The sequence below is a fragment of the Tsuneonella flava genome, from assembly GCF_002870965.1.
Taxonomy (GTDB): Bacteria; Pseudomonadota; Alphaproteobacteria; order Sphingomonadales; family Sphingomonadaceae; genus Tsuneonella; species Tsuneonella flava.
In genome coordinates, this window is record NZ_PHSO01000004.1 from 1 (window position 1) to 56,011 (window position 56,011).

General features: G+C 59.8%; 56 protein-coding genes and 1 tRNA gene (1 of these 57 cut by a window edge). 28 read left to right on the top strand and 29 right to left on the bottom strand.

Annotation, left to right across the window (positions count from 1 at the left end; translation table 11 throughout):
- From CV013_RS03570 to CV013_RS03585, 4 genes are all read left to right on the top strand, one after another.
- Positions 1 to 108 (top strand): DUF2274 domain-containing protein (locus tag CV013_RS03570; RefSeq protein ID WP_157935729.1); only part of this gene is annotated, 108 nt, incomplete at its 5' end.
- Positions 105 to 416: a DUF736 domain-containing protein gene (locus CV013_RS03575; protein ID WP_102153917.1), complete on the top strand. Its 312-nt coding sequence runs from the start codon at positions 105 to 107 to the stop codon at positions 414 to 416. The genes CV013_RS03570 and CV013_RS03575, both read left to right, overlap by 4 nt.
- A 2-nt stretch (positions 417 to 418) precedes the next feature.
- Complete coding sequence (locus tag CV013_RS15995; RefSeq protein ID WP_067532936.1) at positions 419 to 736, top strand: helix-turn-helix domain-containing protein; 318 nt, start codon at positions 419 to 421, stop codon at positions 734 to 736.
- Positions 640 to 1,767 (top strand): tyrosine-type recombinase/integrase, encoded by a 1,128-nt coding sequence (locus tag CV013_RS03585; protein ID WP_119594706.1) that lies wholly within the window; start codon positions 640 to 642, stop codon positions 1,765 to 1,767. Before CV013_RS15995 ends, CV013_RS03585 begins: the two co-directional genes overlap by 97 nt.
- A 17-nt stretch (positions 1,768 to 1,784) precedes the next feature.
- On the opposite strand, the gene CV013_RS03590 is transcribed toward CV013_RS03585, so the two are convergent.
- The 6 genes from CV013_RS03590 to CV013_RS03615 all read right to left on the bottom strand — a co-directional run bounded on the left by CV013_RS03590 (position 1,785) and on the right by CV013_RS03615 (position 7,663).
- Positions 1,785 to 1,860: transfer RNA gene (locus CV013_RS03590), tRNA-Lys, on the bottom strand.
- 102 nt (positions 1,861 to 1,962) lie between these two features.
- Complete coding sequence (rodA, locus tag CV013_RS03595; RefSeq protein WP_102153919.1) at positions 1,963 to 3,081, bottom strand: rod shape-determining protein RodA; 1,119 nt, start codon at positions 3,079 to 3,081, stop codon at positions 1,963 to 1,965.
- Positions 3,078 to 5,135, bottom strand: a complete 2,058-nt coding sequence (gene mrdA / locus CV013_RS03600; RefSeq protein ID WP_102153920.1) for a penicillin-binding protein 2 — start codon at positions 5,133 to 5,135, stop codon at positions 3,078 to 3,080. The genes rodA and mrdA overlap by 4 nt, the downstream gene beginning before the upstream one ends.
- The gene (mreD, locus tag CV013_RS03605; protein WP_190276529.1) at positions 5,135 to 5,692 is read right to left on the bottom strand and encodes a rod shape-determining protein MreD; all 558 of its coding nucleotides are present in this window, start codon (positions 5,690 to 5,692) and stop codon (positions 5,135 to 5,137) included. Before mreD ends, mrdA begins: the two co-directional genes overlap by 1 nt.
- Complete coding sequence (mreC, locus tag CV013_RS03610) at positions 5,689 to 6,606, bottom strand: rod shape-determining protein MreC (protein WP_102153921.1); 918 nt, start codon at positions 6,604 to 6,606, stop codon at positions 5,689 to 5,691. The genes mreD and mreC overlap by 4 nt, the downstream gene beginning before the upstream one ends.
- A gap of 13 nt (positions 6,607 to 6,619) precedes the next feature.
- Positions 6,620 to 7,663, bottom strand: coding sequence for a rod shape-determining protein (locus CV013_RS03615; RefSeq protein ID WP_102153922.1), 1,044 nt, complete (start codon positions 7,661 to 7,663; stop codon positions 6,620 to 6,622).
- 193 nt (positions 7,664 to 7,856) lie between these two features.
- Here CV013_RS03615 and mutL point away from each other — a divergent pair, with 193 nt between their 5' ends.
- Both mutL and CV013_RS03625 read left to right on the top strand, forming a co-directional pair.
- The gene (gene mutL, locus CV013_RS03620) at positions 7,857 to 9,695 is read left to right on the top strand and encodes a DNA mismatch repair endonuclease MutL (RefSeq protein ID WP_102153923.1); all 1,839 of its coding nucleotides are present in this window, start codon (positions 7,857 to 7,859) and stop codon (positions 9,693 to 9,695) included.
- Entirely contained in the window at positions 9,695 to 10,195 is a 501-nt protein-coding gene (locus tag CV013_RS03625) for a hypothetical protein (RefSeq protein WP_102153924.1), read from the top strand. Before mutL ends, CV013_RS03625 begins: the two co-directional genes overlap by 1 nt.
- Positions 10,196 to 10,204: 9 nt before the next feature.
- Here the strand turns inward: CV013_RS03625 and CV013_RS03630 are convergent, their stop codons facing one another.
- The 6 genes from CV013_RS03630 to CV013_RS03655 all read right to left on the bottom strand — a co-directional run bounded on the left by CV013_RS03630 (position 10,205) and on the right by CV013_RS03655 (position 15,801).
- Positions 10,205 to 10,669, bottom strand: a complete 465-nt coding sequence (locus CV013_RS03630; RefSeq protein WP_102153925.1) for a MaoC family dehydratase — start codon at positions 10,667 to 10,669, stop codon at positions 10,205 to 10,207.
- A gap of 17 nt (positions 10,670 to 10,686) precedes the next feature.
- Positions 10,687 to 11,445 carry a MauE/DoxX family redox-associated membrane protein gene (locus CV013_RS03635; RefSeq protein ID WP_102153926.1) on the bottom strand — a complete coding sequence of 253 codons (759 nt, stop codon included), beginning with the start codon at positions 11,443 to 11,445 and terminating at the stop codon, positions 10,687 to 10,689.
- Positions 11,446 to 11,494: 49 nt separating this feature from the next.
- Positions 11,495 to 12,298 (bottom strand): DUF1206 domain-containing protein, encoded by an 804-nt coding sequence (locus CV013_RS03640; RefSeq protein ID WP_190276528.1) that lies wholly within the window; start codon positions 12,296 to 12,298, stop codon positions 11,495 to 11,497.
- Between the two features lie 63 nt (positions 12,299 to 12,361).
- The gene (locus tag CV013_RS03645) at positions 12,362 to 13,636 is read right to left on the bottom strand and encodes an alkaline phosphatase family protein (protein WP_102153928.1); all 1,275 of its coding nucleotides are present in this window, start codon (positions 13,634 to 13,636) and stop codon (positions 12,362 to 12,364) included.
- 62 nt (positions 13,637 to 13,698) lie between these two features.
- Positions 13,699 to 14,799: a redox-regulated ATPase YchF gene (ychF, locus tag CV013_RS03650; protein ID WP_102153929.1), complete on the bottom strand. Its 1,101-nt coding sequence runs from the start codon at positions 14,797 to 14,799 to the stop codon at positions 13,699 to 13,701.
- 108 nt (positions 14,800 to 14,907) lie between these two features.
- Positions 14,908 to 15,801 carry a LysR family transcriptional regulator gene (locus CV013_RS03655; protein ID WP_102153930.1) on the bottom strand — a complete coding sequence of 298 codons (894 nt, stop codon included), beginning with the start codon at positions 15,799 to 15,801 and terminating at the stop codon, positions 14,908 to 14,910.
- A gap of 112 nt (positions 15,802 to 15,913) precedes the next feature.
- Between CV013_RS03655 and CV013_RS03660 the strand changes: the two genes are divergently transcribed.
- Entirely contained in the window at positions 15,914 to 17,002 is a 1,089-nt protein-coding gene (locus CV013_RS03660) for a YeiH family protein (RefSeq protein WP_223805302.1), read from the top strand.
- 100 nt (positions 17,003 to 17,102) lie between these two features.
- Here CV013_RS03660 and CV013_RS03665 read toward each other — a convergent pair whose 3' ends face one another.
- From CV013_RS03665 to CV013_RS03700, 8 genes are all read right to left on the bottom strand, one after another.
- On the bottom strand, positions 17,103 to 17,321 hold the full coding sequence (locus CV013_RS03665; RefSeq protein ID WP_102153931.1) for a PEP-CTERM sorting domain-containing protein: 219 nt from the start codon (positions 17,319 to 17,321) through the stop codon (positions 17,103 to 17,105).
- Between the two features lie 120 nt (positions 17,322 to 17,441).
- A complete protein-coding gene (locus CV013_RS03670; RefSeq protein ID WP_102153932.1) occupies positions 17,442 to 17,864 on the bottom strand; it encodes a DUF1330 domain-containing protein in 423 nt (140 codons plus the stop codon).
- 3 nt (positions 17,865 to 17,867) lie between these two features.
- A complete protein-coding gene (gene pth, locus CV013_RS03675) occupies positions 17,868 to 18,437 on the bottom strand; it encodes an aminoacyl-tRNA hydrolase (protein ID WP_102153933.1) in 570 nt (189 codons plus the stop codon).
- 149 nt (positions 18,438 to 18,586) lie between these two features.
- Positions 18,587 to 19,249 (bottom strand): 50S ribosomal protein L25/general stress protein Ctc, encoded by a 663-nt coding sequence (locus tag CV013_RS03680; protein WP_102153934.1) that lies wholly within the window; start codon positions 19,247 to 19,249, stop codon positions 18,587 to 18,589.
- A 146-nt stretch (positions 19,250 to 19,395) separates the two neighbouring features.
- Entirely contained in the window at positions 19,396 to 20,283 is an 888-nt protein-coding gene (locus tag CV013_RS03685; protein ID WP_102153935.1) for a TraB/GumN family protein, read from the bottom strand.
- Positions 20,280 to 21,224, bottom strand: a complete 945-nt coding sequence (locus CV013_RS03690; protein ID WP_223805301.1) for a TraB/GumN family protein — start codon at positions 21,222 to 21,224, stop codon at positions 20,280 to 20,282. The genes CV013_RS03685 and CV013_RS03690 overlap by 4 nt, the downstream gene beginning before the upstream one ends.
- Positions 21,225 to 21,270: 46 nt before the next feature.
- The gene (locus tag CV013_RS03695; RefSeq protein ID WP_123639950.1) at positions 21,271 to 21,699 is read right to left on the bottom strand and encodes a hypothetical protein; all 429 of its coding nucleotides are present in this window, start codon (positions 21,697 to 21,699) and stop codon (positions 21,271 to 21,273) included.
- Entirely contained in the window at positions 21,683 to 21,880 is a 198-nt protein-coding gene (locus CV013_RS03700) for a helix-turn-helix transcriptional regulator (RefSeq protein WP_102153937.1), read from the bottom strand. Before CV013_RS03700 ends, CV013_RS03695 begins: the two co-directional genes overlap by 17 nt.
- A gap of 177 nt (positions 21,881 to 22,057) precedes the next feature.
- Between CV013_RS03700 and CV013_RS03705 the strand changes: the two genes are divergently transcribed.
- Genes CV013_RS03705 through ppdK form a run of 3 tightly spaced genes read left to right on the top strand, consistent with a single transcriptional unit; the run spans position 22,058 to position 27,873 of the window.
- Positions 22,058 to 22,969, top strand: a complete 912-nt coding sequence (locus CV013_RS03705; RefSeq protein ID WP_102153938.1) for a glycine--tRNA ligase subunit alpha — start codon at positions 22,058 to 22,060, stop codon at positions 22,967 to 22,969.
- Positions 22,966 to 25,140, top strand: coding sequence for a glycine--tRNA ligase subunit beta (gene glyS, locus CV013_RS03710; protein ID WP_102153939.1), 2,175 nt, complete (start codon positions 22,966 to 22,968; stop codon positions 25,138 to 25,140). Before CV013_RS03705 ends, glyS begins: the two co-directional genes overlap by 4 nt.
- A 60-nt stretch (positions 25,141 to 25,200) precedes the next feature.
- A complete protein-coding gene (gene ppdK / locus CV013_RS03715; protein ID WP_102154516.1) occupies positions 25,201 to 27,873 on the top strand; it encodes a pyruvate, phosphate dikinase in 2,673 nt (890 codons plus the stop codon).
- On the opposite strand, the gene CV013_RS03720 is transcribed toward ppdK, so the two are convergent.
- Positions 27,870 to 28,625, bottom strand: a complete 756-nt coding sequence (locus CV013_RS03720; RefSeq protein WP_102153940.1) for a methyltransferase domain-containing protein — start codon at positions 28,623 to 28,625, stop codon at positions 27,870 to 27,872. The genes ppdK and CV013_RS03720 overlap by 4 nt on opposite strands.
- Positions 28,626 to 28,673: 48 nt before the next feature.
- Here CV013_RS03720 and CV013_RS03725 point away from each other — a divergent pair, with 48 nt between their 5' ends.
- The 4 genes from CV013_RS03725 (at position 28,674) to CV013_RS03740 (ending at position 32,514) form a co-directional block, all read left to right on the top strand.
- Positions 28,674 to 29,423, top strand: a complete 750-nt coding sequence (locus CV013_RS03725; protein ID WP_321196980.1) for a ComF family protein — start codon at positions 28,674 to 28,676, stop codon at positions 29,421 to 29,423.
- A 381-nt stretch (positions 29,424 to 29,804) separates the two neighbouring features.
- Positions 29,805 to 30,182, top strand: coding sequence for a phosphoribosyl-AMP cyclohydrolase (hisI, locus tag CV013_RS03730; RefSeq protein WP_102153941.1), 378 nt, complete (start codon positions 29,805 to 29,807; stop codon positions 30,180 to 30,182).
- A 32-nt stretch (positions 30,183 to 30,214) separates the two neighbouring features.
- Complete coding sequence (locus CV013_RS03735) at positions 30,215 to 30,658, top strand: MerR family transcriptional regulator (protein ID WP_102153942.1); 444 nt, start codon at positions 30,215 to 30,217, stop codon at positions 30,656 to 30,658.
- Positions 30,659 to 30,708: 50 nt separating this feature from the next.
- A complete protein-coding gene (locus CV013_RS03740; protein ID WP_102153943.1) occupies positions 30,709 to 32,514 on the top strand; it encodes an acyl-CoA dehydrogenase C-terminal domain-containing protein in 1,806 nt (601 codons plus the stop codon).
- An 88-nt stretch (positions 32,515 to 32,602) separates the two neighbouring features.
- Here the strand turns inward: CV013_RS03740 and CV013_RS03745 are convergent, their stop codons facing one another.
- The 4 genes from CV013_RS03745 to CV013_RS03760 all read right to left on the bottom strand — a co-directional run bounded on the left by CV013_RS03745 (position 32,603) and on the right by CV013_RS03760 (position 36,868).
- Entirely contained in the window at positions 32,603 to 33,700 is a 1,098-nt protein-coding gene (locus CV013_RS03745) for a PA0069 family radical SAM protein (protein WP_102154518.1), read from the bottom strand.
- Positions 33,701 to 33,765: 65 nt separating this feature from the next.
- Entirely contained in the window at positions 33,766 to 34,293 is a 528-nt protein-coding gene (gene moaB, locus CV013_RS03750; protein ID WP_102153944.1) for a molybdenum cofactor biosynthesis protein B, read from the bottom strand.
- Between the two features lies 1 nt (position 34,294).
- A complete protein-coding gene (locus tag CV013_RS03755) occupies positions 34,295 to 36,100 on the bottom strand; it encodes a lytic transglycosylase domain-containing protein (RefSeq protein WP_102153945.1) in 1,806 nt (601 codons plus the stop codon).
- A 6-nt stretch (positions 36,101 to 36,106) separates the two neighbouring features.
- Positions 36,107 to 36,868 carry a hypothetical protein gene (locus CV013_RS03760; RefSeq protein ID WP_102153946.1) on the bottom strand — a complete coding sequence of 254 codons (762 nt, stop codon included), beginning with the start codon at positions 36,866 to 36,868 and terminating at the stop codon, positions 36,107 to 36,109.
- A gap of 93 nt (positions 36,869 to 36,961) precedes the next feature.
- On the opposite strand from CV013_RS03760, the gene CV013_RS03765 reads away from it, so the two are divergent.
- The 7 genes from CV013_RS03765 (at position 36,962) to CV013_RS03795 (ending at position 45,122) form a co-directional block, all read left to right on the top strand.
- Complete coding sequence (locus CV013_RS03765) at positions 36,962 to 38,611, top strand: electron transfer flavoprotein-ubiquinone oxidoreductase (protein ID WP_102154519.1); 1,650 nt, start codon at positions 36,962 to 36,964, stop codon at positions 38,609 to 38,611.
- A gap of 33 nt (positions 38,612 to 38,644) precedes the next feature.
- A complete protein-coding gene (locus CV013_RS03770; RefSeq protein WP_102153947.1) occupies positions 38,645 to 39,454 on the top strand; it encodes a 4-(cytidine 5'-diphospho)-2-C-methyl-D-erythritol kinase in 810 nt (269 codons plus the stop codon).
- Entirely contained in the window at positions 39,451 to 40,191 is a 741-nt protein-coding gene (locus tag CV013_RS03775) for an N-formylglutamate amidohydrolase (protein WP_223805299.1), read from the top strand. The genes CV013_RS03770 and CV013_RS03775 overlap by 4 nt, the downstream gene beginning before the upstream one ends.
- Positions 40,192 to 40,332: 141 nt before the next feature.
- Positions 40,333 to 42,189 carry a dihydroxy-acid dehydratase gene (gene ilvD / locus CV013_RS03780; protein WP_102153949.1) on the top strand — a complete coding sequence of 619 codons (1,857 nt, stop codon included), beginning with the start codon at positions 40,333 to 40,335 and terminating at the stop codon, positions 42,187 to 42,189.
- Entirely contained in the window at positions 42,186 to 42,548 is a 363-nt protein-coding gene (locus CV013_RS03785) for a hypothetical protein (RefSeq protein WP_102153950.1), read from the top strand. The genes ilvD and CV013_RS03785 overlap by 4 nt, the downstream gene beginning before the upstream one ends.
- Positions 42,535 to 43,935 carry an NAD(P)H-hydrate epimerase gene (locus CV013_RS03790; RefSeq protein WP_102153951.1) on the top strand — a complete coding sequence of 467 codons (1,401 nt, stop codon included), beginning with the start codon at positions 42,535 to 42,537 and terminating at the stop codon, positions 43,933 to 43,935. Before CV013_RS03785 ends, CV013_RS03790 begins: the two co-directional genes overlap by 14 nt.
- The gene (locus CV013_RS03795) at positions 43,932 to 45,122 is read left to right on the top strand and encodes a class I SAM-dependent RNA methyltransferase (protein WP_102153952.1); all 1,191 of its coding nucleotides are present in this window, start codon (positions 43,932 to 43,934) and stop codon (positions 45,120 to 45,122) included. The genes CV013_RS03790 and CV013_RS03795 overlap by 4 nt, the downstream gene beginning before the upstream one ends.
- A gap of 3 nt (positions 45,123 to 45,125) precedes the next feature.
- On the opposite strand, the gene CV013_RS03800 is transcribed toward CV013_RS03795, so the two are convergent.
- From CV013_RS03800 to CV013_RS03815, 4 genes are read right to left on the bottom strand one after another with little or no spacing between them, the layout of a single operon-like run.
- On the bottom strand, positions 45,126 to 45,899 hold the full coding sequence (locus CV013_RS03800) for a hydrolase 1, exosortase A system-associated (RefSeq protein ID WP_102153953.1): 774 nt from the start codon (positions 45,897 to 45,899) through the stop codon (positions 45,126 to 45,128).
- Positions 45,896 to 46,588 carry an alpha/beta hydrolase family protein gene (locus tag CV013_RS03805; RefSeq protein ID WP_223805298.1) on the bottom strand — a complete coding sequence of 231 codons (693 nt, stop codon included), beginning with the start codon at positions 46,586 to 46,588 and terminating at the stop codon, positions 45,896 to 45,898. The genes CV013_RS03800 and CV013_RS03805 overlap by 4 nt, the downstream gene beginning before the upstream one ends.
- A complete protein-coding gene (locus CV013_RS03810; protein WP_102153955.1) occupies positions 46,585 to 46,875 on the bottom strand; it encodes a phosphopantetheine-binding protein in 291 nt (96 codons plus the stop codon). The genes CV013_RS03805 and CV013_RS03810 overlap by 4 nt, the downstream gene beginning before the upstream one ends.
- A 31-nt stretch (positions 46,876 to 46,906) precedes the next feature.
- Entirely contained in the window at positions 46,907 to 47,893 is a 987-nt protein-coding gene (locus tag CV013_RS03815) for a GNAT family N-acetyltransferase (protein WP_232806559.1), read from the bottom strand.
- 25 nt (positions 47,894 to 47,918) lie between these two features.
- Here CV013_RS03815 and CV013_RS03820 point away from each other — a divergent pair, with 25 nt between their 5' ends.
- The 7 genes from CV013_RS03820 to CV013_RS03850 form a co-directional block, all read left to right on the top strand.
- Entirely contained in the window at positions 47,919 to 49,433 is a 1,515-nt protein-coding gene (locus CV013_RS03820; protein ID WP_102153957.1) for an acyl-CoA ligase (AMP-forming), exosortase A system-associated, read from the top strand.
- Positions 49,430 to 50,656, top strand: a complete 1,227-nt coding sequence (locus tag CV013_RS03825; protein ID WP_102153958.1) for a pyridoxal-dependent decarboxylase, exosortase A system-associated — start codon at positions 49,430 to 49,432, stop codon at positions 50,654 to 50,656. Before CV013_RS03820 ends, CV013_RS03825 begins: the two co-directional genes overlap by 4 nt.
- Positions 50,657 to 50,824: 168 nt before the next feature.
- Complete coding sequence (locus CV013_RS03830) at positions 50,825 to 51,469, top strand: XrtA/PEP-CTERM system exopolysaccharide export protein (RefSeq protein WP_102153959.1); 645 nt, start codon at positions 50,825 to 50,827, stop codon at positions 51,467 to 51,469.
- 16 nt (positions 51,470 to 51,485) lie between these two features.
- A complete protein-coding gene (locus CV013_RS03835; protein WP_102153960.1) occupies positions 51,486 to 52,991 on the top strand; it encodes an XrtA system polysaccharide chain length determinant in 1,506 nt (501 codons plus the stop codon).
- Between the two features lie 12 nt (positions 52,992 to 53,003).
- Positions 53,004 to 54,032, top strand: a complete 1,029-nt coding sequence (locus tag CV013_RS03840; RefSeq protein ID WP_102153961.1) for a P-loop NTPase family protein — start codon at positions 53,004 to 53,006, stop codon at positions 54,030 to 54,032.
- Complete coding sequence (locus tag CV013_RS03845; protein ID WP_123639949.1) at positions 54,016 to 55,671, top strand: preprotein translocase subunit YajC; 1,656 nt, start codon at positions 54,016 to 54,018, stop codon at positions 55,669 to 55,671. The genes CV013_RS03840 and CV013_RS03845 overlap by 17 nt, the downstream gene beginning before the upstream one ends.
- A 19-nt stretch (positions 55,672 to 55,690) precedes the next feature.
- Positions 55,691 to 56,011 carry the 5' end (the start) of an XrtA/PEP-CTERM system-associated ATPase gene (locus CV013_RS03850; protein WP_102153963.1) on the top strand. It continues 813 nt past the right edge of the window, so the window shows 321 of its 1,134 coding nt (coding positions 1–321); it begins with the start codon at positions 55,691 to 55,693; its stop codon lies off the right edge, out of view.

The following is a 56,011-nucleotide window of genomic DNA, read 5'->3' on the forward strand; positions in this document are numbered from 1 at the left end:
GGCGACAAGGCCGAAGTGGCGGATCTCGTTCCCGCCATGCTCGACAGCTTTCTGGCCAGCGATCGTGCCTTTGCCAAGGCGCGCAGGGACATGGAGGCGGGGACATGACCCGGAAGCGGACAATCGGCCGCTTCCGGCGCTCTAAGCAGGGCGGATGGGAAGGGGAGATTAACACCCTGTCGATCCAGCGTGCGATCCGGCTTGTGCCCAACGACAATAGGGTCAGCGACAACGCCCCGGCGTTCCGGGTCATGCTGGGCTGGCAGCATATCGGGGACGCCTGGGAGCGCCTGTCGCGCACCGAGCCTCCCCGTGAATATTGGCGGGTGCGGATCGACGATCCCTTCTGTCCGCTCAGCGCCATGCTGTTCCCCGACGCCGAAGGCATGACCGCGCAACTGGTGCTGCAGGTCTGACCATGGGCGAGGAAGCCGAGCGCGTTCTGACCATCCGGGAAGCGGCGGCGCTGCTCAAGGTGCACCCCAACACCATCCGCAATTTGCTGGCCGAGGGCCGCATTCCGGCGGCCCGCGTCGGGCGCCAGTGGCGCTTTTTGGAAGGCGAACTTGTCGCCTGGATTCGCTCGGGCTACTCTGCGCCTGCACGAATGCAGTCAGGTGCCCAACGAAAGGAGGCATTATGGCACTCTGGAAACGTGCAGGAAAATACTACGTCAAGCTCACAGCACCTGACGGAACGCTCATTAGACGCTCTACTGGAACGACCGACAGGCTGAAGGCGCTCGAATTTCACGACAAGTTGAAGGCCGAGCTGTGGGACCTTGCCAGGCTGAAGCAGAAGCCGAAACGGACTTGGGACGAGGCGGCTTTGCGGTGGCTGAAGGAGAAGGCACACAAGAAGTCCTACCGGGACGATGTGAGCCGGATCCGGTGGTTCACCAAGCATCTGCGTGGCAAGACATTGGATCAGGTGAGCAGGGACATGATCGATCGGCTCATATCGCGCCATTTCGCCCGCAAGAGCGATCGCACCAAGGATCTCTATGTCGCGCTCATCCGCGCGATCTTCCGGAAGGCGATGCGGGAATGGGAATGGATCGCGCATGTGCCGGCGTTCAAGACCTATGCGCGCAGTGGCCGGGTCAGGGTGCGGTTTCTCACCCATGATCAGGCCGCCGAGCTCATGGGTCGGCTTCCTGAACACCAGCGCGAGGTGGTGCTGTTCGCTTTGTCGACCGGCCTGCGTCAGGGCAACATACTCCATCTGCGATGGGATCAGGTCGATATGACCCGGCGCATCGTCACGATCGGATATGGCGAGACCAAGAACGGGGAGGCGCTCGGCGTGCCCCTGAACGAGGCGGCCCTTGGCGTATTACGGCGGCAGAAGGGCAAGCATCCGGTTCATGTGTTCACATTTCGGGGCAAGCGCCTTGCCAATGCGAATACGCGGACCTGGCGTGCGGCATTGAAGGCCTGCGGGATCGAGGATTTTCGCTGGCACGATCTGCGGCACACCTGGGCGACCTGGCTCCGGCAGAATGACGTGCCCACCTGGGTGCTTCAGGAGCTGGGGGGATGGAAATCGGAGTCGATGGTGCGGCGTTATGCGCACATGTCGGTGAAGCACCTCCAGCCCTATGCCGACCAGCTGATTTTACCGGGCACAGACCCGCTGATTAATCCGGTCACAGACACGAAAAAGTCTAACTGCCCGGAAAAGCTGGAAAGCTCCGGTCACAAAAATGGTCACAGTGAGAGCCGTCCGCGGCTCAAGCTTGTCGCCGGCCTCGACGTAAGCTCTTGATTGTAAAGGAAGAAAAATGGTGGACGCACTAGGGCTCGAACCTAGGACCCGCTGATTAAGAGTCAGCTGCTCTACCAACTGAGCTATGCGTCCACATCCAACTGACAGGGCCATTTGTCGGCTCCGAATCGTCGGGAGACGCGCATATAAACGCTCCGGCGCGGATGCCAAGGGGGTGAATGCCTTTTTTGGAGCTTAAGTTGAAAGCCCGCTCCGTCCGGCCTTCACGGTCCAGCGGTTAATGGCCATCAGCGTGCCGATGCATATCATGTTGGTCATCATAGAGCTTCCGCCATGGCTCATGAAGGGTAGTGGTATGCCAACGACCGGAGCCAGGCCCATCACCATCATCAGATTGATGACCACGTAGAAGAAGATAGTCGCCACCATGCCGCCTGCCAGCAGGCGCGAGAAGCGATCCTGAGACGACAGGGCAACCTTCCATCCCCAGCGCAGGATCAGGAAGAACATCAGCAGGACGAACATCCCACCGATGAAGCCCCATTCCTCGGCCATCGTGGCGAAAACGAAATCTGTGTGGGGTTCGGGAAGGTAGTTCAGATGGCTCTGTGAACCGTTATTGAAACCCTTGCCGCTGAGCCCACCGGATCCGATAGCGATCTTTGACTGCGTGATGTGATAACCATCGCCCAACGGATCGCTCTCCGGGTCGAGGAAAGTGAAGACGCGTTTCTGCTGATACGGCTTCAGCCCCACGAAAAACGCGATAGGCGCCGCAATAACGCCTGCGATACCTCCGCCGATGAACCAGCGTAGCGGTAGGCCGGCGAGGAACATCACAACCACTCCGCCGAAACCGATGGCCAGCGCAGTGCCCAGATCGGGCTGTGCGAGGACAAGCAGCATGGGCATCCCGATCATTGCACCGGCGGGGACGATCGAACGCCAGGTCGGTACCATGCCCGATGGCAGGGACGCATAGAACCGGGCCAGAACGAGCACGATTACCGGTTTCATCAATTCCGACGGCTGAAGGACTAAGGGCCCCAGATTGATCCAGCGCTGGCTACCCCCGTTGATGGCTCCGACTGCTTCCACTGCCACCAGCAAAAGCAGTACGATGATATAGGCAGGGTACGCAAGCAATTGGACAAAGTCCTTACGTACCAGAGTCATCACCGATGCGAGCACAAGAAAGACGGAAAACCGGATCAGATGCGACAGAGCGTATGGCTGCATATGGCCGCCGCCTGCCGAGTAGAGTACTGCACCGCCAAAGCAAACGAGGGCGATCAGCGGGATCAGCATCTGCCATGGTTGGCGAGCGATGGGGGCGGGAATAATACCGCTCATCTTGCGTTGTCGGGATTGGCTGAGGAAGAGGCCTTCTCGCCAGGCTGGCCCTTGTTAGCGGCATTGTCGGTTACATCGGATTTGGGCTTAACGCGTGCTTCGGCATCGGCGCGGGATTCTTGCTGATCGAGGTTATAGGCTTCTTCCGGTACGGCAACGCCCGTTTTGCCAACGAATGCCGCATATTGGCGCGCCATACGCTGCGCTGGTTTGCCGCCCCACTGCTTCTCGAGGCCGTGCAGAGCATCCAGCGCTTTGGCTGGGTCGAACAGAAAGGTCATGACGTCGCGCGCAATCGGATAGGCAGAGCCTGACCCGCCGCCGTGTTCGATCACCACCGCACAGGCATAGCGCGGATTGTTGAACGGGGCGAAGCAGATGAACAGGCCGTGGTCGCGATATTTCCAGGGGCCGGTCTTGCCATCCGAGATGCCGAGCGAGACCACTTGTGCAGTGCCCGTTTTACCAGCCATCAGCACGTCGTCGATTGGCAGCCGTGCGCGCCCGGCGGTGCCGGGGCCATTGATCACGTCGCTCATCGCATTCTGGATGATCTGCACATGATCGCCGTGGAAATTCATGCTTCCGAACCTGGAGGGTTTCCCATCGAGAATCAGACGCGGCATCACGGTTCTACCGGTCGCGATCCGCGCAGCATAGACCGCAAGCTGCAATGGATTGAACAGCATGTAGCCCTGGCCGATTGTTGCGTTCACGGTATCGAAGGCCTGCCATTCACGGCCATACTTTTTTAGCTTCCACTCCGGATCGGGCACAGTGCCGTAGAACTGGCTGGCCACAGGCAGAGGAAACTCCTGTCCCAGGCCGCAACGGCGCGCCATCTCGGAGATCACGTTCATCCCGAGCTTCTGAGCAAAGTGATAGAAATAGACGTCGCAGGACTGATAGATGCCCTTCGCCATGTTAACACTGCCATGTCCGCGGCGGTTCCAGCAGTGAAACACACGGTTGCCCACGCGCAGGCCGCCATTGCAGGTGACGGTCGCATCGGGGGACAGCCCGGCTTCCAGAAAAGCCATCGCCACCATCGGCTTCACTGTCGAGCCCGGCGGATAGAGCCCTTGCAGCACTTTGTTGCGCAGGGGCACCCGGTCGTTCTTGCTCAGCATCGAATATTCGAGACGACCGATCCCGTCGGAGAAGCTGTTAGGGTCGAAACTGGGCATGGAGGACATGCACAGAAGGTCGCCTGTCAGGCAGTCGATCACCACCACCGAACCGGATTCGAGTCCAATCCTGCGCGCGGCATAGTCCTGCAACGGCCCGTCGATAGTCAGATGGACAGGATGGCCAGGCACATCTTCGCGCGTTTCGAGGTCGCGCACCCTGCGGCCTGTCGCCGTGACCTCCACCCGCCGTGCGCCGGGCATGCCGCGCAGTTCCTGTTCGAACTGCTTTTCGATCCCGTCCTTACCCACTTTGAAACCGGGTGTGAGCAGTAGCGGTTTGGGCTCACGCTCGTACTCCTCACGGCTAGGCGCGCCGACATAACCAACCAGATGGCCGACAGAAGGCCCGGTCGGATAAAACCGGGAAAAGCCCCGTTGAGGTACGACACCTGGCAGATCGGGCAGCCGGACGCTGACTGCGGCGAATTGATCGTAATCGAGGCCGTTGGCGACTTCGACTGGTGCGAAACCGCGGCTCTTTTCCACTTTGTCGAGGATCTCGTCGACTTTGACTTTATCCAAGCTGAGCAAAGTAGCGAGTTCGCCAATTTCCGCCTCAGCATCGCGCATCCGATCGGGGATTACATCAACCCGGAAGTCCGCACGGTTAGAGGCGAGGGGCACGCCGTTGCGATCCAGAATCCAGCCGCGGCGCGGCGGGATCAGTGAAAGGTTGACCCGGTTGCTTTCCGCCTCCGTCTTGTATTTTGCATTCTCGAAGATCGAGAGATAGCCCATCCGCGCGGCCAGCAGCACGCCGAGGCCGCCTTGCACGCCAGCAATCACGAAACTTCGACGGTCGAAGCTGTTGGAGAGAGTGGCGGGACTAACGATTGCGCGCGCGCGCTGGCGCTTGCGACGCATCAGCCGATCACCCGCACGCGCATCAACCTGAATCTGTCAAGCACAGCAACCATACGTGCGATAATGGGGAATATGCATATCGAGAGCAAGAACTGGGGCACCATTACAACAATCGCGGTAATATCGATCCGCGCACCTGAAAGCATAGCAGCCGCAATCAAGTAGGCTGCGATGAAGACAACGCCAACCAGCCAGTCTTGCAAGAAACCTCGCCAGGGAAAGCGTGCCTCCAGCAATTCGATGCTCAGCATAGTTAACGACCATAGCAGAATAGCAGAACCGAATGGCTGCCCGCTGAACAGGTCATCGAACATACCCAAAAGTGTGCCCGCCCACACTGGTAAAAGGCCCGGGCGCACGAGCCTCCACGCGATCATCATCAGGTATCCGAGCGGCGGCACCAATGGGATCGCTGAAGCAATCGGCAATTGCGGCAACAGCGACGCGAACATGATCGTGATCCACGGTGTCGCATAAGCGAGGATCGGGGAATGCGTGCGATTGATCTTGCTGCCGTAGCGATCGCGGCGGGCCTTGCCGGAAATCGGATCGATCATTGGGCTGCCGCACCGGTTGACTGATCGCTTGCCAATGCTTCGCTAACAGGTGTCTTCGCACTCTCGACCGCTTTGGGTTGCCAGATCGGTTCTACAGCGACGAAATCGGTAGCGGCGGGATCGGCGATGACCCGGGCGATGCCGCCGTCGGATGTCACCTGATCGAGAATCGCGACGGCAACGCCGGGCTGATAATATCCGCCTGCGCCGCTGGTCACAAAAACATCGCCGCGCTTGAGTGGGTTGACCCCCAGATTGATGAGCCGGATACGCAAACGACCGTCGCCGCGCCCTTCGGCGAAAGCGACAACATCGTCTTTCGCACGGCGAACAGGCAACACACTCTCGCTATCGGACAACAGCAATACGCGCGCGCTGTGCTGGCCGACTTCCAATACCCGGCCGACCACTCCACGCGGGGAACGAACGGGCATGCCCACCCTAACACCGTGATTACTTCCCGCACCGAGGTAAGCGAAGCGGCGCGTACTGGAGGCAGACGATCCCACAAGTCGGGTGATTGTGACCGGCGGCGCCTGCGTATCCCGCAGCCCGAGCAGAGTTTTGAGACGCGCGTTCTCTTGGCGGACCGCGTCCGCCTCCTTCAGGCGAATGCGGGCCAGTTCGACCTCTTTTTTGAGTTTGGCGTTCTGACTTCCCGCGCGGAGATAGCCGGAGATGGAATCGAACAGACCTTGACCCTCGGTCCGGGCAGCCGCACCCGCTTCGCCAACCGGTGCGACAACATCACTGGCAGAGGTACGAAACCCATTAAACGAAGTGGGTCGCCACAGCGATATGCCGAGCAACAGCGCACCGAACAGTGCGCCGATCGTAGCCAGCACGTAGCCGGTGAACAGTCCGTATTGCGCCCTGCGCGAATGCCCGGAGCGCCGTGACGAAGGCGGCGCCATGTCTTTCTTCCCCTCAGGCGGTCATCAATACGCCGCGATAGATCGGATCTTCCATAGCGCGCCCGGTGCCGATGGCCACGCAGGAGAGCGGATCTTCGGCAATGGTCACCGGCAATCCGGTTTCGTCGCGCAGGTGAGCATCCAGCCCCTGAATCAGCGCGCCGCCGCCAGTCAGAACGATACCCTGATCGACAATATCGGCGGCGAGTTCGGGGGCGGTGTTTTCCAGTGCGATTCGAACACCTTCGACGATAGCGCCAATTGGTTCCGACAAAGCTTCGGCAATGTGGCCCTGATTAATGGTAATTTCCTTGGGAACACCATTTACGAGGTCGCGGCCCTTGATTGTGATCGTATCGCCGATTCCGTCTTCCGGTGCGACAGCGATACCATAATCCTTCTTAATTCGTTCGGCAGTGGCTTCACCGATCAGGAGATTGTGGTGTCGGCGGACATAACTGACGATCGCTTCGTCCATTTTGTCCCCCCCGGTACGAACCGATGTCGTGTAGGCAAGGCCACGCAGCGAAAGGACGGCGACTTCGGTTGTGCCACCGCCGATATCGACCACCATGCTGCCGACCGGTTCGGTTACAGGCATGTCCGCGCCAATGGCAGCGGCCATCGGTTCGAGGATCAGGTAAACCTGACTGGCCCCGGCATTGCTGGCTGCATCGCGGATCGCGCGCTTTTCAACCGAAGTCGAGCCCGATGGGACGCAGATCACGATTTCAGGATAGCGAAGCAAGCTCTTGCGGCCATGCACCTTACGGATGAAGTGCTTGATCATCTCCTCAGCAATTTCGATATCGGCAATCACCCCGTCGCGCAGAGGGCGGATGGCTTCGATCGAATCCGGCGTCTTGCCCATCATCATCTTCGCATCGTCACCCACGGCCTTGACGCGTTTGATGCCATTGATGGTTTCGATGGCGACCACCGAGGGTTCGTTCAGAATGATGCCCTGACCTTCGGCATAGACCAGCGTGTTGGCGGTCCCGAGGTCGATCGCCATGTTCTGCGAGCCGATTTTGAGGAGATTCGAGAAGAAGCCCATAGTGATGTCGATTCCGTAGGTGATTTCAGATGCTTGCCGCGCCGAGGCACGGTAAATGCATCCCGGATTTGGCGTGGAATGCTCGCTCTTTAGACAAACCTGCGATGAGGGGCAAAAAATTTGTGGTTAAATTGCTGGTTTATTCGCACCGTTTGCCTCGAAAAACCGCCGCTTGATCGCTAGGCTGCGTGACATGCCTACGATCAGACGTTTGCCGGAGTCCCTCGTCAACCGCATCGCCGCTGGTGAAGTGGTGGAACGACCGGCGGCCGCGCTCAAAGAATTAATTGAAAATGCAATTGATTCTGGCGCGCGATCAATTTTGGTGTCGCTGGTCGAAGGCGGGCTAGATCGGATCGAAGTGACTGACGACGGGTGCGGGATGACGCCCGAAGAAATGGCGCTCGCGCTTGAACGCCATGCCACTTCCAAATTGCCGGACGATGCGATCGAACAGGTTGCCACTCTGGGCTTTCGTGGGGAGGCTTTGCCGTCCATCGCCAGCGTCGCGCGGTTCACGCTCGAAAGCCGGCCTAAGGGGGCTGAGCAGGGCTGGCGCAAAGTGGTTGATCACGGCGAACTGGTGGAAGATGGTCCCGCTGCGCTGCCACCGGGAACGCGCGTTCGGGTGGAGCATCTGTTCGGCAAAATTCCGGCGCGGCGCAAGTTTCTGCGGACCCCGCGCAGCGAATATGCCGCCTGTCTCGATGTCGTGCGACGATTGGGGATGGCGCGGCCCGATATCGGCTTCTCGCTCGAACATGGTGGCCGTCGGGTTCTGGCGTTGCAATCGGGGCAGGGGCTGGTGGAGCGTGTTGCTCAGGTCGTTGCGCGCGAGTTGAAGGACAACGGCGTTCCAATCGATTTCGAGCGCCCGACGCAAAGTGGCATTATGACACTGGGCGGGATCGCTGGACTGCCGACATACAATCGCGGCGTGGCCGATCACCAGTATCTGTTCGTCAACGGCCGCCCGGTGAAAGACCGGTTGCTGATTGGTGCGGTTCGTGGTGCCTATGCCGACATGCTGGCGCGGGATCGCCACGCCGTGCTGGCGCTGTTCCTCGATATGCCGCCGGAAGAAGTCGATGTGAACGTTCATCCCGCGAAGACCGAAGTGCGTTTTCGCGATTCCGCCGGAGTGCGCGGTTTTATCGTGTCGGGGCTGCGCCACGCACTTTCGACAGGCGATCGCCGCAGTGCACAAGCTCCCGACGCCTCCGCTATGGGGCGCTGGACCAGTGAACCGGTGCAGCCCGATCCGGCACCTTCACTCCAGTCGCTTTTCTCCGGGCGAGACTGGAGTGGCTCATCTGCTTCGGTGCGCGAGGCGCCGACTGTCTGGCGTTCAGCGGATACAGAGGTGGCGAATATTCCGCAGGGCGATACGGCCTCGGCTCCGTCCGGGCGGGCAGAAGAGGCGGCGCCGTTGCCGGAAGATGTCGCAGCCTATCCGCTGGGAATTGCGCGAGGGCAGGTGGCCGAAACGTATATCGTGGCAGAGGCAGAGGATGGTCTTGTCATCGTCGATCAGCATGCCGCGCATGAACGGCTCGTATTGGAACGCCTGCGTGCTGCGGGCGCGGAAGAGGCAGTAGCGCGGGCGCAGGCATTGCTGATCCCCGAAGTGGTGGAGCTCGATGAACCCGATTGCGACCGGTTGGAAAGTGCGACGGAGAAGCTGGCGACGATGGGCCTTGCCATCGAACGTTTCGGCCCCGGCGCAATGCTGGTCCGCAGCCTGCCCCATGCACTTGCCAAGGCGGATCCGCACCAGTTGCTGGCCGATATCGCTGACGATCTGGCGAAGCATGGAGAAGCGCTCTTGCTGGGCGAAAAACTCGATCTGGTGCTGGCGACGATGGCTTGCCACGGATCGGTGCGTGCCGGGCGCGTTCTGTCGGTAGCGGAAATGAATGCTCTGCTGCGCGAAATGGAGCGCACGCCGCGTTCAGGCCAATGCAATCACGGGCGCCCGACTTGGGTTAAGCTCAAAATGGAAGACGTCGAAAAACTGTTTGGGAGGCATTGATGCGTTTGTGGGTTGTGCCGGTTCTGGCGTTGCTGGCCACCGGGTGTGGCAAAGAGGAAATGACCCCGGCTCAGCGCGCGGCGCAGGATGCGAAGGACATCGCCGCGGTAAAGGCAGCAAGTACCCCTCCGCCGGTGCCGGTCAGTCCGCAGGCAATCCTTTATCCCGATATTGAGAAAGCTGGGATCTACGGCGCTTCCTGTAGCTTCGCGCCCGATAAGGAACTGGGCGCAGTTGCCATCGCGATGGACGATTACGGCTACATGAAAATCGATGACAAGATGATGATCTTCGCTGCAGATAAGGGGAGCGGGAAATTGCCGGGTGTGGCCTGGGGCCGCTACGATGGGCGCGAATACAATTTCATGATCGACGTAGCGAAGGGCGAGGGGGAGAAGACCGGCGGTGAAACGGTCAACTACCCTGCGCGAATGGTGCTGAAGAATTCCCGCGACCAGGTGGTGTATGAAGCGAATGGCACCGCGCAGTGCGGCGCCTGATCCGGTGAACTAGCTTTCTATCGGGGCATCCGGGTCGCGAACAGCGATCAGCCCGTTAGAGACCATGCTCATCACCGGTTCGTCGTGCTGATTGAACACGGTAGCCTTGCTCTTGAAAATACCCATTTCCGGGCGCGACTGGCTGCGGCGTTTTTCCAGCACTTCGTTTTCGACGCGCAAGGTGTCGCCGGGATAGACCGGCTTGATCCAGCGCAGATTGTCGACGCCAGGGGAGCCGAGGCCCGCCTGTTTGTGTTCTTTCATATTCTCGACCAGCATTGCCATCGTCATCGCACATGTGTGCCATCCGCTCGCGGAAAGACGCCCGAAGTGCGTTTTTGCCGCTGCATCGTCGTCAAGGTGGAAGGGCTGCGGGTCGTACTTTCTGGCGAAGTCGATGACTTCTTCCCGCGTTACCTCATAATGGCCGAACGACGACTTTTCCCCGACCGCGATGTCTTCGAAGTAATCCATATTCGCTCCCGTGATTCTCAAATCACGTAGCGCACGATCATCCAGACCGCCATCGCGATCATCGCAAGGTTCTCTGTCAGCGATACGAAGCCGAGCGGGACGTTGCCAGACCCGCCGACACAAGCGCATTTGATTTCCCGTTTCTGAATATAAACCGCGTAAAACACGCTGGCGGCGCCGATTGTGCCGATGAACAGCGACACTGGAATGGAAAGCCACATCGCAGCATGGCTGGCCATCAATACACCCGCCAACGCCTCCAGAAACGGATAGAGGTAGGAATAAGGAACAAAGCGGCGCGCCAGCAGGTCATAGCCTACAAACATGCTCGAAAATTTCTCGACATCCTGCAATTTGAGCATCGCGAGAATTGCCATCGAAAACGCCAGAAACCATTCGCCGGCCCGCACGGTGAAGGGGTTGCCGAATGCCGTGTAGCTGACAGCCAACGCCAATGCCGCTGCGATTCCGAACACGGCGAGCACAGGCTTGTAACTGGTCGCTCCTTCCTGTGGTAAGGGCTTGCCAAAGAACGCGCGAAGATCAGTGTAACCACCGATCCGCTGGCCATCGATGAATGTTTGCGGTGTGGTTTCGACGTTGTTGTCGCGTTTGTAGGCGTCCGTCTGCTCACGCGTGGTCAGATGGTGGTCTTCCACCTGATAGCCGTTCCGTTCGAGTAGCCATTTGGATTTGATGCCGTAGGGGCAGACGTGCTTGTCCATCACCATACGATAGATTTTGGCAGTCTTGGCAGAGGGGGCAGCGTTCTTCATGACGAGCCATATGGGGCTGCGAACGTTCCGATCAACGGAAGGCTACGTATCAGACCCGAAACCTAGGTTTGAGGCCGGATGCATCGAAATCCGGTATGATGCGATATCTTGAGACAATAAGACTGAACAGCCCGAACAGAATGAGCCCGCACGCCACCATCGCATAGATTATGCCCATGTCTCTCAAGGACAACAGTGCCTCGCCTAAGCCTTTAACCTGTGTAGAGGAATCGATCCACGCTGACTTTATCAGCGACCATCCGATCAAGCCGAAGGTCACCATGCGTGCTGCCGATCCCGCGCGCCCAAGCGGTTCGATCCAGGTGGGCGCGCGCGAACTGATGCGATCCATAAACCCGGCGGTGATCGCTTGCTTCGCCTGCATAGCGGCGGCCGCGATAAGGCCCGATCCGATTAATCCAATTACTATATCACCCACCTGCCAGGTTAGGATCGATTGCGCCATTTCCTGACTGTTGCCGCTGGCCGTTTCACGGGTGCCATTGGCAAACTGGAATGCGGCGAAAGACAATGTCAGATATACTACACAGCTGCCGATATCCCCGACCCGCTTCGCAATACCCATCGTATCGTGACCCCGGTGTTGCAGATCGGCGACGCCTGAGGCCAGCTTAAACAAGGCATAGGCCAGCAAGCCAAAAGCCATCAGGTACAGTATCGGTGTGCCAAGCGGGACCTGATCGATATAATCGTATGCCGACTTCGCGCCACCTTCCGCCTTGCTACCCGTTGTCAATGCGAGATAGCCAAGCATCATGTAGGTAATGCCCCGTGCAGCATAGCCAACCCGCACAAGGGTGATGAAACTCTGAGATTTGTCGACGTTGGGCACCGATACTCTCCGTTGTTGGGAGAGTAACGGCCGCATTGGAGAAAAGTGCCCTTTTGCCGATACTTAGTTTTGCAGGGCGGGCCTCAGCGGAGCGATTCCTCCATCCAGATCTGCGATATCGGGCAGGCCGAGAAGGTGGCGCAGAAGCAGGGCAATATCGACATTTGCAAAGGGGGTGAGGGTAATCCCCCGCCGGAACGCGGGGCCGTTGGCGATGAACAAAGCGCGCATTTCAGGTGCCTGATTGTCATAGCCATGGGTGCCGCCGGTGAATTCATCGGTCGCCGCTTTCGGCAGGATAAGCCATCCAATGTCGGCAAGGCAGAAGACCGGCGGAATGCGTGGATTGCTGCCGTATTGCAGGCGCGCGGGAATCTCCTCCTTGCGCCAGCATTCCATATGCCCGTGCTTTCCGACAAGCGCCTTCTCCAGCGCTACCTCGTTGCCGTCGGTGGGCTGGAGGGCGGCGAAAGGGCCGCTTTCGACAATGCGATAGAGCGAAGGATCGGCAATCGTGTCGAGAGCGATCACGCGTTCGCTGCTGGTGGCCGCCATACCGTGATCGGACACGATAACCAGGTTTGCGGGCTGATGCAGCGTTTTCAGGCCCTGCACCAGATCGCCAATATGGCGGTCCACATCGGCAATCGCTTCGTTGACTGCGGCTCCATCGGGCCCACTCTGATGACCTGCTGTATCGACAGTGTCGAAATACAGTGTCACGAATTGCGGGCGAATGTTCGACGGTCGCCGGACCCAGTCGAGCACAGCGTTGACCCGCTGCGTGTTATCGATCTGCTGATTGAACTGCTGCCAGTCTGCGGGGCGTGTGCCTCCCTCGACTGCACCCCAGCCATGCGGCACCAGCGCACCGCCCCAGCCGACATTGGAGCCGGGCCAGAACATCGTGGCGGTACGCACGCCCGCCTTTTCCGCCGCTACCCAGATCGGCTCGGCTTCATTCCACCAGAATGGGTCGTCACTCGCCATCGTGAACACTTCGCCGGGGCGGCGCGGATCCTCCATTTTGTTGGCGACGATACCGTGGTGATCGGGAACTCTGCCAGTCACCAGAGTCCAGTGGTTAGGGAAAGTCTTGCTGGGGAACGATGGCATCATCGGTCCGCGCGCACCGTCGCGGGCGAGTGCTGAAAGTGCAGGTGTGATACCCCGGTCCAGATAATCTGCGCGAAATCCATCGATGGACACGAGGATTGTCACCGGCGCCTTCTGTTCGACCGGCCGGGTTTGTGCCACCGGCATAGTCGGGGCGGGGGTAGTGCAGGCGCCGACCAGGGCGAGGGCGGCAATGGCGAATGTGCGAACAAAGAATTTCATAGCCGCCCCCATGTCATGCGAATTTGTCTGAACAGAGACAATCGGGTTCAGAAAGCCCGGTGTCAGACGTTGAATTTGAACAGCATGATGTCGCCATCCTGCACCAGATATTCCTTGCCTTCCTGGCGCAGCTTGCCCGCCTCGCGCGCACCGTGTTCGCCGCCCAGCGCGACGTAATCGTCGAACGCCATCGTTTCTGCGCGGATAAAGCCGCGTTCGAAATCGGAGTGGATTTCGCCAGCAGCCTGCGGTGCCTTCGCCCCTTTCGGGAAGGTCCATGCGCGCGCTTCCTTGGGGCCGACGGTGAAGAAGGTTTGCAGACCGAGCAGGTCGTAACCGGCACGGATCACGCGAGCGAGGCCGGTTTCTTCCAGCCCCAGTTCCGCGAGATATTCGCTACGCTCTTCAGGTGCCATACCCACCAGTTCCGCTTCGATAGCAGCGGATACGACCACAGCCTGCGCCCCTTCGGCAGCGGCCTTCTCGAACACCTGAGCCGAGAGCGCATTGCCGTTGGCGGCGTCTTCTTCGGCTACGTTGCAGACATAGAGCACGGGCTTGGCAGTCAGCAGTTGTGCCTGCCGGAAAATGCGCGCTTCTTCGTCATCCTTCGGTTCGGTCAGGCGCGCGGGCTTGCCTTCGCGCAACAGGTCAAGCGCTTGCCCCAGAACGCTGGCCGTGAGTTTGGCTTCCTTGTCGCCTGCGGTCGCCTTTTTCGCAGCGGCGGGCACACGCTTTTCTAGGCTTTCGAGGTCCGACAGCATCAGTTCGGTTTCGACCACTTCGGCATCCGCAATCGGATCGACCTTGTTGGACACATGCTGAATGTCGTCATCTTCGAAACAACGAAGGACATGCACGATGGCATCGACTTCGCGAATGTTGCCGAGGAATTGGTTGCCCAGACCTTCGCCCTTGCTTGCGCCTTTCACCAGTCCGGCAATATCGACGAAGGCGAGCTGCGTCGGAATAATCTTGGCGCTGCCGCCGATGGCAGCGATCTTGTCCAGACGCGGATCGGGCACGGAAACTTGCCCGACGTTCGGTTCGATCGTGCAAAACGGATAGTTAGCAGCCTGCGCCGCCTGCGTTTCAGTCAGCGCGTTGAACAGGGTGGACTTGCCGACATTGGGCAGCCCAACGATTCCACAACGGAAACCCATCGAATACTCCGGACAGTTTGGTGTTTGCGCGCGGATAGGCGCAGTGCGAACGAAAAGCTAGGCCACGCTGAACTGTGTGTGCGATCATTGTCCACCATAAAACAGCGATCAGCGAGTTCGAGCGCTCTTTCGGGGTTCATCGAGATGATCGGTAAAGGCATCGGATGCTTTCGTGCGATACCGTTCTTTATGACGCATGCCGAAGAAACGCCGTATCGGGAAATCGATCAGAGCGCTGTGCAACCTGCCTTCGGATATTGCGGGATCAACCACCAGTGAAGAAAGCACTGCCACACCGGCGCCCGCCTCCACTGCGGTTCGCACGCTTTCGTTCGATGGTAGGACGAGCGCAACTTTCAGGGATGCGGGGGCAATGCCCATCTCGCGCAGATTGCGATCCAGAGTCGATCGTGTGCCCGATCCCTGCTCTCGCATGATCCAGTTGGCACGCTTCAGCCATTTGGTATCGATCCGCTTGTCTTCAAACGGATCGGCGCTGACCAGCTTCAGGCGATCTTCTTCCATTGGCCAGCTGGCGAGGACGGGGTCATCGATTTCGCCTTCTACAATCGCGAGATCGGCTGCGCCATCTCGCAAACGATCTGCCGCCTGTTCGGTGTTGCCGATTGCCACGTCGATCTCAATTCCGGGATAAGCCTGTCGGAACGAAGCGAGATTCGGCGGGAGCCAGTATGCTGCGATGGTTTGGCTGGCGACGATCCGAAGTGTGCCCCGTTCCAGCCCTCGCAGTTCCCGCAGAACTGTCTCGGCTTCCTTCGCACGTGCCAGAACGCCACGTGCTTCGCCCAGAAATATCTGACCGGCTTCGCTCAGGCCAATGCCGCGCCCCACGCGGTGGAACAGCTTCGTCGCATGGCGTTCTTCCAATGCGGCGATGGCAGACGAAACTGCGGATTGCGTCATGTTCAGCTCGCCCGCGGCGGCTGTCATATGCAGTCGTTCCGCCACGCAGACGAAAATGCGTAATTGCTCCAGAGTCATAGGTGCCTGGTAAAGCAATCAATAAGCAAAATCGATTGAAATGATAAAACCTATCGGTTGGATCGTTTGATTTCTGGCTCATAACAGTCGTGGCGAAAGGATTTTCGCTCTGATGAACACTGACATCTCAACACTGATGGGCGGGGAAGGGTGGCTACCCAAACTGAAAATGCCAATCCCCGGTATCGCTCTCTGTACAGCGATTACCGTCGCTGCCTTCCTCGTTGAACAAGCCGAAGTCGCTCTGGCAGGCCGGGCGTGGGTGGAAGCGCTAGTACTGGCAATCCTGATCGGTACGGCGGTCAGGGCTGTTTGGACACCTCCGGCCCGCGTTGAAATCGGGATCGATTTCAGTGCCAAATACCTGCTGGAAATCGCGGTTGCATTGCTGGGCGCATCGTTGAGCGCGCGGATGATCGCGGAGGCAGGTCCGGCGTTGATGATCGGCATCGCTGTTATCATTGCCGTTTCTATTGCAGTCAGCCTTGCGATCGCGACCGCTCTCAGACTGCCGCTTCAAATGGCTATCCTGATTGCGTGTGGGAACTCGATTTGTGGCAACTCCGCTATCGCAGCCGTCGCTCCGATCATCGGGGCGGATAGTGACGATGTTGCCGCCTCGATTGCGTTCACGGCAGTGCTGGGTATCGGGGTTGTCGTCGGGTTGCCTGTGATTGGGGCGGCGCTGGGTATGAGCCAGCTTGCCTTTGGCGCGCTCGCAGGACTTACTGTTTATGCAGTTCCACAAGTGATCGCCGCAACGTCTTCATACGGATCAATCGCAGTTCAGGCGGGTACGTTGGTTAAGCTGGTGCGAATGTTGATGCTCGGCCCGGTATGTGTGGCGCTATCGCTGATTGCGCCGCGCATGGCTCGCCCCTCGGAATTGGCGGAGACGGCAGGGGACGCTGACACCGCACTCGCTAAACCGAGGCTGAGTCAGCTGGTTCCGTGGTTCATCGTTGGCTTTGTTGTTCTCGCCTTATGCCGTTCAGCCGGTCTGATTCCGCGCATGGCGATTGAACCGATCCGTCACATCGCCACGCTTTTGACAGTGGTTTCGATGGCTGGCCTGGGTCTGGGAGTGGATGTGCGATCAATCGTTGGTGCAGGTGCGCGTGTTACAACGGCAGTTATACTGTCTTTGATCGGATTGTTTGCCATGAGTTTTGCGCTGATTGCGGTGCTGCACATCGCATAAATGGTCAAAATGTCGCGACGAACGGCAAAGCGGCCCCGGTGGGGGAGATCATCCCACCGGGGCTGCGAGAACGCGCTTGGGGAAGCGGTAAATCTGTACGTCAGCTCTTGCGGCGACGGCGCGCGATCACAACACCTGCCAGTGCAAGACCCATGATGCCGAACATGCCGGGTTCGGGAACAGCCGTCCCACCGCTGCTGCCAGAGCCGCCGCTGGAACTGCCGGTGCCCGGCTCGGTCGGCGGTTCGGTCATTGCGAGGGCAGGCACTGCCACAGTGGCGAGAGCGAGACCGGCGAGGAGATTGCGAGCAAGGCGCATGAAAAATTCCCTGTTGAACTGGTTTTACGAATTCGACCTCGTAACCCATCCCACAAACAGACGCGGATTCCAGTGATTCGGCGAGGGCGTGTCGCGATGGCACACTTCCCTGCCGCAGTCTTAATCGGCCAGTGTTGGCAATAGCCGGGAATCTGCCACAGCGGCGGTGCGGTGCTGCGTAACGCGCTTCGACTGCGGATCGGATGCGAATGCAAGAAACGCCTGTTTGCTAGCTTGCCTGACGAGCAATATCTTGTCCCACTTTTCCGCGTCGGGGCCGATCAGAAACTCATCCGATGAACCCGAATAGAGTATCTCTCCGCCACTGGCGGTCAGCAGTGGCTCCATCTCAGCCATGTAGCGTGCATAGGCTTCTGCCCCGGAACATCCTCCCTCCGGTTCGAGTTCGGGGGCGTGCGAATAGTCGGCCCGATCGCGAAAACGGATCGGGTTGAGCATTACCACTGTCCCGGTATGCGGAGAGCCGAAGAAGCGCGCGCCCTGAGCCGGCGAGACATCGGTGTAGGCGGTTTGCTCGCTCATCGTTCAATCCTGCATTCGCAGGGCAAATTCGCTCATGAACCGCGCATTGTCGTCATTGGCGAGCCATTCCGCCTCTGCCCCGATAGCGCCTAGCATTTGTGCGAGATCGTCCATCTCTGCCTTGGCATAGTTGCCCAGAACATGGCCGATGACCCGTTCCTTGTGCCCCGGATGTCCAATGCCGATCCGCACACGCCGGAAATCGGGGCCGAGATGCTGGTTGATACTTTTGAGGCCATTGTGTCCGGCTAGTCCGCCACCGATCCGCACCTTCACTTTGAACGGGGCGAGATCGAGTTCGTCATGAAACACCGTCAGCGCATCGGTCTCCAGCTTGTAGAACCGCATTGCTTCGGCAACGGCACGGCCACTTTCGTTCATATAAGTGGCGGGTTTGAGGAGGAGCACCTTTTCCCGCCCGATGCGTCCTTCCTGCACCCAGCCGGAAAACTTCTTTTGCGCCGGGCCGAACCCGTGCATTTCCGCGATCACGTCGCACGCCATGAAGCCGACGTTGTGCCGGTGCATCGCATATTGCGGACCGGGGTTTCCAAGACCTGCCCAGATTTGCATCGCGCCTCTCTAGCCGCGATCACGCCTGACGCAAGGGTGGAGAGGCAGGGGAGAGGTAAGGGCGGATCCCCCCTGTCACTCCAAAGCAAAACGCCGACCCATTGCTGGGCCGGCGCTGCGATTTTGCGGTGAACGCAGGCAGAGGAGTGTTACTCCTTGTCTGCATCCTCGTCCGAACCCTGTTCGGTGGCTGCGACGCCATCGGCAGGTACTTCGTCGCCGCTTTCGCTCTCGCTCTTCTTCAGAGCAGACGGAGCGACCAGCGTGGCGATGGTGAAATCGCGATCGGTAATCGCGCTTTCCGCACCGACAGGAAGCTTCACTTCGCTGATGTGGATCGAATCGCCAACGTCCTTGCCGGTGACATCGATTTCGATTTCGCCGGGGATCTTGTCCGCTTCGCAGACGAGGTCCAGTTCGTGGCGGACAACGTTGAGCACGCCGCCCTTCTTGAGGCCGGGGCTGGCTTCTTCGTTGGTGAACACCACCGGAACCTGCACATCGACCTTCGCGCCCTTGGCAAGGCGCAGGAAGTCGGCGTGGACCGGACGGTCGGTGACCGGGTGGAATGCGACGTCCTTGGGAAGAGTACGCAGCTTTTCGCCACCGACTTCGATCATCACGATCGAGTTCATGAAGTGGCCGGTGTCGAGCTGACGGATCAGTTCCTTGGCTTCGACGTGGATCGTTACAGGTTCTTCCTTGCCGCCATAGATCACGGCGGGGACACGGCCTTCGCGACGCAGTGCCCGGGAGGCTCCCTTGCCAGCCCGGTCGCGCGTCTCGGCCGGCAGGGTCAGAGCGTCGCTCATCGGTAGTGCCTTTCGAAATGCGTTAGAATGTTTCGGTCCGCCACGCCTCCAGGGATGACCATGACGCCGAAGCGCGCGCCATTAAGCGGAAGAGCGGGAAAAGGCAAGGGTGCACGACATGCGCGCCCACCTTCGCCCCGTGGGTTTCACTTTACCCGCGTCACTTTGTATCCCTTGGCCCGTAGCAGTTCGGGCAAGCCCGCAGGCGGCGCAAGGTGCGCGGCGCCAACTGCTACCAATGGCATTTTGCCCGTATCCAGCCTTTCAGCGATTACGGTGGCCCAGCGTTCGTTGCGGTCGGTCAGCAGAGCTTTCCGTAATTCAGGATCGGCTAGCATGCCTTCGTCGCCTTCTTTGGAAATCGCCTCCATGTCTCCGGCGAGCCATAGTTTGGCAAGGCGGGCGGTATCGCTGGTGGTCATGGTATCTTCTTCCAGAACCGCACCGAGAAGATCCTGCTGGTCCTTCTCCGGCAGTTTGTCGAAGATAGAGAACTGGCCTTCCACGCCCTCCAGTTCCTCAACCGGGCGGGCATGGAAATCGCGGATCAGCGCCTTATCCACTCCGTTCTCGCCGCTCGAATTATCGGCAAGTTGTGCCAGCATGATTGCCGCGCCCCAGGTTTCGATCGCTTTGAAATCCGCTTCGCGATAGCCGCCTTTCTTCAACAGTTCCGCCAGTTTGCTGCGTAGCCGGGGCGGAACCCGTTCGCTCAGCGGTGGCAGGCCATCGGTATGCGACATGCGGGTGAATGTGGCCGCCAGCTTGCTCTGATCGTCGAGATCCCTGACCTCCACCACCAGTTCGCCTGCATCGACGATGGCTTTGTCGATTGCGGGCGTGCGCCACTGGGTGCCGTCGGGAAGTGCGTGGATCGTCCCGAACAGCCAGCCCAAAGTCCTGCCGCTGTCGTCCGAAACCGACCACAGGGCAGGGGAAGGAGCGGGGGCCGCAGGGGGCGACGCCTTTTCGCCGCACCCCGCGCTGGCCAGCAATGCAAATGTGGCCAGCGCCCCCAGAAACCAACGTATCATTGTACTCTATCTACCTTGATGCCCATCTTCGTCAGGTCTTCCTGAACACTGTTTTGCCCGGCCAGATGGCCCGCGCCAACCGCGACAAACACTGTGCCGGGGGTGTCGAGCCGCTTCTGAAGCCACTGCGCCCAGTTACGGTTGCGCTGGTAAAGAAGGCGTTCAAGCAGAGCGGGTTCGTCGATGCTTTCATTCATCAGTTTGGCCAGCCCGTCTGCATCGCCTGCCAGCCAGTCGGCAATCATCGCCTCAAGCTGTTCGGCAACTTTGTCCTGCCCGTCGATGGTTTTCATCATCATGTCGATTTGCGATTCTTGCGAGAGGCTGTCGAACAGCGAAAGCTGATACTCGGCCGTCTCCAGCGCCTCGCGCTTCACTTCGGGGCGGGTATTGGCTTCGAGCGATTTCTCGACTCCGTTGGCAACATCGATCCCTTGCTGAGCGAGCGGTATCATCGTGAGCAGCAGCGAAGCGTACCACGGTTTGAACCGGTCGAAGGCATTGGTGGGCAGGCCGAGCCCGGTCATCGCTGCATCGTATTTTGCACGCTGATCCTCGTTCAGCAGGCCGCGCAAGGTCTGATCGGCAGGCAGCATCCCTTTCGCCGCGACGAGTTTCTGCATCTCTGCGGTGTTGCTGTCGCTGACGATCACTTCGGTTACGAGTGTATCCGCCGTCTCGAGAGCGGCGCCGATCTGGCCGGTTTGCCAGTCGATATCGTCGGGCAGGGCATGGACCGTGCCGAACAGATAAATCGTGGTGTCATCGTCGGCGATCTTCCACAGCGCCGGGCCAGCAGGCGTCTCCGACGGGGTGGCGGTGGTGACCGGCGCGGGCGCGCTGGTGACCTGCTCCGCCTGTGCGGTGGCACAGCCGGCGGTCGAGAACAGCACCGCGAATGATGCCAGCGTAGAAGTCGATTTTTTCAGCAGATTTCGCACGTAGTCGATCCTTGTCGTAAAACGAATGTGTGGTGATGGGTGGCGTTCAATTCCAGCGCAATTTGCGCCAGCCGTATGTCAGCACGAGAGCGAGCATCGATATTCCGAGCACAGCGATGTCATCGGGCGGCGGGGTCAGTCCGGCGCGGTTGAACAGCAGCCAGCATATTTCGAGCGCGAAATAGACGTAAAACCCGACCGTGGTGGCCCACAGGTTGTCAAGCAGGTCGAGTTCGTCGATCCGCCGGAAATAGTCGTAGCTGAACCATGCGAAAGCGATCAGCGTTACAGCCGTCAGCGGGTACAGTATCCAGGCCGGAACCACCCCTTTGACTGCGAGTATGGCCAGCACACCGCCGCCCACTCCCGCCACAAAAGCGATCCCCATCGCCCAGCCGATATATTTCCAATAGGCCCGGCGCCGGTTCTTCAGGCGTTCTTCGCCTGACAGGCCTGCGCTATTCATGTCCGTCATCGAATATCTCCTCGATGGTCATTTCAAACAGGCGGGCGATGCGAAACGCGAGCGGCAGCGACGGATCGTGCTTGCCGGTCTCGATCGCATTGATCGCCTGCCGCGACACGTCGAGCTGCCCGGCCAGCTCAGCCTGGCTCCAGTTCCGCTCGGCGCGTAGTACTTTGAGGCGGTTGTTCATCGCACCTCCAATTTCAATCCAAATACCCGACTCGGTGTCAGGTATGCCTGACTAAATGTCGCACTATGCTGACTATGTCAACACTACCTGACATTTTGTGCGGTTTTCCTGACTTTTAATGCTTGCACGCACCTCGGACATTGACCACTCCAAGGCCATACGCCAAAGGCCGCGCCTATGACTGCCGTGGCTCAACGCGACCCGAAGAACAGCTTTCAGGATATGATCCTGGCTCTCCACGATTTCTGGAGTGCGAATGGCTGTCTGATCCTTCAGCCTTACGATATGCGGATGGGGGCGGGTACGTTTCATACTGCCACTACGCTGCGCGCGCTGGGGCCGGAGCCGTGGAATGCGGCCTTCGTTCAGCCGTGCCGCCGCCCGACCGACGGGCGCTATGGCGAGAACCCCAACCGGTTGCAGCATTACTATCAGTATCAGGTGATCCTGAAACCGAGCCCGGAAAACATCCAGCAGCTCTATCTCGACAGTCTGGGCGTGATCGGGATCGATGCGCTCAAGCACGATATCCGTTTCGTGGAAGATGACTGGGAAAGCCCTACGCTTGGCGCGTGGGGACTGGGCTGGGAAGTCTGGTGCGATGGAATGGAAGTGACGCAGTTCACTTATTTCCAGCAGATGGGCGGCTTCGACTGTAAACCGGTGGCCGGCGAGCTGACTTACGGGCTGGAACGGCTCGCGATGTACATTCAGGGCGTTGATAATGTGTACGATCTGAACTTCGACGGGCGCGGCGTTTCGTATGGCGACGTGTTCCTCGAAAACGAGAAGCAGATGTCGAAGTGGAACTTCGAAGTCGCTGACACCGATGCCCTGTTCGATCTGTTCAACAAGGCGGAGGCGGAATGCCGCAACTGCCTGAACAACAACGTCCCCATCGCGGCATACGAACAGGCGATCGAGGCGAGCCATGTGTTCAATCTGTTGCAGGCGCGCGGGGTGATCTCGGTGCAGGAACGCGCGAGTTACATGGGGCGGGTGCGCGATCTGGCGCGTTCGAGCTGTGAGAAATATGCCGAGCATATGGCCCCGAAATGGCAAGCGAAATTCCCGGAGTGGTCGCTATGAGTGATTTCCTCCTCGAACTGCGTAGCGAAGAAATCCCCGCACGGATGCAGGCCGGTGCGCGCGCCGATCTGGAGCGGTTGTTCCGCGCCGAAATGGCAGCGGCGGGTGTCTCTCCCGGCGCGATCAGGGTGTGGTCCACCCCGCGCCGCCTCGCGCTGATTGCGTGCGATCTGCCGCTGGCGACCGAAGCGGTCAGCGAAGAAGCCAAGGGGCCGCCCGAAGGCGCGCCGGATCAGGCCATCGACGGGTTCTGTCGCAAGAATGGCGTCACCCGCGATCAGCTGGAGTTGCGCGATGTGAAGGGGCGCAACACCTACTTCGCTGTGATCGAGAAGCCGGGCCGCGCGGTGGCAGACGTGCTGGCAGAGGCGATCCCCGCTATCGTCCGCGCATTCCCCTGGCCCAAATCGATGCGCTGGGGCGCGGCTTCGCTGTCCACCGAAAGCTTGCGCTGGGTGCGCCCGCTGTCGGGCGTGGTCGCATTGCTCGATAGCGATGTGGTCGAATGCGAAGTGGGCGGGGTCGCCAGCGGACGTTTGACCCGTGGGCATCGGTTCCATTCGAGCGGCGATATCGTCATCGCTGGCGTGGCCGACTACGCCGCGACATTGCGCGAAGCCCATGTGATCGTCGATCACGAAGAACGCCAGAACCTGATCCGCGAACAGGCGGCGAAGGTGGCGTCCGATGCCGGTCTGACGCTGGTGGCCGATGAAGGGCTGGTGATCGAAAACGCCGGGCTGACTGAGTGGCCGCAGCCTTTGCTTGGCCGGTTCGACGAGGCGTTCCTCGACGTGCCGCCCGAAGTGATCCAGCTCTCGGCGCGGACCAATCAGAAGTATTTCGTGTGCGAAGACAGCGCCGGCAAACTCGCCAACGCTTTCGTCTGCACCGCCAATATCGCCAGCAGTGATGGCGGTGCGGCGATTGTCGATGGCAACCGCAAAGTGCTCGCCGCACGGCTCAGCGATGCGCGGTTCTTCTGGGAGCAGGACCGGAAGACTTCGCTGGAAGACCACGCAAAGAAGCTGGAGCGGATTACTTTCCACGAGAAGCTGGGCACCGTGGCCGACAAGGTCGAACGGGTCGCCAAATTGGCCCGGTGGCTGGCGACCGAGGGCATTGTGAAAGCGGAGGAAAGTACTCCGCAGGCGAAGGTGCAGCTCGGTAACTGGGCGTTTGATGCGGCGATGCAATGCAAGGCTGATCTCGTGACAGAGATGGTCGGCGAGTTCCCCGAGCTTCAGGGCCTGATGGGCGGCTACTACGCCCGTGCCGAAGGTCTGCCCGATGCCGTGGCCGACGCGATCCGCGATCACTACAAGCCTGTGGGGCAGGGCGACGACGTGCCGACTGCGCCGGTGACGGTGGCGGTGAGCCTGGCGGATAAGTTGGATACTCTAGTCGGTTTCTTTCAAATCGACGAAAAGCCAACAGGCTCAAAGGATCCGTTTGCCTTGCGTAGAGCGGCACTGGGGATCCTGCGCCTGATTTTGGATAATCGGCTCCGGGTGTCTATGTTCGATCTCATTGCCAATGCTGCCCATTCCGGGAAGTCGGATGATAAGGGGCAGGATATTGCATCGTTCCTCATCGAACGATTGAAGGTCCAGCAGCGCGATGCGAATATCCGCCATGACATGATCGATGCTGTCATTACGGTGGAGCAGCGTGGCGACACGGTTCGCATGGTTAACCGAACGGCTGCGCTCCAGTCCTTCATGGAAACCGAAGACGGCACCAACCTGCTCGCCGGATACAAACGCGCGGCGAACATTCTTCGCAAGGAAGGGTGGGAAGATACCGCCGAGCGCGTCGCTCGCACCGGCGATGAAGACCCGATGGAAAATGTCGACGATCCGCAGATGCGCGCGATCTACGCCCAGCGGGGGGCGAGCGGGGGGCTTTCCTACACGCCCGAAGCGGCGGAAAAGGCGCTGATCGACGCGCTCGACGCTGCCGAGCCGCAGGCCGCCACTGCGATCGAAGCGGAAGACTTCGCCGCGGCGATGGCGGCACTGGCCAGCTTGCGCGCGCCGATCGACCGCTTTTTCGAAGAAGTCACCGTTAATGCCGATGAAGAAATCAAACGCACGACACGCCTCGGTCTGCTTGCACGGTTCCGTGCTGCGGTGCACAACGTTGCTGACTTCTCGCGTATCGAGGGGTAACTTTCTTCCTATTGGACTGTGTAACATGCGGTCCATGTCTTCAGATAAGCAGGGATGAACATGAACAATTCGGTCTATACCTTCGGCGGCAATGCGCCGCATTCCGATCCTCGGCAGAAGGATAAGACCATTACCGGCGGCAAGGGCGCGAACCTTGCCGAAATGGCCAGCATCGGCTTGCCGGTACCTCCCGGCTTCACGATAACCACTGAAGAATGCGTGCGCTATCTGCGCGATGGTGGCGACTTCTCCGATGCCTTGCGCGCCGATGTGGCCACGGCGCTGACCCATATCGAAGGTGCCGTTGGCAAGCGGTTTGGCGATGCGGCCGATCCGCTGCTGGTGTCGGTCCGATCCGGTGCACGGGTGTCGATGCCGGGCATGATGGATACCGTGCTCAACCTCGGCCTCAACGATGAAACCGTTCAGGGGCTGGCGGCGACCAGCGAAGACGCGCGCTTCGCGTGGGACAGCTATCGCCGGTTCATCCAGATGTACTCGGACGTCGTGCTCGGCCTCGATCATGGCTTGTTCGAAGAGGCGTTGGAAATCGCCAAGGAAGACAAGGGCTATTTCGCCGATACCGAAATGGAATCGGAAGACTGGCAGGCGCTGGTCGATGAATACAAGGGCATCGTGGCGCAGGAACAGGGCACCCCGTTCCCGCAGGATGTGAACGAACAGCTCTGGGGTGCGATCCGCGCTGTATTCGATAGCTGGGACAGCGATCGGGCCAAGGTCTATCGCCGCCTGAACGACATTCCCGGCGACTGGGGCACTGCGGTCAACGTGCAGGCGATGGTGTTCGGCAATATGGGCGATACCAGCGCGACCGGCGTTGCCTTCACTCGCGACCCCGCGACAGGCGAGCGCGCGTATTATGGCGAATGGCTGGTCAACGCGCAGGGTGAAGATGTGGTGGCGGGCATCCGCACCCCGCAATACCTGACCAAAGCCGCGCGCGAAGCCGCCGGGGCCAGGCCGCTGAGCATGGAAGAGGCGATGCCCGATGCTTACGGGCAACTGGCCAAAGTGTTCGACCTGCTCGAAAACCACTACCGCGACATGCAGGATATCGAGTTCACTGTTGAACGCGGCAAGCTGTGGATGCTGCAAACCCGCAGCGGCAAACGTACCGCGAAGGCTGCGCTGCGGATGGCGGTCGAAATGGCGGGCGAAGGGCTGATCGACGAAGAAACCGCAGTGCTGCGGGTCGATCCGATGGCGCTCGATCAGTTACTGCACCCCACGCTTGATCCCAACGCGGCGCGCGATGTGCTGACCACTGGCCTGCCCGCATCGCCGGGCGCGGCGAGTGGCAAGATCGTGCTCGATGCCGATACCGCCGAACAATGGGCGGGGCGGGGCGAGAAAGTGATCCTAGTGCGCGTGGAAACCTCGCCAGAGGATATCCACGGCATGCATGCGGCGCAGGGCATCCTGACCGCGCGTGGCGGCATGACGTCACACGCGGCGGTGGTTGCGCGCGGTATGGGGCGCTGCTGCGTCTCCGGTGCGTCGGCGGTGTCGATCGATATGAAAGCGCGGACCTTGCGGATCGGCGGGCGCGAGCTGGCGGAAGGCGATACGCTGACGCTCGATGGCGGCAACGGTCAGGTCATGGCAGGCGAAGTCGCGACGATCGAACCCGAACTGGCGGGCGATTTCGGCACGATCATGGAATGGGCCGACCGACACCGCCGGATGAAAGTGCGGACCAACGCGGAAACTCCGGCCGATTGCAAGATGGCTGTGCAATTTGGCGCGGAAGGCATCGGCCTGTGCCGCACCGAACACATGTTCTTCGATGCCAACCGCATCAGTGCAGTGCGCCAGATGATCCTGGCCGAAGACGAAGCGGGGCGGCGCAAGGCGCTGGCCAAGCTGCTGCCCGAACAACGCGCCGATTTCCGGGCGATTTTCGAGGTGATGGCCGGGTTGCCCGTTACGATCCGCCTGCTCGATCCGCCGCTGCACGAGTTCCTGCCGACCGGCGATGCCGAGTTCGAAGAGCTGGCCGAAGTGACCGGCTACGGTGTCGATCACTTGCGGCGCCGGGCGGAGGAATTGCACGAATTCAACCCGATGCTGGGCCATCGCGGATGTCGTCTGGGGATCACTTATCCCGAAATCTACGAGATGCAGGCGCGGGCGATCTTCGAAGCGGCCTGCGAAGTGGCCGATGCCAGCGGAGAGGCACCGGTGCCCGAAGTGATGATCCCGCTTGTTAGCACGCGCCGCGAAGTGGAACTGATGAAGGCGCTGGTGGACAAGACCGCCGACGAAGTGTTCGCGGAAAAGGGGCGCACACTCGAATACCTTGTGGGCACGATGATCGAATTGCCGCGCGCCGCGCTGATGGCCGGGGAAATTGCTGAGCAGGCGACGTTCTTCTCGTTTGGAACCAATGATCTGACGCAGACAACTCTGGGTGTTTCGAGGGATGATGCAGGGCGGTTCCTCAGCACCTATGTCGATAAGGGCATCTTCGCGCGCGATCCGTTCGTCAGTCTCGATGTCGATGGTGTGGGCCAGTTGGTCCAACTGGCGGCGGAGCGCGGCCGGGCAACCCGGCCCGACATCAAGTTGGGCATCTGCGGAGAACATGGCGGCGATCCGGCCAGTATTGCGTTCTGCGAAGAGGTCGGGCTCGATTACGTCAGCGCCTCGCCTTATCGTGTGCCGATTGCGCGACTGGCGGCGGCACAGGCCGCCTTGCGTGAAAAAAGCTAGGTCCGCCAGCCTGTCAGGGTGAGAACCTCGACAGTTTCGATGACTTTGCCGTCCTTGTCCGCGCCATCCAGAAACGCGGCGCGCGCACGATCCAGCCCGTCGCGCGTCAGCGGTGGGGCGGTGTCGGAGAGCGCGCTGTTGAGTGCTTGCGCCCGCATGTCGGCCACCAGCGCATCGAGCGATCCGTACCGCAGGCGCAGGGTCCAGCTATCGGACACCTGCTGTGAAAAGCCTGCCCGCTGCAACAGCGCGGCACCGGCCTGTGCATCGACCGCCGGGTGCAGCCGGGCCGCAGGCCGCTCTCCATCGGCAGCGAACAGCGCGGCGCGCAGGCGGGGGAAACTGCCAGCGCCGATCATGCTCGCCATAGCGATACCGCCGGGGTGCAGGGCATTGCGGAGGTGGATTAGCGCGCCGGGCAAGTCGTTGACGGTCGCCAGCGTACCAAGGCTGGCAATCAGATCGAAATCGCCGATCGGCCACGGCTGCTCGTGGTCGAGCGCCAGCGGATCGGTAACCACCACACGCGCGCCCTGCGCCTCCAGCGATGCGCCAAGGCGTTCTGCCCCGATGCCGACAGCGAGCGCGCGCCTGGGCTCCAGCCGCATAAAATCGATCCGGTCGAGTATGTCCTCGATCAGCGATTGCGCCAGCCAGTCTGCTGCCTTGGGTGCCTGTTGCAAGGATCGCGCGCGGATCATGCGGGCTTCCCGGCGGGCCGGGCTGAATATCGTCGGCGGGCCTTCAGTCATGCCAACGCCTTTGCGCGTACGGCAGCGGCGATACAAGGGCATTGCGCGATGAGCATGGGCAAAGTCCGTTCCAATATCGCAGAGGTCTTTGCCCCACTGGTGGACCTGATCTATCCACCGCGCTGCCCGGTGTGCGGATCGGGCATTCGGTCGCAGACCGGTCTGTGCGGCGATTGCTGGGCCGATCTGCGGATTCCCGGCGAACCGGCTTGTGCCAGTTGCCAGCGTCCGTTGAATAGCGAGGACGTGGGGCAGGGCGCGATTTGCGCGGTATGTATGGCAAAGCCGCCGGCTCATGATGGAATTGCCGCGGGCACGCTGTATGGCGATATCTCGCGCAAACTGGTGCTGTCTTACAAGCATGGCCGCAAAACCGCGCTGGCGCCGCTGATGGCCCGTCTGATCGGTGCCCGTCTGCCCCGGCTCGACGGGCAATGGATCGTGGTGCCGGTCCCGTTGCATCGCTGGCGCCTGTGGTCACGCGGCTTCAATCAGGCTGCGCTGCTTGCGCGCGAGATTGCGCGTTCGACCGATAGCTCGGTTGCGGTCGATGCGCTGTTGCGAGCCAGGCGTACTCCGAGCCTGGGTGGGTTGGGGCAAAAGGCGCGGGCCCGCGCGCTGTCGGGCGCGATTGCGCTAAACCCGCGCCGTGCAGAGAAGATCGCAGGCGCACAAGTGATCCTGATCGACGATGTGCTGACTAGCGGGGCGACAAGCGATGCCTGTGTGCGTGCGCTTAAACGCGCAGGCGCAAGCAAAGTAGTGATCGCCTGTTTCGCCCGTGTTCTCGATGAGTAGAAGAGAAGGGCGGTCGCTTGGAAAATGCCCGGGCCTGATGCGGAAACGCCCGGGGCTATTAACCCCGGGCGTGCCGTGACGAAATTCTCGGGACCCGCCTTGCGGCAACGGCAACCACCCCCTTGTCGGTCACCTGGGTCCGATCCCTCATCGTCGATCGGTGCGTCGCGTTTGGCGCGTTGCGCTTCCCGATCTTTCCCTGAACCTGGCGCTCTTGCTGGCACCGACGTTCCGGTTGGCGGCCCGCTTTCGAACCGCTGCTAAGCTATTCCCACTTTTGATCCGTTCAACAAAGTGCGATGTACGCTCTGCATGGATTTTGGCACCTGCATGTGGTTATCGTGCAACAACGATCCCTTTACCTAATAAGAAGAGCAATAAATGAACGCGACTTCTGAGTCAGACCGTGAGCAAGGCTCCGGCTTCCAGCCCAAATTCGATGCAGCAGGCCTGCTCAGTGCAGTTGTGGTCGATGCGGAAAGCAAGGCCGTGCTGATGGTCGCCTTTATGGACCGCGAGGCCTTGGATGCCACGATTGCTACCGGAGAGGCGCACTTCCATTCGCGCTCTCGCGGGCGACTTTGGAAAAAAGGCGAGACATCGGGCCATGTGCTGACGGTGAAACGCATTCTGGTGGATTGCGATCAGGATGCGCTCGTCCTCGAATGCGCGGCAGCGGGCCCGACATGCCACACCGGTGCCGTGAGTTGCTTTTACCGAACGCTTCGTGACGGTTCTCTCCAAAACGTCAAGACTTGACGCAAACGTAAGGTAATGCGATCAAGGCAAGTATGAACCAGCCCGCTTCCGAACCAGAGCGGCGCCACGGCGGCGCGCATATCGAACGGCCCGATGAACGCGGGCGCGATCAGTATTCGATTTCCGACCTGACGGAGGAATTCGACTGTACCGCGCGCGCACTGCGCTTTTACGAAGACGAAGGCTTGATCGCTCCGCGTCGGGTCGGGCTTGCCCGGATTTATTCGAAGCGGGATCGGGCGCGGCTCGCGTGGATTATGCGGGCCAAAAATGTTGGTTTCAGCCTGTCCGAAATCCGCGAGATGATCGATCTCTACGACCTCGGAGACGGGCGGGCCGAACAGCGCCGCGTGACAATTGAAAGATGTCGCGCGCATATCGCCAAGCTCAAGCGTCAGCGCGCCGATATCGATTCCGCCATCGCGGAGCTTACCGATTTCATCACTCAGGTCGAACAGGTGATCGACGAGGGGTGATGCCCTTGTGCGAAGCCAGTAATCTCAGACCAGTTATCTAAGGACCGCCCATGCCTACTTATACCGCCCCAACACGTGATGCCCGCTTCATCGTGAACGAAGTGCTCGATCTTGCCAGTTACGGCAATCTGCCCGGTTTCGAGAGCGCGACGCCTGACATCATCGATACCGTTATCAACGAATGCGGCAAGTTCGCTGCGGAAGTTCTGCAACCGATCAATCAGCAGGGCGATGCGGAAGGGTGCACCCGCAATGCCGATGGCTCTGTCACTACGCCCAGTGGTTTCAAGGCGGCGTTCGATCAGTACCGTGAGTCTGGATGGGGCACGATTTCCTCGCCGGAAGAATTCGGCGGGCAGGCGATGCCGCATGTGCTTGGTTTTGCCGTGGAAGAATTCATCTCCACCGCCAACCATTCGTTCGGCATGTATCCGGGTCTGACCAATGGCGCCGTCAATGCGATTTACGCGACCGGCAGCGAAGAGCTGAAGACGAAATATCTGCCGAATATGATCGCCAACAAGTGGCTGGGCACAATGAACCTGACGGAGCCGCAGTGCGGCACCGATCTGGGCCTGATCCGCACTAAGGCGGAGCCGCAGGCCGATGGCAGCTACGCGATCACCGGGACCAAGATCTTCATTTCCGCAGGCGAACACGATCTGACGGAAAACATCATTCATCTGGTGCTGGCGAAAACGCCGGGCGCACCGGATTCGAGCAAAGGTATCAGCCTGTTTCTGGTCCCCAAAGTGCTGGTGAACGATGATGGATCGCTGGGCGAACGCAATGCGGTGCAGTGCGGTTCGATCGAACACAAGATGGGCATTCACGGCAACGCGACCTGCGTCATGAACTATGACGGGGCGAAAGGCTGGATGGTCGGCGAAGAGAACAAGGGCCTGGCGGCCATGTTCATCATGATGAACGCTGCCCGTCTCGGTGTCGGCATTCAGGGGCTGGCGCAGTCCGAAGTCGCCTATCAGAATGCCGTCGCTTACGCGAAGGATCGCCGTCAGGGTCGTGCGTTGACCGGGCCTGCCGATCCCGAAGCGAAGGCCGATCCGATCTTCGTGCACCCCGATGTGCGGCGGATGCTGATGGATGCCAAGGCCTTCACCGAAGGTATGCGCGCTTTCTATCTCTGGGCCGCACTGCTGGTCGATCTGACGCACAAGGCAGCTACAGAGGAAGAACGGGCAGAGGCCGATCTCCTGCTGGGTCTCATCACTCCCGTTCTGAAAGGTTATGGCACAGACAAGGGTTTCGACACTGCTGTCAACATGCAGCAGGTGTTTGGTGGCCACGGCTATATCAAGGAATGGGGCATGGAGCAGTTCGTGCGGGATGCCCGCATTGCCCAGATATATGAAGGCACCAACGGTGTGCAGGCGATGGACCTGTGCGGTCGCAAGCTACCTGCCAAGGGCGGCGCTGCCGTGCAGAAGTTCTTTGCTGTGTGCGACGAGGAAATCGCCGCTGCCAAGAGTGACGAATCTCTGGCCCCGCTGGCGGAAAAGCTGGAGCGTGCGCTCGAAGAACAGAAAGCCGCGACGATGTGGTTCATGCAGAATGCGATGGCCAATCCCAACAATCTGGGAGCAGGCGCGCATCATTACATGCACATCATGGGTATCGTGACACTCGGCCTGATGTGGCTGCGTATGGCGAAGGTCGCTTCGGCAAAGCTGGCCGATGGTGCTGACGACAAGGCCTTCTATGAAACCAAGGTCGCCACCGCGCGCTATTTCATGGATCGGTATGTGCCCGATGCAGGCGCTTTGCGCCGCAAGATCGAAACCGGTGCGGAATCGATGATGGCTCTGGACGAAGCGGCCTTCGAAACCGCCGCCTGATCCGACTGCAATCTGGCCCGGCGCGGCATGGTCGCGCCGGGCTTTTGCCCGATTGCGATGATGCCGCGAGGTGCCGCGTCGCTTCGCGCTAAAACAGAGGCAATTGCCCATCCAGCGATGGCGGGCGAAACTGGCTATCGTCCAGAGTGAAGCGGGCCTTGCCGATACCGGCCCGCTTGCATGCCAGTTTGAAGCGGGCGCGGAACAGGTCCGCCCACACGCCCGATGGCTTCATCCGAGTGAAGAAATCCGGATCGTTATCCCGGCCATTGCGGATCGACCGGACGATCGACATCACTTTGCCCGCCCGATCCGGAAAGTGAACCGCCAGCCATTCGCGGAACAGCGGCGCAACTTCGTGGGGCAGGCGCAATGCGATCCACCCGGCGGAGCGCACCCCTTGTGTAGCGGCGGCCTGAATGATCTCCTCCAGGAATTCGTCGGTAATCGCCGGGATCACCGGCGCGACGGAACAGTGCGCGGGAATGCCAGCTTCCACCAACTTGCCCAATGCGACAATGCGTTTGGCCGGGGCCGCGGCGCGCGGTTCGAGCTTGCCAGATAGCTTCGGATCAAGCGACGTCACCGAAATCGCCACCGCCACGAGATTACGTTTCGCCAGTGCGGCCAGCAGATCGAGATCATCCAACACGCGGTCGGATTTGGTGGTGATCGTTACCGGATGGCGCGTTTCAAGGCAGATCTCGAGAACCTGCCGGGTGATGCGGTAGCGCCGCTCTATCGGCTGATAAGGGTCGGTATTGGTGCCCATGGCGATGGGGGCAGGGCGATAGCGTGGGCGGGCGAGCGTCTCTCGCAACAGGCGCGGTGCATCCGGCTTGGCAAACAGACGCGTTTCAAAATCGAGCCCCGGCGACAGATCGTGATAGGCGTGCGTGGGGCGGGCGAAGCAATAGATGCAGCCATGTTCGCAGCCGCGATAGGCGTTGATCGAACGATCAAACGGAATATCGGGAGAGGAATTGAAACTGACGATCGTTTTTGGAAATTCGTCCGTCACCGTGGTTCGCAGTTTGACCGGTGGTGTCCCCTCCAGACTGGCGAGCGATTCCATATAGTCGCGCCAGTCGCCGTCCAGCTCTCGCTGCACCATGCCGAACCGGTCGGGAAACCGTGCCGATTGAGCGCCGCGACCGTGCATTTTGGGAGGCCGGATATGATCCATTGAGTGGAACATACATGGAACAAATGCTGTAATCTAGCGCGAAGATATCTCAGCGAACTATATCGCTACCGTTCCTGCAAACGAGGCAGGAGCTGCACGAAATTGCAGGGTCGGTTCCGGCTGTCGAGTTGCTCCGCCAGAATGCCGTCCCAGCCATCTTTCACCGCGCCGTTCGATCCGGGCAGGGCGAAGACATATGTCCCGCGTGCGACGATGGCGCAGGCCCGGCTTTGCACTGTGCTTGTGCCAATGGAGCGATAGCTGATCCAACGGAACAATTCGCCGAAACCGGGAATGTCCTTTTCCTTCACCAGGTCGAGTGCTTCGGGAGTGACGTCGCGCCCGGTCAGCCCTGTGCCGCCGGTTGTTACGATCACATCGACATCGGCATGATCGATCCAGTCATTAAGCTGTGCGGCGATGCGGTCGGCATCGTCACGCTCTATCTTGCGAGCGATCAGATTGTGACCGGAATCGGAAATCCGCTGCGCCAAAATGTCGCCGCTGGTATCATCCGCCAGAGTGCGGCTGTCGGAAACGGTGAGCAGCGCAATGTTAACCGGAGTAAATGGCCGTGCGGGATCAACCGCCATATCAGGGCTGCGATGCCATCGGCGCATCGTTGCGTGTCAGGCGCACGGCGCGACTACCCGACAGTTCGGGGAAAGTGGGCCACATGCCTTGTGCCAGTGCCTTGCGACTATCGGACGCGCCGCCCGCCTGCCGTTCGTACATCCAGTAATTACGCATGACGATAGCGACATAACCGCGCGTTTCCCAATAAGGGATGCTCTCCATGTATAGCAGCGGATCACCCTGATCGTTCACTTCGCTGTTCCAGCGGGTGATGGGTGAAAGCCCGGCATTATACGCCGCCATGATTTTGGGTAGCAGGCCACCGGTGGCTGACGAATCGCGCAGCATTTCGAGGTTTTCCTGCCCAAAGGCGAGGTTGGTGCCCGGATCGTTGAGGTTCACATAGCTCGCGCTCATGCTGAGGCGAGGGGCGTGTTGCTTCACCGTGATTGGCGTAATTTGCATCAAACCGCGCGCCTGTGCCGGGCTTACCGCGTCGGTGCGAAAGTTCGATTCCTGTAGCGCGTGGGCATAGGCCAGCGCCGGATCGACCTGCCATCCGGTGACTGGTTGCCAGCGTGGCGCGGGATAGCGCAGGGCGGGCTCAGCCTTGGCTCCGCGAGGGGCATTATGCGCCATCCAAAGCTGTGTGGAGGGGAGGCCCAGTTCGCGGGCAAGACGCGACAACGCGCCATACTCGCCCGGATCGCCAATCTTCGCTTCATGGCGGAGCACTTCGTCAGCGAGCGAATCGCGGCCTATTTCCGCCAGGGCGACTGCGGTTCGCACATTGGTCACTTCGCGCAGGCGTTTCCAATCGGACATGTCGAAATCCGGCCCGCGATTGGCGCGGGGCAGATGTTCGCCCAGTTGCTCGCGCGCCAGCATGCCATAGAGGGTTTCATCCCGCGCTGCCGCACCGCGTAGCAGTTCGGCGGCCTTTTCCGGCATACGACAACGAACCAGAGAACGGCTCGCCCAGTAATAGGCGGCGGCGGCGAGTTCAGGATTGCGAGCAGTACGGGTCGCTTTCTGGAAAGAATCCGCAGCTTGCGAGCACGAACCCAGCCGCCATGCAGCCAGCCCTGCCGCCCAGTCGCCTTCGCCAACCCAATCGCCAGCGCCGCCCTGACCGACAGTCTGCGCCATCGCCAGAGCTTCGGCATCGCGGTTTTCGATGTAATACGACCAGGCGACCCGCTGGCGCCATTCGGCGCGCGATTCCGGGGATAGTCCGGCATCGACTCCGTCGAGCAGGAGACGCGCCCCATCGGGATCGTCTGCGGAAATCTTTTGCAGGATCGCGCTGCTGATCTCGCTCGGCATCGTGCCATCATTCACGCTACGCGGCAGAATGCGCTTCGGCGAATATGGCTGGCTGACGAGTTGCTGTGTGCTGGGCAGGGGCGGGGGCGTCTCCAGACCGCGCTTCAGGCCAAGTCGCACGATCTGATCCGCCTGAGGCAGATTGGTGCCGTTGGCCAGCCATGCCTGAATCGCGGGCAGTTCTACCTTCGGACTGTTGGCGTCGAGATAGTATTCGGCTCGAGCGATGTGGTGCAGTGGGCCATCGGGCCGTTCGGCGAACATCGCATCGACACTGCTCCAGTCGTGCTTGTCAATCGCAGAGAACAGCCGCTTGTACCAGTCTTTCTCAGACTGGTTCAGCAGTTCGGGGACATTGGTGGAATTGGCCCGGGCACGGAAATATTCCGCCGCGCTGGCATTGGCATTAGCAGGGCTAGCGACGATCAGGCAGGATAGAGTTGCCGCCGCGCCTGCCGCAGCGATTGACCACGATTTTCCGAATTTCCCCCGTATCATACCGATTTACCTGTCCGTCCAGTCCAGCCATCTTTGCCAAAGGCGGGCGCGGGATGCGGCATTCGCCAGCAATCGTTCGAGCCCCACTTCGGCCATAGCCGGTATCTCTCCACGATCATGGTTAAAAATTTGTAACGTGGCAGCACCTTGCGCCAGATCGTGCCCGCAAAGCGGCAAAATGTTGCGTCCCAGAATCAACATGCGTTTCGGCGCATACAAACCAATGTGATAGCTAAGTAATTTCCCCAGTCCCCGATCGGCCAGAACGCGCCAGTCGGGCACCGGCGTATGGCGCGGCAATGCAGCGACGACGGCGGTTTTATCACGGTCGAGCCCTGCTGCGTCGAGAAATCCGTCCAGCAACGCCCCCAATGCTCCAGAGAGGAGCCGTTCGATATCGCTCTCCTCCGGCTGAGCGATCAGCACTAGCAAGTCAGCGCCGACTTCCCCGCGAGAGGCAACACGCGGCGCAATTCCACCTTCGTCCAGCGACGGATCTGCCAGCCACCACTGGCGAAACTCTGGCAAAGTATCGGGCCAACTGGCTGAATCGCCGCCAACCGGTTGTACCGGCGGCGGTGGGGGCGGTGTCGTTTCGACTATTCGACGTGGCGGTTCTTCGCGAGAGTTGCCGGTCGTTTCCGCAACCGGATCGGCCAGCCAGCCAGTGGCATCGTCGGCAAAATCGGCATCGACGCCAGCTTCCCGCCACCAATCGAATGCGGCGGCAACCTGTGTGGCAAGCGGAAGGGGTGGTTTGGTATCCATGCGATATTCTTGAGAGGGTCTTGACCTGCCACGCGGCTGCAATCAAGCACATCGACACATTTTGCAGGAATTGAACAGGGACGGGTGAAGCTGATGGTCGAACGTGAATCGATGCCGTGTGACGTTGTAATCGTCGGGGGCGGGCCTGCGGGCCTGTCCGCCGCGATCCGTCTCAAGCAGCTTAACGACAGCCTTGAGGTTATCGTACTCGAAAAAGGTTCGGAAATCGGGGCGCATATCCTGTCCGGCGCAGTGGTCGATCCCAAGGCGATCGACGAACTGCTGCCCGAATGGCGCGATCAGGGATGCCCGCTGGCAGAAACGCCGGTGACGGATAACTGGCACTGGGTGCTGACGAAAAACGGGCATCATTCCATCCCGCATATCCTGATGCCTCCGTTTATGTCGAACCACGGCACCTACACCGGCTCGCTCGGCAACCTGTGTCGCTGGCTTGCCGAACAGGCTGAAGCGCTGGGCGTGATGGTGTTCCCCGGCTTCCCTGCTGCCGAAGTGATCGTGGGCGAAGACGGGGCCGTGAGCGGTGTGATCACACAGGACATGGGCGTGGCCGCCGACGGTTCGCACAAGGGCGATTTCCAGCCGGGCATGGAAATCCACGCGAAATATACTCTCTTTGCAGAGGGCGCGCGCGGCAATCTGACCAAACGGATGAAAGCGAAATACGATCTGGAGGCCGATTGTCAGCCGCAGGTCTATGGCCTTGGCATCAAGGAATTGTGGGACATTGATCCCGATAAACACGTTCCCGGCCGCGTGCTGCACACGCAGGGCTGGCCGCTGAACGAGAGCGATAGCTGGGGCGGCGGCTTCCTCTATCATCAGGCGAACGGTCAGGTCGCGCTCGGTTTTGTGACCGCGCTCGATTACAAGAATCCGTGGGTCAGCCCGTATCAGGAATTCCAGCGCTGGAAACAGCATCCCTCGATCCGCGAATATCTCGAAGGGGGCAAGCGCGTGGCCTATGGCGCGCGCGTCATCAACGAAGGCGGGTGGCAGTCCGTGCCCAAGCTGGCCTTCCCCGGCGGCGCGCTGATCGGGTGTGCCGCGGGCTTCGTCAACGTGCCGCGCATCAAGGGTAGCCACACCGCGATGAAGAGCGGGATGCTCGCTGCCGAATCGATTGCTGCCGCTATCGGTCGCGGTGAAGAGCGCAGCGAACTGATGGATTACGATGCCGCTGTTCGCGATAGCTGGATCGCAACCGAACTGAAGAAAGTCCAGAACGCGCAACCTGCAGTCGCCAAGTTCGGCGGCGAGCTGGGCACGGTTATCGCCGGGGTGGACATGTGGATGCGCCAGCTCAAAATCGGCCTGCCGATCGCGATGAAGCACGAACCCGATTACGAATTGACCGGCCGCGCCGACCTGTTCCCCAAGATCGACTATCCCAAGCCCGATGGTGAAATCAGTTTCGACCGGCTTACATCGGTCAGCTTCAGCTACACCAACCATGCCGAAGATCAGCCGTGCCACCTTATCGTGAAAGACCCCGAATTGCAGGTGACGAGCGAACTGGGCGTCTATGGCGGGCCGTCGAACCGCTATTGCCCGGCCGGAGTGTACGAGTGGCTGGAAGATGAAACGACGGGTGAGCCGAAGTTTCAGATCAATTCGCAGAACTGCGTCCACTGCAAGACTTGCGATATCAAAGACCCCAACCAGAACATCACATGGACGACGCCCGAAGGGGGCGGAGGGCCGAACTATCCCAATATGTAAGGTAATGCGCCTCCCCATCGCGGGGCGGGTCGCATGAAAGAAACCGCCTACGCCAAGATCAACCTCGCGCTGCATGTTCGCCGGCGGCGCGAGGACGGGTATCACGAACTCGAAACGCTGTTTGCATTTGTCGATGCAGGCGACGTGCTGAGCGCGCGCCCGTCGGAGCGGGATGAACTGACGACCGTTGGCGAATTCGCACAGGCATTATCCGATCCGTTCGCCAATATCGCAATGCAGGCTGTCGGCACGTTGACGCATCCGGGGGGCGTAACGATTACGCTGGAAAAGAACCTGCCGGTGGCGGCGGGGCTGGGCGGCGGTTCGGCGGATGCCGGGGCGGTGTTCCGCCTGATCGAATCCCTGCACGGCCTGCCCGACGACTGGCGCGAACGGGCGGCCAGATTGGGTGCGGATGTTCCCGCCTGTGTCGAAAGCCGCGCTTGCCTTGGCAGCGGGACAGGCACCGAACTGGCCCCGGTTGAAAACGATCTGGCGGGCACCCCCGTACTGCTGATCAACCCGCGCGTTCCGCTCGCTACCGGTCCGGTGTTCCGTGCGTGGGATGGTCAGGATCGCGGACCATTGCCGCAAGGTCCGGCATCGCGGATCGCGGCGGAGGGGCGCAACGATCTGGAAGCCCCCGCTATCGCGCTTTGTCCGCCAATTGATGATGTGTTGAAGGCGTTGAGCGGAACAGACGCATTCCTCGCCCGTATGTCCGGTTCCGGGGCGACATGTTTCGCTCTGTTTCATACCTCTGGCGAACGCAATGCGGTGGCCGATTTCCTCGCCCGCACACAGCCCGACTGGTGGCAGATGATTGGAGATTTACGTCCGTGAACGAATGGCAGCCTTTCCGTCAGCTCGGCCTTGGCGATGAACCGCGCAAGGGTGGGGTGGTCTGCGTGGCGGATCATGCGTCGAACTATGTGCCTGACGATCTGCCGCTAGGGATCGCGCCCGAATTGCTGGGCGATCATATCGCGGTCGATATCGGGGTGGAAGGGACCGCCGAACGCCTCGCGCTACGTCATCATATCCCCGCACATCTGGCCTGCATCAGCCGTCTGGTGATTGACCTGCATCGGGAGGAGGATCATCCCGGTGTCGTGCCGACGACCAGCGACGGGCATCTGATCCCCGGCAATATCGGTGCCGATCTGCCTCTGCGGATCGAACGGTTTCACCGGCCATATCACGCCGCGCTGGCCGATTTCATCGCCGCAACCGCGCCACGCCTGATCATATCGCTCCACTCGTTCACCCCTGGGTTGGCGAGCAAGCCGGAGGAGCAGCGCCCGTGGGAAGTGGGCCTGCTGTACAATACAGACGACCGTGCGGCCCGCCATGCGATCCGCCTGTTCGCGGAACAGGGTCTGACTGTTGGCGACAACGAGCCCTATTCGGGCAAGCAGCTCAACGCGACGATGAACCGTCATGCGGAAAGCGCGGGCATTCCCTATCTCGCGATTGAGGTCCGCAACGATCAGATCCGCACGGAAGCAGGGCAAGCCCGCTGGGCGACGATGATCGCCGATATCGCGGGCCGGGTCGCAGTGATGATGGATGCGGGGTAAGCTGGCTGGGATGGCGCGCTTTGCCCTCCTCGCTCACCCTTCTTCACCCAGACCTGTAGCCGCCTAAAGATTTTCGCGTTAGACCTGCGGAGTCTCTCCGCGCACGGCGGGGATATCCGTAATTATATTTGAGTGAAGACCATGCCCGACTATCGTTCACGCACATCGACCCACGGCCGCAATATGGCGGGCGCGCGCGGATTGTGGCGGGCGACAGGGATGAAAGATGGCGATTTCGGGAAACCGATTATCGCCGTGGTCAACAGCTTCACGCAGTTCGTGCCTGGCCACGTCCATTTGAAGGATCTGGGCCAGCTGGTCGCACGTCAGATTGAATCCGCGGGTGGCGTTGCCAAGGAATTCAATACCATCGCCGTCGATGATGGCATCGCGATGGGCCACGACGGGATGCTCTATTCGCTGCCCAGCCGCGATCTGATCGCGGACAGCGTTGAGTACATGGTCAATGCCCACTGCGCCGATGCGATGGTTTGCATTTCCAACTGCGACAAAATCACGCCGGGCATGCTGATGGCGGCGCTGCGGCTGAATATCCCGGCGGTGTTCGTCAGTGGCGGCCCGATGGAAGCGGGTAAAGTGGTGGTGAAGGGCAAGGAAGTCGCACTCGATCTGGTCGATGCGATGGTTGCCGCTGCCGATGAAGCCTATTCCGACGAAGAAGTTGCCAGCATCGAACAGTCCGCTTGCCCGACATGCGGATCGTGCTCTGGCATGTTCACCGCCAATTCGATGAACTGCCTGACCGAAGCGCTTGGCCTTTCGTTGCCGGGTAACGGATCGGCGCTGGCGACCCATGCCGACCGGCAGGGTTTATTCGAACGGGCGGGGCGTCTCGCGGTCGCAATGTGCCGCCGGTATTACGAAGATGGCGATGCAAGCGTCCTGCCGCGGTCTGTGGCCAGCTTTTCCGCATTTGAGAATGCGATGAGCCTTGATATCGCGATGGGTGGTTCGACCAACACTGTGCTCCACCTGCTTGCCGCCGCGCATGAAGCGGGGGTCGATTTCACGATGGCCGATATCGACCGGCTCAGCCGCAAGGTGCCCTGCCTGTGCAAAGTCGCTCCGGCCAAATCCGATGTTCATATGGAAGATGTCCACCGCGCGGGCGGGATCATGGGCATTCTGGGCGAACTCGACCGTGCCGGCCTGATTAACACCGCGCTGCCCACGGTACACAGCCCGACGATGGCCGACGCACTCGACGGATGGGACGTTGCCCGCACCAATAGCCCGACAGTGCAGGAATTCTTCCGCGCCGCGCCCGGCGGTGTGCCGACGCAGACCGCGTTTAGCCAGAACCGCCGGTGGGACGAACTCGATCTAGACCGCCAAAACGGAGTGATCCGTAGTGCCGCACATGCCTTCAGTCAGGATGGCGGGCTGGCGGTGCTGTTCGGCAATCTGGCCGAAGATGGCTGCATCGTGAAAACCGCCGGGGTGGATGATTCCATCCTCAAATTCTCCGGTCCGGCGAAAGTGTATGAAAGTCAGGATGCCGCCGTCGCCGCGATTCTCACTGATCAGGTGGTCGAAGGCGATGTCGTGGTGATCCGTTACGAAGGGCCGCGGGGCGGGCCGGGGATGCAGGAAATGCTTTATCCCACGAGCTACCTGAAATCGAAGGGGCTGGGCAAAGCCTGCGCGCTGATTACCGACGGGCGTTTTTCGGGCGGCACCTCTGGCCTGTCGATCGGCCATGTCTCCCCCGAAGCGGCGGAAGGCGGGACTATCGCACTGGTGCAGGAAGGGGATATCATCGAAATCGATATCCCCTCGCGTACAATCGCAATCGCCGTGTCCGATGCCGAACTGGCGGAGCGCCGCGCCGCGATGGAGGCGAAGGGCGATGCCGCGTGGCAACCGGCGAAAGAACGTCCGCGCAAGATATCCACCGCCTTGCGCGCCTATGCCGCGATGGCGACCAGTGCCGCGCGCGGTGCGGTGCGTGACGTGGATCAGCTGTACCGCAAATGATCCGACTCTGTGCCACGCTTGGCCTGATCGCCATGCTCGCCGCGTGTGATCGCGGGGCGGTGCAGCCACAGGCAGAACCGGGGGCCAAGCGGATCGATTGCGCGATTGGGGAAGGCAGCGATTTCGGCCCGGATTGTCTGGTGGAGAAAGTCTCTGGCGAGCAGGGGCCTGAATTCATCGTCCGCCATCCCGATGGCGGGTTTCAGCGATTGCGGATCGCCCCAAACCGCAGCGGGATGATTGCAATATCGGGGGCCGACGAAGCCGTCAACGAACTCGTCGGTGAACCCAAAGTGTTGCAAGTGACGGTTGGCGAGGACCGCTATCGCTTCCCGGCGGATATCGATGCCGGGAAATGAGCCGGTTCTGACTGCCGCTCAGATGCGAGCGGCGGAACAGGTGCTGATCGCGCAAGGCGTATCGGTCGACGAACTGATGCGCCGCGCGGGGGAAGGGGCGGCGGAATGGGTCTGGCGGATGGCGGCCGGTGGCCCGGTCACCGTGCTGTGCGGGCCGGGCAACAATGGCGGCGACGGCTATGTGATTGCCCAGACCTTGCGCGCCCGCGGCCTGTCCGTCCGGGTGATCGCCCCAATGGAACCGACCACCGATGCCGCCCGCAATGCGCGCGCTCGCTGGACCGGCGATGTTATGACCGATGCGGATGGCGCTGGCGGGCGGGTTCTGGTCGATTGCCTGTTCGGCTCCGGTCTGTCGCGCCCGCTTCTGCCAGAACATGTGCGCCTGATTGCAGAGCTGGCGGCACGGCATCAGCGGATCGTGGCGGTTGATCTGCCAAGCGGAGTCGCGACCGATGACGGGGCCTTGCTGGGCGATGTGGCTCGCTGCGATCTGACGCTGGCGTTGGGCGCGTGGAAACCCGCTCACTTCCTGATGCCCGCTCTTTCGGTGGTGGGAACGGCGAAACTTGTCACTATCGGTGCTCTGCCCGATGAATTGGGCGCCTTGTTCGTCAAATCGGCCCCTCGGCTCTCCGCGCCTGAACGTGGAGCGCACAAATACTCCCGTGGTTTCATGGGTATAGTTGGCGGGGAAATGGCGGGCGCCGCGCAATTAGCGAGTAAAGCGGCAGTATACTCCGGGGCCGGATACGTGAAGCTGTTCGCAGACGAAGCGCCACCTAATGCCCCCTCTGCTCTGGTTGTCGAAAGCGGTGATCTGGCACAAGCGCTTGGCGACAAACGCCTTTCTGCGCTGCTGATCGGGCCGGGGCTGGGCCGGAGCGATGCCGCGCGGGATAAGCTGGCGATTACCCTCGAAGCGAATGTCGCCACAGTGATCGATGCCGATGCTCTGCACTTGTTGGACGACGACCTTCTGGAAGGGATCGATGCCACGCGATTGCTGATAACCCCGCATGAGGGGGAATTGAATAGTCTTTGCGAAACGTTTGGAATTACAGAAGAAACCAAACGCGGAAAGGCGGAGTATCTGGCTGCGCGAACAGGGATGACTGTGCTCGCGAAGGGGCCTGACACATTGCTGGCAACGCCGGATGCCCCCACGATGTTTTTCCCCCCTGCGCCCACCTGGCTGGCCAGCGCCGGGACAGGAGATGTGCTCTCGGGAATTGTCGCAAGCCGTTTATCTACCGGGAATAATTCTCTTGATGCAGCGAGCGAGGCGATCTGGCTGCACGCCGAAGCGGCCCGTGTTGCGGGGCCTGCCCTGATTGCAGACGACCTTGCCGCCGCGGTGCCTAAGGCCTACGCGCGCTTGTTGTGAACGAACCCGAAAAGATCATCCGCGTTGCTGCAAAAGGCGATGGTATCACCTTGAGCGGGCGGCATATTTCCCGTGCTGCGCCGGGCGATACCGTTTTGCCCGATGGCTCCATCCAGCCCGGCCCGCATCACACCGAGCCGCCTTGCCCCCACTTTGGCAAATGCGGCGGCTGCCAGTTGCAGCACCTCGACACGGTCTCGCTGGCCGATTTCGTGCGTGACCGGGTTGTGAACGCTGCGGAAGGGCAGGGATTGTCGGCAGAAGTTATTGCGCCTGTTCACCTTTCTCCGCCGCATAGCCGCCGTCGGGCCAGTGTTGTGGCGGTGAACGGAGGCGGTAAGCCTTTGATTGGATTTCGGGAAGCCGGATCGCACAAGGTTGTTGGGATTAAACAATGCGATGTGCTGCGGCCAGAATTGTTCTCTCTTCTCAATCCTTTGCGGAGTTTGATCGCGACACAGGGTAAGCGCTACGCAGTTGAGGTCGAGCTTAGCCTGACAGACCAGGGAGTTGACTGCGCTCTCAAGAATTTTTCGATGGATGGGCTGGAAGCGACTGAAGCAGCTCTCGATTTCGCGGGCCAGCACGGTCTTGCCCGGCTGTCTGTCGATATGGGATATGGTTCCGAAGCAGTATGGGAGCCGGAACCGGTCACTGTAACCCTCGGTTCCGTCCCGGTCGCTTTCCCGTCCGGCGCATTTCTGCAAGCGACCCAGGATGGTGAACAGGCACTATCGGACGCCGTAAGCGATTGGTTGAGTGAGAGTAATCTCATAGCAGACCTGTTTTCCGGTCTTGGCACATTTTCGTTTGCGCTGGGTAAACCAGTGGCGGCCTACGAAGCTGCACGCGATGCCCATCTCGCTTGCCGGGTGGCCGCAGGGAAGGCGCAATTGCCGGTAGAGGCATGTCATCGCGATTTATTCCGCAACCCAGTCAGATCGGAAGAGCTAACGCGTTTCGACGGGATAATACTTGATCCGCCGCGGGCAGGCGCGCGGGAGCAAGTCGCTCAGATAGCTGCAAGCACCTGTGAACGCGTGGTTTATATCAGTTGCAATCCGGCGAGTTGGGCGAAAGATGCGCGCATCTTGGCCGACGCGGGATTTCTTCTGGCGGAACTGAGGCCCGTTGGTCAATTTCGCTGGTCCACCCATGTGGAGCTGGCGAGCTTGTTTGTCCGCTGAACTCTAAACCTTTAATGCAGCAAGGATATTTCGATCAAGAAATGCCTGAGCGTGTGGTTCGATCCATGCGTGGCTGGCGCGTTCGCAATGGGTGACACGCCGGTCACCCTTGTCCCACTGTTCGATGAAGGCCTGTGCGGTACGATCGGCGCTGGCGAGAAGAATTCGTACTTCGCCATCGAACGCGTTGAGGCCATTGGCCATTTCTCCCGCCAGAGAGGTCGGACGGGCCTTCACTTTGCTGGCTTGCATCAGCCCGCGGGCCAGCTTTCCGAAATGGACGCCCCCGGTTATCAGGCGCGCCACCTCTTTGGGATTTTTCAGCTTTTCCCAATATCGTGCGCGAACGGCCGAAGGGGGAGGGGCCTCGTCCGCGCTTTCGATTGTCCACGGGTTGGAGAGCACCAGCGCATCGCAGCCTGCGCCGCTCGCCAGCATCAGTGCACTGGCGGCATCGCAATTGCCAAGGCCGACAACGCGATCAACATGTGGAGCAATCGCCTTAAAGGCGGCGAGGGCTGCCTCTATGTCCCTCTGGCTTTTGCGAAAACCTCTGTTTTCACCGCCGCTGTCGCCAACCCCGCGCCGGTCGAATCGGAACACGGGATAGCCGGCTTGGGCTACTCGGGCTGCGAGCGCGGCCTGACCGCTGAATGCGCCGGAACGCACTTCATTTCCACCGGTGACGATTAGCAACCCACTCGTTCCTCTGGCAGAGTCGAGCGTTCCCGCAAGCATTGAATCCACGCATTCAAACGTCATATGCAACCGCGTCATGGATTTAATTCCAAGGCGTTAGACAGGATTGTTGCCAATGTGTCTGCCTGATCGGCATCTTCATCCGGTTCGGCCCGTAGCCAGAGGCCGGGGCCACCCAGATCGGATTGCGGAATTTCGATAAGATGGGCAGCCGGATTTGCCGATTCCAGATCGCGGAACATTTCGGCCCCGATCTGCCAACCGGCAAGTTCGACCCCTTCGGTTCGGCCAAGGGTTTGGATATCCTCGGTCTTTTCCGGGCGACCGGCTTCCTTCGCGGCAATGGTGCGGGCACGGATCATGCCGCGCAAGGCCTGCCTTCCACCGGTTGGCGCCCATGCCCATCCGGGTAGCCCATCAGGGGCGAGCATAGCTGAGGCGCGCACCGTAAGTATATGAGTTACCTTGAAATTCCGCACCGCTTCAACTGTGGCATCTCGCCAGATTGCCAATGTTTGTTGGGGAAGCGAGGCGATGCTTTCATTACAGCCGGGGAGGTCCGGCACGAAAGTATCGATACCCGCCAAATCCAGACGGCGCATGACGTTTATCGTTTGTCGACGGAGCTTGTTCGCTTCGTCGAACAGGGCAGGAATTACCAGCAACCGGACCTTGCGGCCTCTGTCGAAAGCCAGTGCCATCTCACTGTGATCATTGCCGCACCCGGCGGCATGACACGGCCAGTTGACGAGCGTAAAAGGTGTCACGCCTCGACCGCTTTAGCCTCGGCAAAGGCGAGTAATCCGCCATAAGTTTCCAGCATCTCGCCATCGACATCGTCGTCTTCGATTATGATGTCGAGCTGATCTTCCATTTCGGTCAGTAAACCGGCGACCGCCATCGAATCCAGCTCCGGCAGGTGACCGAAAAGACCTGTGTTGGCATCGAACGCCGCGACATCATCTGCTGCCAAACCAAGTACATCGGACAATATCTTACGAAGCTTCGCGTCGATCGCGGCGCGGCTTGGTGCGAGATCGTGACCATTCGACATGCGTGAGTGTCCCTTAACAAACGCGCGCGGCCTAGCCGCGAGTTGAACCCGGCGCAAGTTTGCGAATGTATTGCTTCGCCCAGGCCGGCCACGCAGATGGCTGCTTAAGATCAAGACAGTCGATCATAAATCGAGGGCGGACGACTTCCATCCAATCCGCCTTGTATGGATCGTTGCCTGTCCCGAAATCGATCCAGTCGACATTGTCGCGGTCGATGGTCTGCTCGAAAAGTGCCGCGCTAAGCGTTGTGCCGGCCGATAATGCCTTCATGCTTTCAAGATGAGCGAGCTTGTGAATGTAAGCCACACCATTTTCGACTGTCCAGAATTGAGCTGCAACAGCCAGCCCCTCATGACGGGCAATGCCCAGACGAATGCGTCTCGCACGCCCTTCTTGTTCGGCAAAACGACGGAGCAGTTCGGGATCGCCCTCGCTTGGCTTCCAGCTGTCCGCATAAATACGTTCGTATTCGGCCCATGCCGCAGGATCGAAGTGATCCAGAATTTCAACCGAGACCTTTTTTGCCTTGCGTTTCAAAGTCGTTCGCATCTTTCCTGGACGAGTAGTCCAGTATTCGGCAAATGTGCGACCGCTCACTTCGAGCACATGGTTATAGTCACACTGCGTTCGGGTGACCGACCATCCAGCTGCCTGAAAAGCCTGTTCCAGACGTGTCGCCGATCCGTCCTCATCGGGTATCGGCCAAAGAGTCAGGCGATGCGTCTGGCGCTTTAAATCGAAGGCAATGGCGGTCAGCAGCTCTTGCCCACGGTTGCTGTCGGGAGCCAGTGGTCGCCAGGTGAACGAATACCAGTTACGCAGCGGCTCGATCCGACCGTTCGCTCGCGTCAGGGCCAGCGCCGCCTTTTCATCACCGTTCGTCACGAGAGCAATGAGAGGCCGCTGGCCTGCATGGGCCAACAGATCAAACCATTCGGGCCTGTCGAACGGGCCGGAATGGTTTGTTTGTGTCCCTTGCAAGACGTTAACCGTGTCGTGATAGCTGGCTGCGATCACAGATTCTGTTCCTTTCGGAGATTTCATGTCCTCTGCGCCCGATTCGCACCCCTGGCCACTCGATCATCTCGCCGAACGAGGCGAACCGAATGCAGCGGCGCTTGTATTACGCGATCGCGTTCTTACCCATCAGGACTTAAGAACCCGTGTCGGTCAGTTGGCAACGTGGTTGCTGAAACATGTAGCAAAAGGCGATCGCATCGCCAGTTGGGCAGCGAAGGGGGAGGCGACCTGCTTGTTGCCACTCGCATGCGCGCGCGCCGGGATCGTGCACGTGCCGATCAATCCATTGTTGAAGAGAATGCAGGTTGCCCATATTCTGTCGGATAGCGGCGCAGTGCTGTTGATCGCCAATAGTGGTCGTTTGCGTTCCCTGGCGGATGGGGACGTGCCGGTTAGCTGCACTGTCGTTGCGGAAGAAGAGCTGTTCCCTCAGGTTGAGCCTTGTGCGCCATTGGGCCCATCCGACCATAACCCGGAAGAACTTGCTGCAATCCTCTACACATCGGGTTCAACCGGTCGGCCAAAGGGGGTCATGCTCAGTCATGCAAATATGTGGCTGGGAGCGGTCAGCGTGGCGACTTACCTCGGTATTGAGAGCGACGATGTCGTGCTGGCGGTACAGCCACTCAGTTTCGACTATGGCCAGAACCAGTTGCTTTCAACCTGGTATGCAGGGGGTAGCGTTGTGCCGCTCGATTATCTGCTGCCGAGGGATGTGACGAAGGCGTGCGCCAGATATGGGGTTACGACGCTGGCGTGCGTCCCCCCGCTGTGGGTTCAACTGACCGAAATCGACTGGCCGCAAGAGGCGGTTGCATCGATGCGGCGTCTTACGAACACCGGCGGAGCATTGACCGTCGGCCTTGTCCATGATCTGCGGCGAATATTCCCCGATGCCCGGTTGTTCCCGATGTACGGGCTGACCGAAGCATTCCGTTCGACCTATCTTGATCCTTCTCTGGTCGATAGTCATCCGACATCGATAGGCAAGGCGATCCCGTTCGCGGAAATTCTGGTGGTCAACGATGAGGGTGCGATAGCCGCTGCCGGCGAAGAAGGGGAGCTGGTGCATTGTGGCCCACTGGTCGCGCATGGATACTGGCAGGATCCTGAGCGAACGGGGGAACGGTTCAGGCCTGCCCCGAAGGATTCGGTATATGGCGGAATGGCCGTTTGGTCGGGCGACAGGGTGAAACGCGATGATGAAGGTTTGCTGTATTTTGTTGGGCGCCGCGATTCGATGATAAAATCGTCCGGCAATCGCATCAGTCCGCAAGAAGTGGAGGATGCCGCGATTGCCACCGGACTTGTCGCTGAAGCAGTCGCGGTTGGTAAGCCCGATCCCAAATTGGGACATGCGGTTTGCCTTGCTGTGCGCCCGGCAGCCGACTTCTCGGAAGATGCCCTTAGAAAAGCGCTATCTCAGTCGCTGCCCAATTTCATGCAACCACGTCTCTTTCGCGTGTACGATGCGATACCGCGCAATCCGAATGGGAAGCTGGATCGGAATGCCATTGCACTGGAGTTCGCCCAATGAAGCCGCTCGGCCCCATACCCGCGGGATACACCGCGCTCGACGGTGAATTGGCAATCGCCGGTGTTAAAGCCAGCACTTTGGTGGAGCAGGCCGGCGGTACTCCGCTCTTTGTTTATTCACGCGACTTGCTTGATCGCCGGGTGGCAGAATTGCGGGTCGCGATGCCCGAACGGCTTGGTTTACACTATGCCGTTAAGGCCAATCCTTTCCTGCCGTTGCTGAAGCATATGGTCGGTCGGGTCGATGGGTTCGACATTGCCTCTGGCGGCGAATTGGCCATGGTGATGGAAGCGGGGATCGATCCGTCACTGGTTAGCTTCGCCGGGCCGGGCAAACGCGACGCCGAACTTGAAATGGCTATATCAGCGGGTGTTACTCTCAATTGCGAGTCAGAAAACGAGGTTCATCGCGCCTTGGCCATTGGGGAAAGGCTTGGCATTACGCCTCAATTCGCCATTCGCGTGAACCCCGATTTTGAATTGCGCGGTTCGGGAATGAAGATGGGCGGGGGGGCAAAACCATTCGGTCTGGATGCGGATCGTGTGCCCGCTCTTGCGAAGAAATTGATTGCGGCAGAGGCGGACTGGCGTGGTTTGCATATTTTCACGGGAAGCCAGGCACTCGATGCGGAAGCGATTGCTGAAACGCAGGGGAATGTCCTCAGTCTTGCAGACAGATTGGCGCAGGAGATCGGCGCTCCTTTGCCAATATTGAACATGGGAGGCGGATTGGGAATTCCGTACTTCAACGGGGATATACCGGTCGATCTGAGTATTGTCGGCAATCGGCTTGCAGAACGATTTGCTGCGCTTCCGGAGACTTTGCAGGATACGCGTTTTTGTATCGAATTGGGTCGGTATCTGGTGGGGGAAGCCGGTGTTTATCTTTGCCGGATCGTGGATCGCAAGGAAAGTCAGGGTGAAACCTATCTCATTACCGACGGAGGATTGCATCACCAGCTCGCCGCGTCGGGCAATTTTGGTACGGTGGTGCGGCGTAATTATCCGGTGGCAATCGCTTCGCGCTTCGATGCCGATCCAGATGAAGAGGTGAATGTCGTCGGTTGTCTGTGCACCCCGCTCGATCGTCTCGCTGACAAGGCGATGATGCCAAATGCACAAGTAGGCGATCTGGTGGCGGTGTTCTGTGCCGGAGCTTATGGAGCAAGCGCCAGCCCGGCGATGTTTCTTGGGCAAGGGCCGGCACGTGAAATGCTGGTTTAACCTCCTGCTCTATGGTGTCCCATAGTGGGACTGGGGTGAAGAGGCCTTCCAAGCCTAACGGTATATTCACCAATTTAGATCAGATGACTGCTTGATACCGCAGAAGCGGAAGGACCGGCTCACGCCCGTCTTCCGATGACCCTGCATAAAGACCAAGGATGTGCATCAATGTTGAAGTCCCGGATTCCTGTCATGTTTGCGAGCTGTGCAGTCGCCGCACTTGCCCTGACCGGCTGTGCTTCGACTACAGGCGGGCAGCTTCCGCCGGCGTCTTTCGTCGCCATGCAGGAAGGGCCGGGCGAAGATTATGTGATCGGTCCTCTTGATGAACTGACGATCAATGTCTGGCGAAACCCGGAATTGAGCGCGCAGAAAATTCAGGTCCGCCCCGACGGGCGCATTACTACGCCACTGGTCAACGACATGCCCGCCGTCGGGAAAACTCCTGCCATGCTGGCAGAGGACATTCGTCTGCAGTTGTCGCAATACATCGAAGATCCGCTGGTTAGTGTGATCGTGACGAACTTTGCTGGCACTTTCAGCCAGCAAGTCCGGATCATCGGCGCGACAGAAAAGCCGGCCAGCATTCCATACCGCGCCAACATGACAGTCCTTGACGCGATGATCGCAGTTGGCGGACTGAGCGAATACGCATCGGGAAACAAGGCGAAGCTGATCCGCTTCGACAAACAGGCGGGGCGACAGAAGGAATACCGCCTGCGCCTCGGGGATTTGCTCAAGAAGGGCGACAGCAAGGCGAACGTCATGCTCCAACCGGGCGATGTCATCATTATTCCTGAAAGCATGTTCTGAGGAAGGCTGACGGTCGATGAACGAAGTCTTCGAAGAACTGCGCGCGTTGGCCTGGTCTGCCTGGCATCGGCGATGGTTGGTGCTGGCGGTTGCGTGGGGTGTCTGCGTGGTGGGCTGGCTCGCTATTGCCATGATCCCGAACAAGTACGAATCCAGCGCTCGAATCTATGTCCAGCTTGATGATGTGCTGACCGATCAGCTCAAGATCGCCAATGGCGGGAAGGATGAAATCGAGCGGGTGAGGAAGACTCTGGCCGGGGCCGTGAACCTTGAAAAGGTTATCCGCGGCACGGATCTGGGCAAGGAAATCACCTCTCAACGTCAGATGGATCGTGCTGTCCAGTCATTGTCGGAAGACGTGAAGGTTGTGAGCCAGGAAGATAACCTGTTCACGATCACCGCGACGGTCGGCAAGGGAAGCCTGTCGGACGCAGAAAATGCCAAATTATCTCGCGACGTCGTTCAGAAGTTGCTCGACATCTTTCGTGAAGAAAACATCGCCGGAAACCGCGGTGAGGTGGCGGACACGATTGTCTTCCTGGATCAACAGCTGGATGATCGCAAAGCGGAACTGGACGCCGCAGAGCAGAAAATGTCACGGTTCGAGGCGGAACACCCCGAACTGATTGGCGGCAGTAGCGCGATCTCCGGGCGGATTGCAGCAACGCAAACAGAACTGCGTGGCGTTGATGCCGATCTTGCTGCAGCGCAGAGCTCTCTGGCGGCGATCAGTGGTCAACTTGCCTCAACTCCGCGTACACTTGCTATCGGGGGCGACGGGGGCGGGTCTGCGTTGGCGCAAGCGCAGGGGCAGCTCGCTGCAATGCAGGCGCGGGGTCTGACCGACAGCCATCCCGATGTGATTGCGATCAAGAAACAGATATCACTGCTCGCCCGCGCTGGGGGTGGTGCCGCTGGCGGAATGCCAAATCCGGCGTATTCTTCGCTCCTCGCGACAAAAGCTGAGCGTGAAGCAGCGGTGCAGGCGTTGCTCTCACGTAAAGCGGCGTTGCAATCTGAAATGTCGCGCGCAATGGCAGACCAGTCGACCGAGCCTGCCGTGTCGGCGGAGGCGACGCGCATCAGCCGCGATTACGACGTTTTGAAGAAGAAGTACGACGACCTTCTCCAGAACCGTGAAGAGATGCGACTGCGCGGGCAAGTGGAAAGCGAACGATCGAGCTTCAAATTCGATGTTGTCGATCCGCCGACCATGCCGCGCAAACCAGCGTCACCCAATCGACCGTTGCTGCTGTTCGCGGTGCTCATCATCGGCATAGGAGCGGGCATCGGGGCGGCATTCGCGCTTGGGCAACTGCGTTCCACCTTTGCGACCGCGCATGGACTGGAGCGGGCACTCGACCTGCCTGTCGTTGGAACGATTTCGGAAAGTCTGAGCGATAGCGCACGCAAGCTACGCGCGAAGCGGATGAAGCTATTTTATGCCGGTAGCGCCTCGCTTGCCGGACTATTCGTTGTGCTGCTTGCGACAGAGTTTCTGCAGCGCGGTATGGTGGCTTGATAGGAGCGCGCTATGACAGACCAGAGCAATCCCCCGCGCGCCCATAAAGGCGGAGACCCCACCGACGAATCGTTGTTCGAGCGAGCGAGTGACGCTTTTGGTTTCGACCCGTTTCGTCCTGCACCGGTGCCGGGCAAGCTGGACGAAACGAACATGAAGCGTGCGCGCCCGGTAAGACGGGCTGCTGTCGCTGAAGGAGTACGAGCCGAACCTGAAAGTGCGCGCGCTGATGAGGCCGTTAATCGGGAGTCCAAGCCTGTTCCCGTTGCTCCTGTCCCAACTGTAATTGAAGGGGCAGGCGGAGTCGTTCGTTTTTCAGGCGTCACGCATACGATTGATCGCTCTCGCCTGCGCGAGCGAGGTCTAATCGTGCCGGAAGCTAAAAACAGCGCACTGCTCGAAGAGTTTCGTATTGTTAAGCGCCAGCTTCATGCAGTGGCGGATGAGCGCGGCACGGCAATGTCGCGGCGTGTACTCGTTTGCTCACCGCTGCCAGGCGAAGGGAAGACATTCTGTTCGGTAAATCTAGCGCTTGCTATGGCAAGTGAGCGGGATAGCGAAGTTTTGCTGGTCGATGCCGATTTTGCAAAGCCCTCAGTACTTTCTGCGCTCGGTTTACCGAAAGCACCGGGGCTGTTGGATGCGCTATCCGACCCTTCGATCAATGCGGAAGACCTCGTCATGGGGACCGATATTCCCGGCCTTTGGGTTCTTCCGGCAGGTAATCCTACCGATGCCGATAGCGAATGGCTGGCCAGTGCGCGCACTGCAGACGTGCTCAATCGCCTGACGATGGGCGCTCCACATCGGATGGTCATATTCGATAGCCCGCCTGCACTGGCGGCATCTCCCGCTGCCGAATTGGCTAAACATGTCGGGCAAGCACTGCTTGTAGCCCGTGCCGATCAGACCGGGCGCAGCGCATTGGAAGATGCTGTCGATCTGCTCGGCGCGTGTCCGGATATCAAACTGCTGTTGAATGCAGCGCACTTCAGCCCGAGCGGTCGACGTTTCGGAACATATTATGGTTACGAAGGGTAATCTCGTGAAACGCAGTACGTTTCTCATAGTCTGTAGTGCAGCCGCGATCACAGTCGCTGGCCCTGCATGGGCACAGGGTGATAACGCTGATGTGCGCCGCTCCGGCCCGGTAACTATCGCGCCTTATATCGAAGCAAGTCAGGTCGTCACTACGGAGCTGTCTCCCGGTAGTGACACAGTAACCTATACGCAGTTGGCAACTGGCGTGGACGCTCAGGTGACAGGGCGGAACACAGGCGGTTCAGCCTCCATCAGGTACGAGCGGACTTTCGGTTATGATGACAAGGTATCCGATAGTTCAACTTTGAGCGGTGTCATCAGAGGGTACGGTTCGATAGTGCCACAAGCGATTACGATTGAGGGCGGGGCGCTTGCTACGCGCGTTCGGGTTCGTGCAGATGGATCGACCGCGTTTGAAGGATTGGGTGATCAGGCCGCCGAAAGTAAGACATATGCGGCATACGTTGGCCCGAATATTCATACCGAACTCGGCGATGCTCAGGTCAATGCGAACTATCGCCTCGGTTATACGCGCGTTGATGCGCCTGAAGTGACTCCACTCGCGCCAGGCACTCAATCGCCTGACATTTTCGACGATAGCTGGTCTCAGAGCGCCAACATTCACATCGGGACCCGTCCGGGCCAACCGCTACCCGTGGGCGTTGGGGTTGGTGCAGGATATACCCGCGAGGATATTTCGACCCTTGATCAGCGGGCAGAGGATTTTCACGCCCGCGCAGATGTAACGGTGCCGCTGTCCTCCAGTCTGGCTGCAGTCGGCGGGATCGGTTATGAAAACGTGCAGGTTTCGAGCCGCGACGCACTGCGTGATGCGAACGATGTGCCGATCCTCGACGGTGCGGGCCGGTATATCACAGACAGCAACTCGCCACGGATTATGGCGTACGATGTTTCCGGCCTGATTTGGGATGTGGGTGTCATGTGGCGCCCTTCGCCCCGGACATCTTTCGAAGCGCATGTCGGTCGCCGATATGATTCCACCACATACTATGGCAGCTTCGCTTGGGCGCCGAACAGCCGCAGCGCTCTCAATGTCTCCGCCTATGACGGTATAACTGGATTCGGGGGACAACTGACGAATGCGTTGGCTGGCCTCCCAACTGATTTCTCTGCCAATCGGAACCCGATTACAGGCGACATGACAGGCTGTGTCGCCAGTCTTCAGGGTGGCGGATGCCTTACAGGCGCACTTGGATCCGTCCGCTCGGCAACTTTTCGTGGCCGCGGAATTGCTGCAACATATTCAGAACGTGTAGGTCGCACCAGCGCGGGGATCGGTGCTGGCTATGACCGCCGCACATTCATTGCTGCACCGGGAACGGTACTCGCCTCAGCGAATGGTGTAGTCGATGAAAGCTATTGGGCGTCGGTGTACGCATCAGGTGAGATTGATCGGCGTTCGTCATTTATGGTCAACGCTCATGTGAACTGGCTCAAGAGCGGCTTCAATAATAGAGCGGATGCAACAATTTACGGTGCATCAGCCGCTTATCGTCGATATTTGATACAAGGCCTTTCTGCCAACGCTGCAATCGCTGTGGATCGGATTGACAGTGATGTCGTGGGCGAAACTCTCAGCACTGCAGCGGCCCGTCTCGGCCTGCGGTATGATTTCTGAAGTCGGGAGAAAAACAACGATGTTTGATGACTTCTATGGACTGACCGATCGTCCGTTCCAGCTGACGCCGGACCCCGCCTTCTATTTTGAAAGCGCTACGCATCGCAAGGCGTTGTCTTATCTGGGCTACGGTATGGCGCAGGCCGAAGGCTTCATTGTCATAACTGGTGAAGTGGGTTCGGGTAAATCCACGCTAGTGGCTCACTTGATGAAGAAAATCGACCCTGCCCAGATGACAGTCGGGCAGATCGTTACCAGCAATCTCGATGGCGATGAGATGATTCACGTTGCGGCCCAAGCTTTTGGGCTGGCGGTGGAAGAGCATGATAAAGCTTCGGCG

What these genes read in the sequence shown, in the direction of transcription:
- CV013_RS03830 (WP_102153959.1), top strand. Translation starts at nt 50,825, where the DNA reads ATGTTGAAGTCCCGGATTCCTGTCATGTTTGCGAGCTGTGCAGTCGCC.
- CV013_RS03585 (WP_119594706.1), top strand. Translation starts at nt 640, where the DNA reads ATGGCACTCTGGAAACGTGCAGGAAAATACTACGTCAAGCTCACAGCA.
- CV013_RS03575 (WP_102153917.1), top strand. Translation starts at nt 105, where the DNA reads ATGACCCGGAAGCGGACAATCGGCCGCTTCCGGCGCTCTAAGCAGGGC.
- mutL (WP_102153923.1), top strand. Translation starts at nt 7,857, where the DNA reads ATGCCTACGATCAGACGTTTGCCGGAGTCCCTCGTCAACCGCATCGCC.
- ppdK (WP_102154516.1), top strand. Translation starts at nt 25,201, where the DNA reads ATGAACAATTCGGTCTATACCTTCGGCGGCAATGCGCCGCATTCCGAT.
- pth (WP_102153933.1), bottom strand. Translation starts at nt 18,437, where the DNA reads ATGCAAATCTGGGCAGGTCTTGGAAACCCCGGTCCGCAATATGCGATG.
- ilvD (WP_102153949.1), top strand. Translation starts at nt 40,333, where the DNA reads ATGCCCGACTATCGTTCACGCACATCGACCCACGGCCGCAATATGGCG.
- mrdA (WP_102153920.1), bottom strand. Translation starts at nt 5,135, where the DNA reads ATGCGTCGCAAGCGCCAGCGCGCGCGCGCAATCGTTAGTCCCGCCACT.
- CV013_RS03670 (WP_102153932.1), bottom strand. Translation starts at nt 17,864, where the DNA reads ATGAGCGAGCAAACCGCCTACACCGATGTCTCGCCGGCTCAGGGCGCG.
- CV013_RS03785 (WP_102153950.1), top strand. Translation starts at nt 42,186, where the DNA reads ATGATCCGACTCTGTGCCACGCTTGGCCTGATCGCCATGCTCGCCGCG.
- CV013_RS03615 (WP_102153922.1), bottom strand. Translation starts at nt 7,663, where the DNA reads ATGGGCTTCTTCTCGAATCTCCTCAAAATCGGCTCGCAGAACATGGCG.
- CV013_RS03755 (WP_102153945.1), bottom strand. Translation starts at nt 36,100, where the DNA reads ATGATACGGGGGAAATTCGGAAAATCGTGGTCAATCGCTGCGGCAGGC.
- CV013_RS03770 (WP_102153947.1), top strand. Translation starts at nt 38,645, where the DNA reads ATGAAAGAAACCGCCTACGCCAAGATCAACCTCGCGCTGCATGTTCGC.
- CV013_RS03685 (WP_102153935.1), bottom strand. Translation starts at nt 20,283, where the DNA reads ATGATACGTTGGTTTCTGGGGGCGCTGGCCACATTTGCATTGCTGGCC.
- CV013_RS03660 (WP_223805302.1), top strand. Translation starts at nt 15,914, where the DNA reads ATGAACACTGACATCTCAACACTGATGGGCGGGGAAGGGTGGCTACCC.
- CV013_RS03665 (WP_102153931.1), bottom strand. Translation starts at nt 17,321, where the DNA reads ATGCGCCTTGCTCGCAATCTCCTCGCCGGTCTCGCTCTCGCCACTGTG.
- CV013_RS03645 (WP_102153928.1), bottom strand. Translation starts at nt 13,636, where the DNA reads ATGAAATTCTTTGTTCGCACATTCGCCATTGCCGCCCTCGCCCTGGTC.
- CV013_RS03840 (WP_102153961.1), top strand. Translation starts at nt 53,004, where the DNA reads ATGACAGACCAGAGCAATCCCCCGCGCGCCCATAAAGGCGGAGACCCC.
- CV013_RS03790 (WP_102153951.1), top strand. Translation starts at nt 42,535, where the DNA reads ATGCCGGGAAATGAGCCGGTTCTGACTGCCGCTCAGATGCGAGCGGCG.
- CV013_RS03810 (WP_102153955.1), bottom strand. Translation starts at nt 46,875, where the DNA reads ATGTCGAATGGTCACGATCTCGCACCAAGCCGCGCCGCGATCGACGCG.
- CV013_RS03655 (WP_102153930.1), bottom strand. Translation starts at nt 15,801, where the DNA reads ATGACTCTGGAGCAATTACGCATTTTCGTCTGCGTGGCGGAACGACTG.
- CV013_RS03760 (WP_102153946.1), bottom strand. Translation starts at nt 36,868, where the DNA reads ATGGATACCAAACCACCCCTTCCGCTTGCCACACAGGTTGCCGCCGCA.
- CV013_RS03720 (WP_102153940.1), bottom strand. Translation starts at nt 28,625, where the DNA reads ATGACTGAAGGCCCGCCGACGATATTCAGCCCGGCCCGCCGGGAAGCC.
- CV013_RS03625 (WP_102153924.1), top strand. Translation starts at nt 9,695, where the DNA reads ATGCGTTTGTGGGTTGTGCCGGTTCTGGCGTTGCTGGCCACCGGGTGT.
- CV013_RS03835 (WP_102153960.1), top strand. Translation starts at nt 51,486, where the DNA reads ATGAACGAAGTCTTCGAAGAACTGCGCGCGTTGGCCTGGTCTGCCTGG.
- CV013_RS03700 (WP_102153937.1), bottom strand. Translation starts at nt 21,880, where the DNA reads ATGAACAACCGCCTCAAAGTACTACGCGCCGAGCGGAACTGGAGCCAG.
- CV013_RS03635 (WP_102153926.1), bottom strand. Translation starts at nt 11,445, where the DNA reads ATGAAGAACGCTGCCCCCTCTGCCAAGACTGCCAAAATCTATCGTATG.
- CV013_RS03820 (WP_102153957.1), top strand. Translation starts at nt 47,919, where the DNA reads ATGTCCTCTGCGCCCGATTCGCACCCCTGGCCACTCGATCATCTCGCC.
- mreD (WP_190276529.1), bottom strand. Translation starts at nt 5,692, where the DNA reads ATGATCGATCCGATTTCCGGCAAGGCCCGCCGCGATCGCTACGGCAGC.
- CV013_RS03725 (WP_321196980.1), top strand. Translation starts at nt 28,674, where the DNA reads ATGAGCATGGGCAAAGTCCGTTCCAATATCGCAGAGGTCTTTGCCCCA.
- CV013_RS03630 (WP_102153925.1), bottom strand. Translation starts at nt 10,669, where the DNA reads ATGGATTACTTCGAAGACATCGCGGTCGGGGAAAAGTCGTCGTTCGGC.
- CV013_RS03735 (WP_102153942.1), top strand. Translation starts at nt 30,215, where the DNA reads ATGAACCAGCCCGCTTCCGAACCAGAGCGGCGCCACGGCGGCGCGCAT.
- CV013_RS03825 (WP_102153958.1), top strand. Translation starts at nt 49,430, where the DNA reads ATGAAGCCGCTCGGCCCCATACCCGCGGGATACACCGCGCTCGACGGT.
- CV013_RS03695 (WP_123639950.1), bottom strand. Translation starts at nt 21,699, where the DNA reads ATGACGGACATGAATAGCGCAGGCCTGTCAGGCGAAGAACGCCTGAAG.
- moaB (WP_102153944.1), bottom strand. Translation starts at nt 34,293, where the DNA reads ATGGCGGTTGATCCCGCACGGCCATTTACTCCGGTTAACATTGCGCTG.
- hisI (WP_102153941.1), top strand. Translation starts at nt 29,805, where the DNA reads ATGAACGCGACTTCTGAGTCAGACCGTGAGCAAGGCTCCGGCTTCCAG.
- rodA (WP_102153919.1), bottom strand. Translation starts at nt 3,081, where the DNA reads ATGAGCGGTATTATTCCCGCCCCCATCGCTCGCCAACCATGGCAGATG.
- CV013_RS15995 (WP_067532936.1), top strand. Translation starts at nt 419, where the DNA reads ATGGGCGAGGAAGCCGAGCGCGTTCTGACCATCCGGGAAGCGGCGGCG.
- CV013_RS03740 (WP_102153943.1), top strand. Translation starts at nt 30,709, where the DNA reads ATGCCTACTTATACCGCCCCAACACGTGATGCCCGCTTCATCGTGAAC.
- CV013_RS03800 (WP_102153953.1), bottom strand. Translation starts at nt 45,899, where the DNA reads ATGACGCGGTTGCATATGACGTTTGAATGCGTGGATTCAATGCTTGCG.
- CV013_RS03705 (WP_102153938.1), top strand. Translation starts at nt 22,058, where the DNA reads ATGACTGCCGTGGCTCAACGCGACCCGAAGAACAGCTTTCAGGATATG.
- ychF (WP_102153929.1), bottom strand. Translation starts at nt 14,799, where the DNA reads ATGGGTTTCCGTTGTGGAATCGTTGGGCTGCCCAATGTCGGCAAGTCC.
- glyS (WP_102153939.1), top strand. Translation starts at nt 22,966, where the DNA reads ATGAGTGATTTCCTCCTCGAACTGCGTAGCGAAGAAATCCCCGCACGG.
- CV013_RS03745 (WP_102154518.1), bottom strand. Translation starts at nt 33,700, where the DNA reads ATGGATCATATCCGGCCTCCCAAAATGCACGGTCGCGGCGCTCAATCG.
- CV013_RS03765 (WP_102154519.1), top strand. Translation starts at nt 36,962, where the DNA reads ATGGTCGAACGTGAATCGATGCCGTGTGACGTTGTAATCGTCGGGGGC.
- CV013_RS03680 (WP_102153934.1), bottom strand. Translation starts at nt 19,249, where the DNA reads ATGAGCGACGCTCTGACCCTGCCGGCCGAGACGCGCGACCGGGCTGGC.
- CV013_RS03845 (WP_123639949.1), top strand. Translation starts at nt 54,016, where the DNA reads ATGGTTACGAAGGGTAATCTCGTGAAACGCAGTACGTTTCTCATAGTC.
- mreC (WP_102153921.1), bottom strand. Translation starts at nt 6,606, where the DNA reads ATGGCGCCGCCTTCGTCACGGCGCTCCGGGCATTCGCGCAGGGCGCAA.